This window comes from Jatrophihabitans sp. sgz311053, from assembly GCF_056135305.1.
This window is the reverse complement of record NZ_JBWAXP010000003.1, coordinates 1-56,995: the sequence shown is the minus strand read 5'-3', so window position 1 is coordinate 56,995 and position 56,995 is coordinate 1. Positions and strand designations below refer to the sequence as shown.

At 70.6% G+C, this 56,995-nt stretch carries 51 protein-coding genes and 1 tRNA gene (1 of these 52 cut by a window edge); 16 read left to right on the top strand and 36 right to left on the bottom strand.

What is annotated here, in order from left to right:
• The 6 genes from cydB to AC0NZQ_RS18190 form a co-directional block, all read left to right on the top strand.
• Window positions 1-473, top strand: the final stretch of a protein-coding gene (cydB, locus tag AC0NZQ_RS18215; RefSeq protein WP_474531497.1) for a cytochrome d ubiquinol oxidase subunit II. 550 nt of this gene lie to the left of the window's left edge; only the last 473 of its 1,023 coding nucleotides appear in the window; the start codon falls outside the window, past its left edge; it ends in the stop codon at window positions 471-473.
• A complete protein-coding gene (gene cydD, locus AC0NZQ_RS18210; RefSeq protein ID WP_474531496.1) occupies window positions 473-2,065 on the top strand; it encodes a thiol reductant ABC exporter subunit CydD in 1,593 nt (530 codons plus the stop codon). The genes cydB and cydD overlap by 1 nt, the downstream gene beginning before the upstream one ends.
• On the top strand, window positions 2,062-3,729 hold the full coding sequence (gene cydC, locus AC0NZQ_RS18205; RefSeq protein ID WP_474531495.1) for a thiol reductant ABC exporter subunit CydC: 1,668 nt from the start codon (window positions 2,062-2,064) through the stop codon (window positions 3,727-3,729). The genes cydD and cydC overlap by 4 nt, the downstream gene beginning before the upstream one ends.
• Window positions 3,708-4,193, top strand: coding sequence for a BlaI/MecI/CopY family transcriptional regulator (locus AC0NZQ_RS18200; protein WP_474531494.1), 486 nt, complete (start codon window positions 3,708-3,710; stop codon window positions 4,191-4,193). Before cydC ends, AC0NZQ_RS18200 begins: the two co-directional genes overlap by 22 nt.
• Before the next feature lie 68 nt (window positions 4,194-4,261).
• Window positions 4,262-5,044, top strand: a complete 783-nt coding sequence (locus AC0NZQ_RS18195; protein ID WP_474531493.1) for a M56 family metallopeptidase — start codon at window positions 4,262-4,264, stop codon at window positions 5,042-5,044.
• A 67-nt stretch (window positions 5,045-5,111) separates the two neighbouring features.
• Window positions 5,112-6,128 (top strand): hypothetical protein, encoded by a 1,017-nt coding sequence (locus tag AC0NZQ_RS18190; RefSeq protein WP_474531492.1) that lies wholly within the window; start codon window positions 5,112-5,114, stop codon window positions 6,126-6,128.
• Between the two features lie 7 nt (window positions 6,129-6,135).
• On the opposite strand, the gene AC0NZQ_RS18185 is transcribed toward AC0NZQ_RS18190, so the two are convergent.
• The 4 genes from AC0NZQ_RS18185 to AC0NZQ_RS18170 all read right to left on the bottom strand — a co-directional run bounded on the left by AC0NZQ_RS18185 (window position 6,136) and on the right by AC0NZQ_RS18170 (window position 10,406).
• A complete protein-coding gene (locus AC0NZQ_RS18185) occupies window positions 6,136-6,411 on the bottom strand; it encodes a hypothetical protein (protein ID WP_474531491.1) in 276 nt (91 codons plus the stop codon).
• A 65-nt stretch (window positions 6,412-6,476) separates the two neighbouring features.
• Window positions 6,477-8,258: a 3-hydroxyacyl-CoA dehydrogenase family protein gene (locus AC0NZQ_RS18180; protein ID WP_474531490.1), complete on the bottom strand. Its 1,782-nt coding sequence runs from the start codon at window positions 8,256-8,258 to the stop codon at window positions 6,477-6,479.
• Between the two features lie 134 nt (window positions 8,259-8,392).
• Complete coding sequence (locus tag AC0NZQ_RS18175; protein ID WP_474531489.1) at window positions 8,393-9,157, bottom strand: enoyl-CoA hydratase; 765 nt, start codon at window positions 9,155-9,157, stop codon at window positions 8,393-8,395.
• A 40-nt stretch (window positions 9,158-9,197) separates the two neighbouring features.
• Window positions 9,198-10,406 carry a transglycosylase SLT domain-containing protein gene (locus AC0NZQ_RS18170; protein ID WP_474531488.1) on the bottom strand — a complete coding sequence of 403 codons (1,209 nt, stop codon included), beginning with the start codon at window positions 10,404-10,406 and terminating at the stop codon, window positions 9,198-9,200.
• Window positions 10,407-10,534: 128 nt separating this feature from the next.
• Here AC0NZQ_RS18170 and AC0NZQ_RS18165 point away from each other — a divergent pair, with 128 nt between their 5' ends.
• Entirely contained in the window at window positions 10,535-10,981 is a 447-nt protein-coding gene (locus AC0NZQ_RS18165) for a VOC family protein (RefSeq protein ID WP_474531487.1), read from the top strand.
• A 6-nt stretch (window positions 10,982-10,987) separates the two neighbouring features.
• On the opposite strand, the gene AC0NZQ_RS18160 is transcribed toward AC0NZQ_RS18165, so the two are convergent.
• Together AC0NZQ_RS18160 and nucS are read right to left on the bottom strand one after the other, a co-directional pair.
• Entirely contained in the window at window positions 10,988-11,329 is a 342-nt protein-coding gene (locus AC0NZQ_RS18160) for a hypothetical protein (protein ID WP_474531486.1), read from the bottom strand.
• A gap of 75 nt (window positions 11,330-11,404) precedes the next feature.
• The gene (nucS, locus tag AC0NZQ_RS18155; RefSeq protein ID WP_474531485.1) at window positions 11,405-12,064 is read right to left on the bottom strand and encodes an endonuclease NucS; all 660 of its coding nucleotides are present in this window, start codon (window positions 12,062-12,064) and stop codon (window positions 11,405-11,407) included.
• A 149-nt stretch (window positions 12,065-12,213) separates the two neighbouring features.
• Between nucS and AC0NZQ_RS18150 the strand changes: the two genes are divergently transcribed.
• Complete coding sequence (locus AC0NZQ_RS18150; RefSeq protein ID WP_474531484.1) at window positions 12,214-13,491, top strand: alpha/beta hydrolase fold domain-containing protein; 1,278 nt, start codon at window positions 12,214-12,216, stop codon at window positions 13,489-13,491.
• Window positions 13,492-13,684: 193 nt separating this feature from the next.
• Here AC0NZQ_RS18150 and AC0NZQ_RS18145 read toward each other — a convergent pair whose 3' ends face one another.
• The gene (locus AC0NZQ_RS18145; protein ID WP_474531483.1) at window positions 13,685-15,670 is read right to left on the bottom strand and encodes a protein meaA; all 1,986 of its coding nucleotides are present in this window, start codon (window positions 15,668-15,670) and stop codon (window positions 13,685-13,687) included.
• A gap of 139 nt (window positions 15,671-15,809) precedes the next feature.
• Between AC0NZQ_RS18145 and AC0NZQ_RS18140 the strand changes: the two genes are divergently transcribed.
• On the top strand, window positions 15,810-16,121 hold the full coding sequence (locus AC0NZQ_RS18140; RefSeq protein WP_474531482.1) for a hypothetical protein: 312 nt from the start codon (window positions 15,810-15,812) through the stop codon (window positions 16,119-16,121).
• 39 nt (window positions 16,122-16,160) lie between these two features.
• Complete coding sequence (locus AC0NZQ_RS18135) at window positions 16,161-16,937, top strand: CDP-alcohol phosphatidyltransferase family protein (RefSeq protein WP_474531481.1); 777 nt, start codon at window positions 16,161-16,163, stop codon at window positions 16,935-16,937.
• Between the two features lie 4 nt (window positions 16,938-16,941).
• On the opposite strand, the gene murA is transcribed toward AC0NZQ_RS18135, so the two are convergent.
• Entirely contained in the window at window positions 16,942-18,249 is a 1,308-nt protein-coding gene (murA, locus tag AC0NZQ_RS18130; protein ID WP_474531480.1) for a UDP-N-acetylglucosamine 1-carboxyvinyltransferase, read from the bottom strand.
• A 35-nt stretch (window positions 18,250-18,284) separates the two neighbouring features.
• Between murA and AC0NZQ_RS18125 the strand changes: the two genes are divergently transcribed.
• Window positions 18,285-18,857, top strand: coding sequence for a cob(I)yrinic acid a,c-diamide adenosyltransferase (locus AC0NZQ_RS18125; protein WP_474531479.1), 573 nt, complete (start codon window positions 18,285-18,287; stop codon window positions 18,855-18,857).
• A 3-nt stretch (window positions 18,858-18,860) separates the two neighbouring features.
• On the opposite strand, the gene AC0NZQ_RS18120 is transcribed toward AC0NZQ_RS18125, so the two are convergent.
• The 15 genes from AC0NZQ_RS18120 to rpmE all read right to left on the bottom strand — a co-directional run bounded on the left by AC0NZQ_RS18120 (window position 18,861) and on the right by rpmE (window position 31,228).
• A complete protein-coding gene (locus AC0NZQ_RS18120; RefSeq protein ID WP_474531478.1) occupies window positions 18,861-19,265 on the bottom strand; it encodes a DUF2550 domain-containing protein in 405 nt (134 codons plus the stop codon).
• 22 nt (window positions 19,266-19,287) lie between these two features.
• Window positions 19,288-19,674 carry a F0F1 ATP synthase subunit epsilon gene (locus tag AC0NZQ_RS18115; RefSeq protein ID WP_474531477.1) on the bottom strand — a complete coding sequence of 129 codons (387 nt, stop codon included), beginning with the start codon at window positions 19,672-19,674 and terminating at the stop codon, window positions 19,288-19,290.
• A gap of 2 nt (window positions 19,675-19,676) precedes the next feature.
• Entirely contained in the window at window positions 19,677-21,128 is a 1,452-nt protein-coding gene (atpD, locus tag AC0NZQ_RS18110; RefSeq protein WP_474531476.1) for a F0F1 ATP synthase subunit beta, read from the bottom strand.
• Entirely contained in the window at window positions 21,129-22,118 is a 990-nt protein-coding gene (locus tag AC0NZQ_RS18105; protein ID WP_474531475.1) for a F0F1 ATP synthase subunit gamma, read from the bottom strand.
• Window positions 22,119-22,129: 11 nt separating this feature from the next.
• Window positions 22,130-23,698 (bottom strand): F0F1 ATP synthase subunit alpha, encoded by a 1,569-nt coding sequence (gene atpA, locus AC0NZQ_RS18100; RefSeq protein WP_474531474.1) that lies wholly within the window; start codon window positions 23,696-23,698, stop codon window positions 22,130-22,132.
• A gap of 56 nt (window positions 23,699-23,754) precedes the next feature.
• Window positions 23,755-24,579, bottom strand: a complete 825-nt coding sequence (locus AC0NZQ_RS18095; RefSeq protein ID WP_474531473.1) for a F0F1 ATP synthase subunit delta — start codon at window positions 24,577-24,579, stop codon at window positions 23,755-23,757.
• A complete protein-coding gene (locus AC0NZQ_RS18090) occupies window positions 24,576-25,127 on the bottom strand; it encodes a F0F1 ATP synthase subunit B (RefSeq protein WP_474531472.1) in 552 nt (183 codons plus the stop codon). The genes AC0NZQ_RS18095 and AC0NZQ_RS18090 overlap by 4 nt, the downstream gene beginning before the upstream one ends.
• Before the next feature lie 65 nt (window positions 25,128-25,192).
• Window positions 25,193-25,402, bottom strand: coding sequence for an ATP synthase F0 subunit C (gene atpE, locus AC0NZQ_RS18085; RefSeq protein ID WP_474531471.1), 210 nt, complete (start codon window positions 25,400-25,402; stop codon window positions 25,193-25,195).
• A gap of 70 nt (window positions 25,403-25,472) precedes the next feature.
• A complete protein-coding gene (gene atpB / locus AC0NZQ_RS18080; protein ID WP_474531470.1) occupies window positions 25,473-26,282 on the bottom strand; it encodes a F0F1 ATP synthase subunit A in 810 nt (269 codons plus the stop codon).
• A gap of 397 nt (window positions 26,283-26,679) precedes the next feature.
• Entirely contained in the window at window positions 26,680-27,099 is a 420-nt protein-coding gene (locus AC0NZQ_RS18075) for a hypothetical protein (RefSeq protein WP_474531469.1), read from the bottom strand.
• Window positions 27,096-28,274 carry an MraY family glycosyltransferase gene (locus tag AC0NZQ_RS18070; protein WP_474531468.1) on the bottom strand — a complete coding sequence of 393 codons (1,179 nt, stop codon included), beginning with the start codon at window positions 28,272-28,274 and terminating at the stop codon, window positions 27,096-27,098. Before AC0NZQ_RS18070 ends, AC0NZQ_RS18075 begins: the two co-directional genes overlap by 4 nt.
• Complete coding sequence (locus AC0NZQ_RS18065; RefSeq protein ID WP_474531467.1) at window positions 28,274-28,999, bottom strand: L-threonylcarbamoyladenylate synthase; 726 nt, start codon at window positions 28,997-28,999, stop codon at window positions 28,274-28,276. The genes AC0NZQ_RS18070 and AC0NZQ_RS18065 overlap by 1 nt, the downstream gene beginning before the upstream one ends.
• Window positions 29,000-29,004: 5 nt before the next feature.
• Complete coding sequence (gene prmC, locus AC0NZQ_RS18060; RefSeq protein WP_474532023.1) at window positions 29,005-29,844, bottom strand: peptide chain release factor N(5)-glutamine methyltransferase; 840 nt, start codon at window positions 29,842-29,844, stop codon at window positions 29,005-29,007.
• A gap of 11 nt (window positions 29,845-29,855) precedes the next feature.
• On the bottom strand, window positions 29,856-30,926 hold the full coding sequence (gene prfA, locus AC0NZQ_RS18055; RefSeq protein ID WP_474531466.1) for a peptide chain release factor 1: 1,071 nt from the start codon (window positions 30,924-30,926) through the stop codon (window positions 29,856-29,858).
• A gap of 80 nt (window positions 30,927-31,006) precedes the next feature.
• On the bottom strand, window positions 31,007-31,228 hold the full coding sequence (gene rpmE, locus AC0NZQ_RS18050) for a 50S ribosomal protein L31 (protein WP_474531465.1): 222 nt from the start codon (window positions 31,226-31,228) through the stop codon (window positions 31,007-31,009).
• A 165-nt stretch (window positions 31,229-31,393) separates the two neighbouring features.
• Here rpmE and AC0NZQ_RS18045 point away from each other — a divergent pair, with 165 nt between their 5' ends.
• Entirely contained in the window at window positions 31,394-33,304 is a 1,911-nt protein-coding gene (locus AC0NZQ_RS18045; protein ID WP_474531464.1) for an alpha-amylase family protein, read from the top strand.
• A 13-nt stretch (window positions 33,305-33,317) separates the two neighbouring features.
• On the opposite strand, the gene AC0NZQ_RS18040 is transcribed toward AC0NZQ_RS18045, so the two are convergent.
• The 12 genes from AC0NZQ_RS18040 to argS all read right to left on the bottom strand — a co-directional run bounded on the left by AC0NZQ_RS18040 (window position 33,318) and on the right by argS (window position 49,117).
• Entirely contained in the window at window positions 33,318-34,580 is a 1,263-nt protein-coding gene (locus AC0NZQ_RS18040) for an ABC transporter ATP-binding protein (RefSeq protein WP_474531463.1), read from the bottom strand.
• A gap of 8 nt (window positions 34,581-34,588) precedes the next feature.
• Window positions 34,589-35,455, bottom strand: a complete 867-nt coding sequence (locus AC0NZQ_RS18035) for a carbohydrate ABC transporter permease (protein WP_474531462.1) — start codon at window positions 35,453-35,455, stop codon at window positions 34,589-34,591.
• A 1-nt stretch (window position 35,456) separates the two neighbouring features.
• The gene (locus AC0NZQ_RS18030; protein WP_474531461.1) at window positions 35,457-36,419 is read right to left on the bottom strand and encodes a carbohydrate ABC transporter permease; all 963 of its coding nucleotides are present in this window, start codon (window positions 36,417-36,419) and stop codon (window positions 35,457-35,459) included.
• Window positions 36,416-37,669, bottom strand: coding sequence for an extracellular solute-binding protein (locus tag AC0NZQ_RS18025; protein ID WP_474531460.1), 1,254 nt, complete (start codon window positions 37,667-37,669; stop codon window positions 36,416-36,418). Before AC0NZQ_RS18025 ends, AC0NZQ_RS18030 begins: the two co-directional genes overlap by 4 nt.
• Before the next feature lie 196 nt (window positions 37,670-37,865).
• Window positions 37,866-38,963: a galactokinase gene (galK, locus tag AC0NZQ_RS18020; protein WP_474532022.1), complete on the bottom strand. Its 1,098-nt coding sequence runs from the start codon at window positions 38,961-38,963 to the stop codon at window positions 37,866-37,868.
• Complete coding sequence (locus AC0NZQ_RS18015) at window positions 38,960-40,090, bottom strand: ABC transporter ATP-binding protein (RefSeq protein WP_474531459.1); 1,131 nt, start codon at window positions 40,088-40,090, stop codon at window positions 38,960-38,962. Before AC0NZQ_RS18015 ends, galK begins: the two co-directional genes overlap by 4 nt.
• A 215-nt stretch (window positions 40,091-40,305) precedes the next feature.
• On the bottom strand, window positions 40,306-42,324 hold the full coding sequence (gene rho, locus AC0NZQ_RS18010; RefSeq protein ID WP_474532021.1) for a transcription termination factor Rho: 2,019 nt from the start codon (window positions 42,322-42,324) through the stop codon (window positions 40,306-40,308).
• 282 nt (window positions 42,325-42,606) lie between these two features.
• Window positions 42,607-43,620, bottom strand: a complete 1,014-nt coding sequence (gene thrB, locus AC0NZQ_RS18005) for a homoserine kinase (protein ID WP_474531458.1) — start codon at window positions 43,618-43,620, stop codon at window positions 42,607-42,609.
• Window positions 43,621-43,626: 6 nt separating this feature from the next.
• Window positions 43,627-44,700 carry a threonine synthase gene (thrC, locus tag AC0NZQ_RS18000; RefSeq protein WP_474531457.1) on the bottom strand — a complete coding sequence of 358 codons (1,074 nt, stop codon included), beginning with the start codon at window positions 44,698-44,700 and terminating at the stop codon, window positions 43,627-43,629.
• Between the two features lie 8 nt (window positions 44,701-44,708).
• On the bottom strand, window positions 44,709-46,025 hold the full coding sequence (locus tag AC0NZQ_RS17995) for a homoserine dehydrogenase (RefSeq protein ID WP_474531456.1): 1,317 nt from the start codon (window positions 46,023-46,025) through the stop codon (window positions 44,709-44,711).
• On the bottom strand, window positions 46,022-47,428 hold the full coding sequence (gene lysA / locus AC0NZQ_RS17990) for a diaminopimelate decarboxylase (RefSeq protein ID WP_474531455.1): 1,407 nt from the start codon (window positions 47,426-47,428) through the stop codon (window positions 46,022-46,024). The genes AC0NZQ_RS17995 and lysA overlap by 4 nt, the downstream gene beginning before the upstream one ends.
• 12 nt (window positions 47,429-47,440) lie before the next feature.
• Window positions 47,441-49,117 carry an arginine--tRNA ligase gene (argS, locus tag AC0NZQ_RS17985; protein ID WP_474531454.1) on the bottom strand — a complete coding sequence of 559 codons (1,677 nt, stop codon included), beginning with the start codon at window positions 49,115-49,117 and terminating at the stop codon, window positions 47,441-47,443.
• Between the two features lie 161 nt (window positions 49,118-49,278).
• Between argS and AC0NZQ_RS17980 the strand changes: the two genes are divergently transcribed.
• The 4 genes from AC0NZQ_RS17980 (at window position 49,279) to AC0NZQ_RS17965 (ending at window position 55,996) form a co-directional block, all read left to right on the top strand.
• Window positions 49,279-50,157 (top strand): DUF3105 domain-containing protein, encoded by an 879-nt coding sequence (locus AC0NZQ_RS17980; RefSeq protein WP_474531453.1) that lies wholly within the window; start codon window positions 49,279-49,281, stop codon window positions 50,155-50,157.
• The gene (locus AC0NZQ_RS17975) at window positions 50,154-50,819 is read left to right on the top strand and encodes a DUF305 domain-containing protein (RefSeq protein WP_474531452.1); all 666 of its coding nucleotides are present in this window, start codon (window positions 50,154-50,156) and stop codon (window positions 50,817-50,819) included. The genes AC0NZQ_RS17980 and AC0NZQ_RS17975 overlap by 4 nt, the downstream gene beginning before the upstream one ends.
• Before the next feature lie 64 nt (window positions 50,820-50,883).
• Window positions 50,884-50,955, top strand: a tRNA-Arg gene (locus tag AC0NZQ_RS17970).
• A 589-nt stretch (window positions 50,956-51,544) separates the two neighbouring features.
• Window positions 51,545-55,996: an NACHT domain-containing protein gene (locus tag AC0NZQ_RS17965; protein WP_474531451.1), complete on the top strand. Its 4,452-nt coding sequence runs from the start codon at window positions 51,545-51,547 to the stop codon at window positions 55,994-55,996.
• A 154-nt stretch (window positions 55,997-56,150) separates the two neighbouring features.
• On the opposite strand, the gene AC0NZQ_RS17960 is transcribed toward AC0NZQ_RS17965, so the two are convergent.
• Window positions 56,151-56,747: a hypothetical protein gene (locus AC0NZQ_RS17960; RefSeq protein ID WP_474531450.1), complete on the bottom strand. Its 597-nt coding sequence runs from the start codon at window positions 56,745-56,747 to the stop codon at window positions 56,151-56,153.
• Window positions 56,748-56,995 lie beyond the last annotated feature (248 nt).

Here is a 56,995-nt window from a genome sequence, read left to right as displayed (position 1 = left end):
TCTTCACCGCCCTGAAGACGGTGGGCGCCATCCGTCTCGAGGCGCGCCGGCTGGCCCTGCGCACCGGCACCGTGACGGCGCTGCTCGCCGTGGCGCTGCTCGGCATCCTCGGAGCCGAGCGCGGGGACGCCTGGTCCTGGACGACCTCGGCCCTCGCCGCGGTGGCCCTGCTCGGTGGGCTGGCCGCAGCCGCCCGCGGCCGGGAGGGGTGGGCCTTCGCCGGCACCTTCGTGGCCATCGCCCTCACCGTCGCCACGTACTTCCTGCTGCTCTTTCCCGATGTCGTCCCCAGCACGCTGAACCCGGACTGGTCGCTGACGGTCGACGCCGCGGCCAGCACCGGGTACACGCTGCGGATCATGACGTGGGTGGCGCTGGCCTTCACGCCCATCGTGCTGATCTACCAGGGCTGGACCTACTGGATCTTCCGCCGCCGCATCGGCACCCGTCACCTGCCGCCGGTCGGTGCCTGATGCCGCCACCGCTCGACCCTGCCGCGCTGCGGCTGCTGCCCGAGCTGCGACGCACGGTCGTGGTCCTCGGTGTCGTCGGCAGCCTGCGGGGCGCCGCCACGGTGGCCGGCGTCTTCGCGCTCGCCGCTCTGGTCACCGGTGTCGCGGCCGGGCACGTCAGCGCCGGTCCCGCCGTCTGCCTGCTCGTCCTGGTCGGGCTCCGCGGCCTGCTCGGCGTCGCCGGTGAGGAGGTCGGCGCCGCCTCGGCCGCCCGTGTCAGTGCCGCCCTCCGGCGCCGGTTGCTGGCCGACCGGCTGTCGGGACCGGCGAGCGGGACCGACGATCCGGAGGTGGTCCGCACCCTCGCGGTCCAGGGCGCGGCGAGCATCGAGCCCTACGTCGTGCGCTTCCTGCCCGCGCTGGTGACGGCTGCGGTCGTCCCGGTGCTGACGCTGGGCGCGCTCGTCGTGGTCGACCCCCTGAGCGCCGTCGTGGTGGCGTGCACGCTGCCGCTGCTGCCGCTCTTCGCCGCCCTCGTCGGCGCGGGGACCAGGGACGCCACGGAGCGGCGCTGGCGCGCGCTCACCGACCTGGCCGGTCACTTCCGCGAGGCCGTCCTGGGCCTGCCCACGCTGACCGGTTATGGCCGTGCCCGCCGGCAGGCCGAGGTCGTGGACAGCGTCGGTCAGCGGCACCGCGCGGCGACGATGCGCACCCTGCGCCTGGCCTTCCTGAGCGCGGTGGCGCTGGAGCTGCTGGCCACGATCTGCGTGGCCATCGTGGCGGTCTTCGTCGGCATCCGGCTCGCCGCCGGCGGGCTGGACCTGCGCACCGGCCTGACGGCGATCCTGCTCGCTCCCGAGGCCTACTGGCCGATCCGGCGGGTGGGCGCCGAGTTCCACAACGCCGCCGACGGCGCGGCGGCACTGCGGGCCGCCGCCGGGCTCCTCTCCGCGCGCCCGGCCGCCGCGACACCGCCCGCATCGGAGCTGACCGAGGTCCGTGCCCGCGGCCTGAGCTACTGCTACCCGGGTCGGGAGCGCGACACCCTCACCGGCCTCGATCTCACCGCCGACATCGGCCTCACGGTCGTCACCGGGCCCTCCGGGGCGGGGAAGACGACGCTGCTGGAGCTGCTGGCCGGGCTGCGGAGCCCCGCGGCGGGCACGGTCCGCGCCGGCCGGGCGCACCTGGTGGCCCAGCGCCCGCTGCTCACCGCGGGCAGCGTCCGGGAGAACCTCACGCTGTCACGGTCGGCTCCGGACGACGAGCTGTGGGCGGCGCTGCGAGCCGTGGCGCTCGCCGACGTCGTGACCGCCCTGCCGGCCGGGTTGGCCACGCTGCTCGGTGAGGACGGCGGGACCCTCTCCGCCGGGCAGCGCAGCCGGCTGGCGATCGCCCGCGCGCTCGTCGACGACGCCCCGGTGGTCCTGCTCGACGAGCCGACCGCCCACCTCGACGCGGTGAGCGCCGAGGCCGTCCATGGGGCGCTGGTGCAGCTCGCTCGTAGCCGGTGCGTCGTGGTCGTGACCCATCGCGACGAGCTCACCGCGCTCGCGGACCATCGCCTCCTGATCGCGGACCCGAGGGTGGCGGAGGTGATGCCGGTATGACGACGGCACTCCCCCTCGTCCGCGGCCACACCCTCCGCGCCGGAGTGGTCGGCGGGCTCGCCCTCGGCGCCGGTGTCGCCCTCACCGCCACCTCGGCGTGGCTGGTGGTCCGGGCCGCCGAGCGACCGATCATCCTCACGCTGCTCACCGCGGTGGTCGCCGTCCGTGCCTTCGGCATGGCGCGCCCGCTGCTGCGCTACGTCGAACGGCTGCGGGCTCACGACGCCGTCCTCGACGAGCTGGCCGCGACGCGCACCCGGGTGTACCGCGAGCTGGTCGACATCGGCCAGGTCGCCTCGTCCGGCCGCAGCCAGGCCGCGACGCTGGCCGGCGTCGTCGACGACGTCACCGATCTCGTCGAGTCCGGGGTGCGGGTCACCGTGCCGCTCGTCGCCGCAACCGTCGCCGCGACCGGGGGGATCGTCGTCAGCGGGCTCGTCACGCCGTGGGCCGGACTGGTGGTCGCGGCCTACGCACTGCTCGTGGCGGCGGTCATGCTGCTCGGCACGCGTCGCGAGTCGCGGACCCTCGCCCGGCTGGTGACCCTGCGGGCTGAGGTGGCTCGGCTGGCCGACCTCGGGACGCACCGCGCGGCCGAGGTGCGGGCCGTCGGCGGTGCCGAGCGCCTGCTCGCGCTGCTGGACGAGGCCCATCGGCGGGTCGGCCGGGGCCTGCGCTCGCAGACCCGCACGGTGGCGCTGGTGGAGGCGACGGCCACCGTCGGTGCTTGGGTCGCCGCCGTCCTCTGCGCCGTCGCCGCCACCGCGTCGGGACGCAGTCCCGCCGTGGCCGCCCTCGCCGTGCTGATCCCGCTGGCCCTGGCCGAGGCTTGGGCCGGCCTGCCCGATGTGGTCCGGGCCCTCGCCGCGGGCCGCGCCGCGTCGTCCCGGCTGTCCCATGTCCTCGGCCTCCCCGCGGCGGTACGCGACACCGGGACGACGGCGCGACCGGTCACGGCGACCGTCCCGGAGCTGCTGCTCCGTGACGTCACCGCGTGCTGGCCGGGTCGCACGGACCCGGCCCTGGCCCCGGTGTCGGCCCGCGTCCCGGCCGGGAGCGTGATCGCGCTCGGCGGCCCCAGCGGCGCCGGGAAGTCGACCCTGATCGCCGTCCTGGCCCGCCGCCTCGATCCTGCCGGCGGCAGCCTCAGCGTCGACGGCGTCGATGTCCGCCGGCTCGACCCGGAGGCCGTCCGCGAGCTGATCGCGGTCGTCGACGACGACCCCCACCTCTTCGCGGCGAGCGTTCGGGACAACCTGCGCCTGGCGCGTCCCGACGCGACGGACACCGACATCGACGCCGCGCTGGTCGCGGCCGGTCTGGGGGTCTGGCGCGCTGCGCTCCCCGCCGGGCTGGCGACCCGCCTCGGCACCGGGGGCCAGGGCGTGAGCGGCGGCGAACGGGCTCGCCTGGGCTTGGCCCGGGCGCTGCTCTCCGGACGTCCGGTGCTGCTACTGGATGAGCCCACCGCGCATCTGGACCACGAGACCGCAGCCGCCGTGCTGGGCGACCTGTGGCGGGGACGGGCCAGACGCACGGTGATCGTCGCGGGCCACCACGAGCGGGCGTACCTCCCGGCGGACGGCATGATGGAGCTCGTTCCGCCGGACCGCCAGGCCGCGCCCGACCGCGAGGAAGTCCCGTGCCCTACCGCAAGGCTCTGAACAAGCTCGGAGATCTCGAACAGGCCGTCATGCAGCAGGTCTGGCAGCAGGCCGGGCCGGTGAGCGTCCGCGAGGTGCACGAGCGCCTCGCGCCCAGCCGGGACCTCGCCTACACGACGGTCATGACGGTGATGACGCGGTTGGCCGACAACGGCGTGCTGGAGCGTCACCGGCAGGGCCGCGCGTATCTCTACAGCGCCGCGGACAGCCGCGAGCAGCTGACAGCACAGACCATGCACGAGCAGCTCGAGCCACTGGGCTCGGATGACCGGCGGGCCGCGCTGCTGCATTTCGTCGACGCCGCGAGCCCCGACGACCTCGCCGACCTGCGCGCCGCCCTGGCCGAGGTGGAGCGACGCGCAGCCGACGCGGCCGACGTCACTGCTGACGGCGCGGCCGACGTCACTGCGGACGGCGCAGCGGGCGCCACGAAGGGTGCGGGCCGGCGCGGACGGCCCCGCTGATCGGCGTCACCGCGGCGCTGGGGCTCCTCGCGCTGGCCCTGCTGCTGGCCGGTCCGGGGCCTCGGCTGATGGCGCGGTTCACGGGGTTCCGGCGGGCGCCGCTGGAGGCCCTGCTGGTGTGGCAGGCGGTCTCGTTGGCCGCGGTCGTGGCCGCCCTCGTCGCCGCCCCCGCCGCCGCGGCGGCGTCACACCTGCCCGCGGCCTGGCTCGTCGTCTCGCTGCTGGTCGGGGCAGGCATGCTGACCCGGCTGCTGTGGTCCGGGCACCGGGTCGGCACGACGCTGCGCGCCGAACGTCGCCGCCACCGGCAGCTGGTGGATCTGCTCGGCACCCGCGACGCCGGCCCGGACAGCGGGGTCCGGGTGCTGGACCACCCCACCCCCACGGCGTACTGCCTGCCGGGCCTGCGACGCCGGGTGGTGCTCTCCGCCGGTGCCCTCGCGGCCCTGGAGCCGGCCGAGCTCGGCGCCGTGCTGGCTCACGAGCGCGCACACCTGCGGGCCCGCCACGATCTCATCCTGGAGTTCTTCACCGTCGTCCATTGCAGCGTGCCGGCGCCGCTGCGCTGCGCGGCCGCGCTCCGCGAGGTCGCGCTGCTGGCCGAGGTCCTCGCCGACCGGGCCGCGCGCCGCGCCGCGGGGCCGACCGCCCTGGCCCGGGCACTGGTGCGGCTGGCCCGCGGCGCGCACCCGGTGACGGGGCTCGAGGAGGGCGGCAGCACCGCGACCGAGGCCAGGATGCTGCTGCTCGTCGAGCCGCCTGCCCCGGCGGCCATGCGGGCCACGATGCTCGTCTTCGCGCTCGCGCTGCTGATCGCGCCCTGGGCTCTGCTCACCCTCGCCGTCGCCTGAGTGCCGAGGCGGTTGCGGTTGCGTGACCCGGTGTGGACCTCACAGTCGACGGTGGGAAACTGGGGCGATGGTGGAGCACAACTCTGACCTGCTGCCGCTCTACGACTCGAGCCGCGGCTTCGACACGGCGATGCGCGGTTACGACCGCGCCCAGGTCGACCGCGAAGTCAGCCGGCTGGACGACGACCTTCGGGCCACGGCCGCCGAGCGCGATGCCGCCGCGGCGCGCAGCGCGGACCTCGCCGCCCAGCTGGCGAGCGCGCAGGCCCAGATTGAGTCGCTGCGGCGGCAGGTCCGGGCAGCGTCGGAGACCATCACCTCGGCCAACGTCGACGAGAAGGTCACCCAGATCCTGCAGAGCGCCGCAGCCGACGGCGCCAAGGTGCGCGCCGACGCCCAGGCCCGTGCCGAGCAGGTCACCAACGGTGCCGCCGACGCGGCTGCTCGCACCCGCGCCGCCGCTCAGGCCGAGGCCGAGCGCATCGTCGGCGAGGCAGCTGAGCGGATGACGGAGGCGGAGGAGACCTTCCGCCGCCGCATCGCCGAGGCCGAGGCGCACAAGGCCGAGGTCGAGGCGGCACTGGCCGAGAGCGAGGCCCGGACCCGCACCGCCGAGGACCAGCTCTCCGCCGCCGCGCAGGCCGAGCGGGAACGCCTGGACGCCGAGCACGCCGCCGAACGGGAGCGCCTCGACACCGAGCACGCCGCCGAACGGGAGCGCCTCGACGCCGCCGCGGCGGCGGAACGCGCCCGCGCCGATGAGGACTTCGACATCACGCTCGGCGTCCGGCGCCGGCAGGCACACGAGCAGCAGACCGCCCAGCAGGCTCGCGCCGACGCCGAGGCCGAACGGACGGTCACCGAGGCCCGGCAGACGGCCGCGCAACTCATCGCCGACGCGACCCACGAGGTGCGACGGTTGCACGGCGTCCGGGATCAGACCCACGCGCAGCTGGAGACGCTGCAGGCCCAGCTGCGGGCCTCGCTGGACGAGTCACGCGCCGCCACGCCCGACGAGCCCTCCCTGCCGCGCTCGACTCCCCCTCCGGTCGAGACCCCGGCCCCGGACGCCGGGCCGAGCTGACCCGCCCTCAGCGGGGGCCGCGACGCTCGCGCGCGCTCCAGCAGGGTGTGTGCCAGTGCCGCCGGTCGGTGGCGTCCATGTCCTCGTAGGGCCACACCACGACGTGGGGCGTGCCCGGCACGACCAGCTGATCGCAGCCCGGACAGCGGTAGGGCTTCGCGGCGGCCTGACCGCTGACGGTCCGGACCGTGTAGTCGACGCCACGGAAGGTCGCCGTCGTCTGATGCGACGAGGAGCGCAACACCGGGGCAGGGGACGACGCCCGCCGATTACGCCGCGCCATCGCACCTCCTCTGCCGATTGTGGACCGACACGCCGAACATGTCGGCGTGTCGGTCCACGATCGGGTCAGCGGGACGCGTAGTCCCGGAAGCCCTTGCCGGTCTTGCGACCGAGCCGGCCCGCCGTGACGATCTGCTCCAGCAGCGGCGCCGGCGCGAAGCCGGGGTCGCGGAACTCGCGGAAGAGCTCCTTCTGGATGGCGAGCGAGACGTCGTTGCCCACGACGTCGAGCAGCTCGAACGGCCCCATCGGGTAACCGCAGCCGACCTTCATGGCGGCGTCGATGTCGTCGGCCGTCGCGTAGTGGCCCTCGAGCATCTTGACCGCATCGTTGAGGTACGGGAAGAGCAGCGTGTTGACGATGAAGCCGGCGCGGTCCCCACAGCGGACCGGGTGCTTCTTGATGTTGGTGGTGACGGCCAGGACCGTCGCCTCCACGTCGGGCGCGGTCGAGACGGTGGTGACGACCTCGACCAGCTTCATGATCGCGGCGGGGTTGAAGAAGTGCATCCCGATGACGTCCTGCGGCCGGGAGGTGGCGGCGGCGATGGCGATGACCGGCAGCGAGGAGGTCGTGGTCGCCAGGATCGCGCCCGGCTTGCAGATCTCGTCCAGGGCGCCGAAAGTCGCCTCCTTGACGGCGAGGTCCTCGGCGATGGCCTCGACCACGAGGTCGACATCGCCCAGCGCGTCCAGCGAACCCGCCCCGGTGATCTTGCCGAGGATGGCGTCGCGCTTGCCCTCGTCCATCTTGCCGCGGGCGATCTGCTTGTCCAGGCCCTTGGTAATGCCGGCGATGACGCCGTCGATCTTGGCCTGGCTGCGGGCGACGAAGGTGACGTCGTACCCGGCCTGGGCGAAGACCTGGATGATGCCGCTGGCCATGGTGCCCGAGCCCACCACGCCGACCTTCTCGACGGTCCGGACGTCGCTGGTGTCCAGGGTCGCCGACGGCGTCAGCGCATCGTCGACGACGACGGGCGAGCCGGGCTTCTCGTAGGTGTAGAAACCCTTGCCGGACTTCCGGCCCAGTAGCCCCGCGGTGATCATCTGCTTGAAGATCGGGCGCGGCGCGTGCAGCCGGTCGCGCGACTGCGCGTACATGGTGTCGAGGATCTCGTAGGCGGTGTCCAGGCCGATGAGATCAAGCAGCGCCAGCGGGCCCATCGGCAGGCCGCAGCCCAGCTTCATGGCGGCGTCGACGTCCTCGCGGCTGGCGTAGTTCGTCTCGTAGAGCGACACGGCGTGGTTCAGGTAGCCGAAGAGCAGCGCGTTGGCGATGAAGCCGGCGCGGTCGCCGACGGTGACGTCGACCTTCGCCAGCCGCTGCACCAGCGCCTCCACGTCGTCGATGACCTCCTGCTCGGTGACGACCGAGCGGATGACCTCCACGAGCTTCATGACCGGCGCCGGGTTGAAGAAGTGCATGCCGACGACCTTGCCGGGGCGGCCCGTGGCGACCGCGATCTCGGTGATGGACAGCGACGAGGTGTTGCTGGCGAGGATGGTCTCGGGCTTGCAGATGCCGTCCAGGGCGCTGAAGATCTGCCGCTTGAGCTCGAGCTGCTCCGGCACCGCCTCGACGACGAGGTCGGCCTCGGCCAGGGCGGCGAGGTCGGTGGTGAACTCGACCTGGCCGAGAAGCGTCTGCTGGTCGGCCTCGCTCAGCTTGCCGCGGGCGACGGCGCGGCCGGTGGAGCCCTCCAGATGACCGCGGCCGCGCTCGAGCGCGGCGTCGTCCTTCTCGACCGCGACGACGGCGAGCCCGTTGCGGGCGAAGACCTCCACGATGCCGGCACCCATCGTGCCGAGCCCGACCACACCGACCTGCTGGAACTCACGTGCCATGTAGAAATCAAGCCTCCTGCTGACGGGAGCGCGCGCACTGGCCACGCCGAACCGGAGCACCGTAACGCGCGTGGGCCCCTCGCGGCGCGGCAGGACGCGTCGTCGGGACCGATCTCACGCCGCCGCTCTCCGGCTCAGCTGAAGCGGGCGATGGCCTCGGCCAGCTGCGGGCTGTCGGTGGAGGCCGCCTGCGCCCACGCCTCGAAGTCCAGCGATGCCTCGAAGTCGCCGCGCTCGGCGATCCCGACGGCGCGCTTGATGTCGCGGGCCAGACCGGGGGCGACGGCCGCCCACGTCGCCGCCCGGTCGAGCGCGGCGGCCAGCGGATCGTCGGCCACCTCCAGGACCAGGCCGAGCTCACGGGCCTCGTCCGCGCCGAGCATCTCGGCGCCCATGACGATGGCCATGGCGCGCTGGCGGCCGAGGGTCTGCGTCAGGAACCAGGTGCAGCCGCCACCGGGGTGCAGGCCGAGCTTGGTGAAGGTGATGCCGAAGCGGGCCCGCGGACCGGCGACGCGCACGTCGCAGCACATCGCGAGATTCACGCCGGCGCCGACGGCGGCGCCGTTGACGGCGGCGATGGTCGGGATCTCCAGGCGCCGCACGCGCAGGAAGCTGTCGTAGATCGCGCGCAGCCGTTCCCGGATGGCAGCCACCGGCAGCTCGTCGGCTCCGCCGAAGACAGCGGGCAGGTCGGCCCCGGCGCTGAAGGCCGGGCCGGCGCCGGTGACGACGAGCACGCGGGCCTGCTCGTCCGCAGCGACCTGTGCGACGGCAGCGCTCAACGCCACCTGCAGCTCGGGCGACATCGCGTTGCGACGGTCCGGGTCGTTGAGGGTGAGCAGACGGATCCCGGCGGCGCCGGCGTGGTCGACGGTGTCGACGGTGACCAGGGGCATGGCGGCGATCCTCTCAGACCGCCGGTGAGCACGGCCGGGCTCAGCCGAGGATCGGCAGCTTGGTGGGCAGCAGCGTGGGCAGCTTCGTCGGCAGGAGCGTCGGCAGCTTGGTCGGCAGCTTCGTGGGGAGCTTCGTCGGCAGCAGCGTCGGCAGCTTGGTGGGCAGCGTGGTGGGCAGCAGCGTCGGCAGCCGGGTGGGGAGCTGCGTCGGCCGGCTGGTCGGCGCGGTCGTGCCGCTCGGGGACGAGCCGGACGACGGCGCGCCGGGGGCACGGCTGCCGCCGGAGGACGGGCGCGACGGCCGGCCGCCGGCCGGGGCCGCCGACCGTGAGCTGCCGCGTCCCGGCGCCGCACTCGTCCCGCCAGTGCCCACGGCACCGCTCGTCCCGCCGTCTGCTGCTCCGTTGGCGCCGCCACCGGCGGGGACCGGAGCGTCAGGATCCGGGGCAGCGACTGGCGGCAGGGCACCGTCATGACTGCGGCGGTACCGCTCGACGTAGGCGACGGCCTGCCGGGCCACCTCCAGGAAGGCGCGGTACGTGCCCCGGGTGTAGGTCGTCCAGGGCTGCCAGTCGGCGCAGCCGCTGGAGATGGCGAACATTGCGGCCGCGTTGCTGGCCGGGTTGTGGTTGGCGACCGAGTCCCGCAGCTGCCCGGTGCCCCGCTGCGACTTCAGGCCCCGGATCTGCCAGAGACCCGCCGACCAGTCCCACGTGGCGTCCATCAGCGTGGTGTCGCCCTGCGCGGCCGGGCTCCCCCCGGACTCGGCGATGGCCACGGCGGTCGCGATGACAGCCGAGGAGGCCGAACACCCCGCCTTGATCGCCAGGGTGGCGATGCCGGCCGGCGTCAGGGTCCCGGCGGCGCCACTGTAGGTCGCGATCTGGCCGGCCGTGCCCGGCGTGCTGACCGGGGTCGTGGGCCGCGGCGCGGTGCCGGCCGGGACACCCTTGTCGCTCTGGTCGCCCTGCAGCGCCGGTCGGGGCAGCGAACCGTTCTCCAGGAGCTCCCCGACCGGGATCCGATAACTGTTGTCCTGGGCGACCGACCTGGCGCTCGCCTCCGCCGGCTTATCTCCGCCCGACGCGGCCAACGCCACCGCCGCGGTGACCATGACGACGGCGACAGCCCCCGCACCGGCCACGGTCAGCGTGCGGGAACTCAAACCGAAGCGACCTACACCGGCAGGCAGCTTGATCTTGATGGGGGCATGCGCGGGCGCGCTGGGGTCACCGTCGTGGTGGGACATGACAATCACCGGCCGTTCTCGTCAGCTCTGCTGATGCCCGCGAGACGTGGGTCACTAAACCGGTGTCCGCAGAGTCGCGAAGGGCCGTTTCACCGGGCTTGTCAGCCTCCGCGCCTATCGTGACGGGAATGGAGCAGCGTCTCAGCCTCGTCACCCTCGGCGTCTCCGACCTCGCCCGCGCTGTCGCCTTTTACCGAGCCCTCGGGTGGCGCGGCCAGGAGGTCCAGGAGACGGTCTTCTTCCAGACCGGCGGTCTGGTGGTGACGCTCTGGTCGCGCGAGAAGCTCGCCGCCGATCTGGGTCTCGGCGCCGACGACGTCGCCGATGACAGGGCCGACGGGTTCGGTGGCATCTCGCTCGCCCACAACGTCCGCAGCCGGGCGGAGGTCGACGAGATCGTGGCCACCGCCCGGGACGCAGGCGCCACCGTCACGCGCTCGCCGGCTGACACCTTCTACGGCGGGTACGCCGGAGCCTTCCTGGACTCGGACGGACACCCGTGGGAGATCGCCTGGAACCCCGGCTTCGAGATCACGCCCGAGGGCAGCATCCTGCTCCCCGACTTCAGCTCGTGAGCAACGTCAGGAAGGCTCGGGCAGTCGCCGCAGCACCTCGGTGAGGGTCGTCTCCACCGCGTCGAAGCGACTGTCCATCGCGTCGAAGCGACTGTCCATCGCGTCGAAGCGACTGTCCATGGAGTCCAGACGACCGCCCATGGAATCCAGACGACCATCCATGGAATCCAGACGACCATCCATGGAATCCAGACGACCATCCATGGAATCGAGGCGACGGTCCACCGCATCGAACCGGCGGGAGTGCTCGAGCTGCGTTGCGCGGAACTCGGTGAGCATCTCGTAGATGGCGTCGACGTCGTTCTCGAGCCGGGACACCCGGAGATCGAGGTGGCGGTCGCTGGTCACGGGCCCACACTAGGTGGGCGCGGGACGACCCGCCAGCGCCTCGCCCGGGCCTGTGGACAACCGCGCCGGCGTGCCTCAGAAGAGCCTGTCCTCGCGATTGTCGATCCCTCGCAGCTCGTCGTAGTCGAGCACGAGGCACCGGATTCCCCGGTCCTCGGCGAGCGTCCGGGCCTGCGGCTTGATCTCCTGGGCAGCGAAGACGCCCTGGACCGGCGCGAGCAGCGGATCGCGGTTGAGCAGATCGAGGTAGCGCGTCAGCTGTTCCACGCCGTCGATCTCGCCGCGACGCTTGATCTCGACGGCGACCGCGACACCGGCCTCGTCGCGGGCCAGCAGGTCGACCGGACCGATCGGCGTCGGGAACTCGCGACGCACCAGCCGGTACCCCTCGCCGAGGGTGTGGATGTGTTCGGCCAGCAGCTTCTGCAGATGCGCCTCGACGCCGTCCTTCACCAGGCCGGGGTCCACGCCGAGCTCGTGGGACGAGTCGTGGAGCACCTCGGCGAGCGTGACGATCAGCTTCTCCCCCGCCTTGTTGGTCACCGTCCACGTGTCGTCGGCGACCACGAGCGAGCAGGGCGGGCTCATCCAGTTCAGCGGCTTGTAGGAGCCACCGTCGGAGTGCACCAGCACCGAACCGTCGGCCTTCACGACCAGCAGGCGGGTGGCGAGCGGGAGATGGGCGGTCAGCCGGCCGACATAGTCGACGCTGCAGCGGGCAATGACGAGACGCACGGTTGGCGAGGTTACCGCTGCGACCGTGACCGACCCGCCGAGACCGGACTGAGAAGTCCTCCCCCACCTGCCAGGTCGCGGGGCTTATCTTCTGCTCGCCGACGCCGATGTTCCGGAGCGGAGAGCGCGTCAGGACGATGGGGGGAACCGTGCCACGTCACCGCCGGCTGCTGCAGGCCGTCGTCGGTCTCGCCGCCATCGCTGCGCTGCTCCTCACCGACCAGATCGTCGTGGACCGCGGCGGACGCCCCACCGGCGCAGCCAGGGCGGCGGATGCCCCCACCGTGACAGCCACCCCGTCCGCCTCGGCGACCGCGGTGACGACGATCCCGGCGGGTGACCGGGTGGCGAGCTACGGCTACGCCGGGACCGGAGACGCCCACCAGCGGCTGATCGCGACCTGGCGGCCGGGGCCGACCGGTCGCCCCTGGATCGCCATGATCCACGGCGGGTCCTGGTACAAGGGGAGCCCGGCCGAGCTGGAGCCCGCGGTCGGGATCTTCAGCTCGCACGGCTATCCGGTCTTCAACCTCGAGTACCGGCTGGTGAGCGCGACCGCCGACAGCCGGAGCGTCACCTGGCTCGACCAGCGACACGACATCCTCACTGCCCTGCGCTGGATCCGCGCGCATGCGGCGGCCTTCGGCATCGATCCCGACCGGGGCGCCCTCCTCGGCAACAGTGCCGGGGGCAACCTGGCCCTGGCCGCCGGCTTGGCCGGCGACGGCGGCAACGGCATCCGGGCGATCGTGTCGGTCTCGGGGGTCGTGCAGCCCTCGGCCCTCTGGGACACCGCCGCGCTCCGGCTCGACCGCGCGCTGCCACTCTCGGCCCGGCGGCTCGCCGGCCACGCCCGAAACGCCGCCGGCTGCCCGTTCGGCTCCCGCTCCCTGCCCGCCTGCCGGGCGATCTGGCGGAACATGGACGTCATCAACGCCGTCTCGCCACACGACCCGGCCGTGATGATGTTCCAGGGACTGGCCGACCGCACCGTGCTGCCGCAGATGGCGCGAGCGTTCCGCAGCCAGCTCGACCGCCGGAACATCGGCGGGTCACTGACCCTCGTCCCCGGTCTCGGTCATGATCAGCGGGTCGCGCTCGACGGCGGCGCCCGGCAGGCGGCGATGCTCGCCTTCGTCCGGCAGCGGACGTCGGTGGCCAGCGCACCGGCGCTCGCCCGGCTGCGCATCACCCAGCAGGTCCGCGGCGCACGCCGGGTGACGGTGCGGGCACAGGTCCGCCCCACCGATCCGACCCGGGTCACCGGACGGGTCACCGTCGCGGTGGGCGGCCGGATCCTGCGTCGCACGCTGTCACGCGGTGTCGTCACCGTGACGGTGCCGCGCGGCTCCGGACGGCTCACCGTCCGCTACGGCGGCTCGGCCACCATCCAGCCGCGCACGGCGGTCGTCACCGTCCGCGGCTGACCAGCCCACATGCCGGAGGGGCCGTGGGCCCACGCGTCTCCGGAGATCGCGGAGGCGCCGGGGCGCTCGGCGTTGCTCGTCGCGGCATCGGGCTGGCGCAGCTGGTCGGCGTGGTCCCGGGCCAACCGGGAGCTGGTCAGACAGACGAGGGCCGCCCGCCGCGTCAGCGCCGGCTCCTGACGGCGAGCGCCGATCAGCCCCGCGCCTCCTCGATGGCGTCGACGATCTGGCCGAGCATCTGGGTGATCTCGAAGTCCTTGGGCGTGAAGACCCGCGCCACCCCCTGATCGCGCAGCTCGACCGCGTCGACCTCCGGGATGATGCCGCCGGCGATGACCGGGACGTCGTCGAGCCCGGCTTCCCTGAGCCCGGCCAGGACGTCGGGCACCGCGGACAAGTGCGACCCGGAGAGGATCGACAGGCCGACCACGTCGACGTCCTCCTCCACCGCGGCCGAGACGATCTGCTTGGGCGTCAACCGGATGCCGGAGTAGACGACCTCGAAACCGGCGTCGCGGGCGCGGACCGCGATCTGCTCGGCGCCGTTGGAGTGGCCGTCCAGGCCGGGCTTGCCGACCAGGAACTTCAGCGGCCGGCCCAGCTGCTCACCGAGCGCCTTGACGCGTCCCTGCACCTCGGCCAGCGACCCCTCGTGGCCGCCACCGCTGGCCGCGGCGACACCCGTCGGCGGGCGGTACTCGCCGAAGACCTCGCGCAGCACGCCGGCCCACTCGCCGACGGTGACGCCGACCTTCGCGCAGGTCAGCGAGGCGGTCATGAGGTTCTCGTCGGTCTTGGCCGCGTCGCGCAGCAACCGCAGCGCGTCGTCCACGGCGGCGGCGTCCCGGCCGGACTTCCACTGCGCCAGCGCGTCCTTGGCCGACTGCTCGACGGCCTTGTCGACGGTGAGGATGCCGCCGTCCTCCGAGCCCTGCAGCGGGTTCGGCTCGGTCTCGGTGTACTTGTTGACGCCGACCACGACGTCCTCGCCCGCCTCGATGCGACGCCGCCGGCGGGCGAGCGAGGAGACCAGCTCGGACTTCAGGTACCCCGACTCGACGGCCTCCACGGCGCCGCCCATCTCCAGGATCTTGTCGATCTCGGCGCGGGCGCCGTCCTTGATCTCGCCGACCTTGGCCTCGACCACGTGCGAGCCGGCGAAGAGGTCGTCGTACTCGAGCAGGTCGGACTCGAAGGCGAGCACCTGCTGCATGCGCAGCGACCATTGCTGGTCCCAGGCACGCGGCAGGCCGAGGGCCTCGTTCCAGGCCGGCAGCTGGACGGCGCGGGCGCGGGCGTCCTTGCTCATAGTGACCGCGAGCATCTCGAGCAGGATGCGGTAGACGTTGTTCTCCGGCTGCGCCTCGGTGAGGCCGAGCGAGTTGACCTGCACGCCGTAACGGAAGCGACGGTGCTTGGGATTCTCGACGCCGTAGCGCTCGCGGGTGATCTCGTCCCAGAGCTGGCCGAAGGCCCGCAGCTTGCACATCTCCTCGACGAAGCGCACGCCGGCGTTGACGAAGAAGCTGATCCGGGCGACGACGTCGCCGAACTTCTCCTCGGGCACCTGGCCGGACGCCTTCACCGAGTCCAGCACGGCGATGGCGGTACAGAGGGCGAAGGCGACCTCCTGCACCGGCGTCGCCCCGGCCTCCTGCAGGTGGTAGCTGCAGACGTTGATGGGGTTCCACTTCGGCACGTTCGCCACCGTGTAGGCGATCATGTCGGTGATCAGCCGCAGCGAGGGCGCCGGCGGGAAGACGTAGGTCCCCCGCGACAGGTACTCCTTGATGATGTCGTTCTGGGTGGTGCCCGACAGCTTGGCGAAGTCGGCGCCGTGCTCCTCGGCGACGGTGAGGTAGAGCGCCAGCATGTACATCGCCGGCGCATTGATCGTCATGGAGGTGTTCATCTGCTCCATGGGGATCTCGTCGAAGAGGATCCGCACGTCACCGATGTGCGACACCGGGACGCCGACCTTGCCCACCTCGCCGCGGGCCAGCTCCGCGTCGGGGTCGTAGCCGGTCTGCGTCGGCAGGTCGAAGGCGACGGAGAGGCCCGTCTGACCCTTGGACAGGTTGCGCCGGTAGAGGGCGTTCGACTCCTTCGCCGACGAGTGGCCGGCGTAGGTGCGCATCAGCCAGGGGCGGTCGCGCTCGTCGTCCGAGGGGAAGGGCATGGCAGAAGCACCTCGCTGTCGTACCGACGGGTAACTGTCGGAGCCTACTGTCGCCGGGCCGCCACGCGCGCCATGACGTGGTGGAGTTCGCATGTCCGGGCTTGGCGGCGGCGACCCAAGCCGAGGCACTATGGAGGTCATGGGCAACGATCCGTCGGCGATGTTCCTCGCCGTGGCCGTGATTCTGGTGCTCGCCCTGATCCTGCGCTGGGTCTTCAAGCCCTCGCGCAAGGGTCCGATCGTCCGCCCGGTGGATGCCGCCGAGTCACCGAACCTGGGTCTGCTCTCGGTCGTCGAGACGGCGCTGCCCCGGCAGCAGGCCCTGGAGCGGCGCGCCCGGCTGCAGGAGGCCGGGATCCGCTCGTCGATGTCCAAACGGCGCGACGGCCTGCTGGACGTGCTCGTCTTCCACGCCGACGTGGACGCCGCCCGGCTGCTCCTGGGCAGCTGACCGGCGAGGCTCCGGGGTCGTGCCCGTACCCTCCAAGGCGTGAACTCGACACATCCGCCGTTGTCCTGCACCCGCGCCGAGCGCGGGCAGGCCTGGGCCGTCCACCTGTTCACGACGGTCGGCATCATCTTCGGCTGCCTGGCCCTGCAAGCCGTCCTGGACGGCCGTGCCGACCTGGCGATCATCTACCTGATGGTCACGATCGTCATCGACGGCGTCGACGGCCCGATCGCGCGTGCGCTCGGGGTCAAGGAGCGGGTGCCGCGGATCAACGGCTACGTGCTCGATCTCATCATCGACTTCGTCACGAACGCCATCGTCCCGGCGGCCTTCATCTACCAGTTCGATCTGGTGCCATCGAACGCCTTCGGCCTCGCCGTCATCGGCCTGCTGGCGCTCACCTCGGCCATCTGGTTCTCGCGCAACGACATGATGACCGACGACAACTTCTTCCGTGGCTTCCCGGCGGCCTGGAACATGGTGGCCCCGCTGCTGCTCCTGCTGAACGCCAGCGCCGCGGTGGGCGCCACCGTCATCATCGCGCTGTCGATCGCGCAGCTGACCAACATGCCCTATCCGCACATCATGCGGGCGGTCTTCTTGCGCCCCGTCACCTTCGTCGCCGCCATCCTGTGGCTCGGCGGGCTCATCGTCGGCGCGGTGCTCTACCCCGAGACGCCGGGCTGGCTGCAGGCCGTGCTGCTCGTCAGCAGCGTGTGGTTCCTGCTGCTCGCGGCGATCAAGACCGTCAAGGACTTCCGTGGTCGGCGCCACGTCGCCGAGCCGAAGGACGAGGCACTCGCCACCCAGCCGTAGCCGGTCAGCTGCCGAAGGCCCCGGATTCGACCCGCTGGACGTCCGCGCCCAGGCTGCGCAGCTGCTCCTCGAAGCGGACGTAACCCCGGTCGATGTGGTGGATCTCGGCCACCTCGGTGACGCCCTCGGCCACCAGACCGGCGATGACGAGCCCGACGCCGGCGCGGATGTCGGTGGCGCGGACCGGCGCACCGGAGAGCCGCTCCTGCCCCCGGACCACGGCGTGGTGCCCGTCGGTACGGACGTCGGCGCCCATGCGCGCGATCTCGTCGCAGAACATGAAGCGCGCCTCGAAGAGGTTCTCGGTGATCATCGACGTGCCGTCGGCCACCGATAGCGCCGCGATGGCCTGCGGCTGCAAGTCCGTGGCGAGCCCCGGGTAGGGCAGCGTCACCACGTCGAAGCTCTTGGGACGCTCGGCTTGGACGACCCGGAAGCCGGCGGCGTCACCGGGGAGCACCTCGACCTCGCCGCCGGCGCGGTCGACCTTGTCCAGCAGGATGCGCAGGTGGTCGGCGACCGCCCCGCGGACGGTGACGTCGCCGCGGGTGGCCACGGCGGCCATCGCCCAGGTGCCGGCGACGATGCGGTCGGGGACGGCGTCGTGGACGGTGCCATGCAGGCTGTCGACGCCGGTGATCTCCAGCGTGGAGGTGCCGATACCACCGATCTGGGCGCCCATCCCCACCAGCATCTGGCAGAGGTCCACGATCTCGGGCTCGCGGGCGGCGTTGTCGATGACGGTCGTGCCCTTGGCCAGGACGGCCGCGGTCATGATGTTCTCGGTGGCGCCGACACTCGGGAAGTCCAGCCAGATCGACGCACCGCGCAGGCTGGGCGCCTCGGCGACCACGTAGCCGTGCTGAATGCTGATCTCGGCGCCCATCCGCTCCAGGCCGCTGAAATGCATGTCCAGCGGCCGCGTGCCGATGGCGTCACCGCCGGGGAGCGCCACCTTGGCCCGGCCGGTGCGGCCGATCAGCGGTCCCAGCACGCAGATGGAGCCGCGGATCTTGCGCACCAGCTCGTACGGCGCCTCGTGGTGCAGCACGTCGGGGGTGGTGATGGTGATGCGGTCGGTGGCCGCTTCGCCACCCTGCGGCACCGTGATGGCCTCGCTGACCGTGCACCCCATGCCCTCGAGCAGCTGGCGCATGATGGTGACGTCCGAGATCGCGGGCAGGTTGCCCAGCGTCGTGTCCCCCGGCGCCAGCAGCGCCGCCGCCATCAGTTTGAGCACGCTGTTCTTGGCGCCGACGACCTCGACATCGCCGTCGAGCCGGGCACCACCGGTCACTCGCAGAACCTGCACCCTGACACAGTAATCAGCGCCCGTAGGCTCGCCGCATGGCCGTTCACCTGACGCGCATCTACACCCGCACCGGGGACGACGGGACGACGGCGCTCGGCGACATGTCGCGCGTGCGCAAGACCGATCCCCGCGTCGAGGCCTACGCCGCCTGCGACGAGACGAACTCCGCGATCGGCGTGGCCCTGGCCCTCGGCGGCCTGCCGCAGGAGGTCGTCGAGGTGCTCGGAACGATCCAGAACGACCTCTTCGACGTCGGCGCCGATCTCTGCACCCCGGTCGTCGCCGAGCCGCAGTACCCGCCGCTGCGGGTGGAGCCGTCCTACACCGCCCGGCTCGAGGGCTGGTGCGACCGCTTCAACGCCGACCTGCCCAAGCTCAACAGCTTCATCCTCCCCGGCGGCACGCCGGGCGCGGCTCTGCTGAACCAGGCCCGGACCCTCGCCCGGCGCGCCGAGCGCTGCGCCTGGGCGCTGTGGGAGGCCGATGCGGAGCACACCAACCGCGAGGCGATGCTCTACCTCAACCGGCTCTCGGACCTGCTCTTCATCCTCGGACGCGTCGCCAATCCCGACGGCGACGTCCTCTGGAAGCCGGGCGGCGAGCGGTAACGCTCAGGTGCGCGGCGCGGAGCTCTCCAGCCACGAGACGAAACCCGTGTAGGCACCCTCGCCGAGTGCGAGCACAACAGTCTCACCCTCAGCTCGACACTCGACCACGACGGCGGTGGGCGGGAGCGACTTCACCTCCGACGGCAGCCGCTCACGACGTCCGATCACCTCGACCCTGCCCTGTCGCAGGACACGGGAGGGGTTGGTGCCGATGCCGAGCGCGCGATACCAGCGCAGCTCACCGCCGCGATAGCGGCCGATGCCGTAGAGCCAGCGGTTGCCCCGCAGGACGGCGAGCGGGACGGCCCCTGCCAGTCGGAGCATGTAGCGCTGCCTGGCCAGGACGGCCACGAACAGCACCACGACGAGAACAGCCGTGCACACCGCGATGATGTCGACGGTGTGCACGGCTGTCTTCGGTCTTTCGTGCCTAGACCTGCTCGCCGGCGGCGCGTAACCGCGACAGCGCGCGATCGCGGGCCGCGGCCTCGTCCGGGCCCTTGTCCGGGTCCGCCGAGTCGAGCGCCTTGCGGGCCCTCGCGACGTCGATGTCGTTGCTCATCTCGGCCTGCTCGGCGAGGACGGAGACCCCGTCCTGCCGCACCGAGAGGAAACCTCCGTGCACCGCGACGCTGAGCGTGTCGCCGTCCTCGGCCTCGATGCGTACCGGGAAGCCGGGCACGAGCGCGCCCAGCAGCGGCTGGTGGCCCGGCAGGATGCCGATCTCGCCCTCGGGGGTGCGACCGTAGACGGCCGTCGCCTCTCCGGACCAGATCGGCTGCTCGATCGAGACGAGCTCGACGTGCATCGTCGCCATGGTTAGGCCTTCTTCAGCTCGGCGGCGTTGCGCTCGAGGTCCTCGAGACCGCCGCACATGAAGAACGCCTGCTCCGGGTAGCTGTCGAATTCACCGTCGGCGAGACGCTTGAACGCGTCCACCGTCTCCTCGACGGGGACGAACGACCCGTCGACACCGGTGAACTGCTTGGCGACGAAGGTGTTCTGCGACAGGAAGCGCTCGATGCGGCGGGCCCGGTTGACCGTGACCTTGTCCTCCTCGGAGAGCTCGTCGATACCGAGGATGGCGATGATGTCCTGGAGCTCCTTGTAGCGCTGCAGGATCTGCTTGGTGCGCTGGGCGACGTCGTAGTGCTCCTGGCCGATGTACTGGGCGTCCAGGATGCGCGAGGTCGAGTCGAGCGGGTCCACGGCCGGGTAGATGCCCTTCTCCGACACCGGACGCGACAGCGTAGTGGTGGCGTCGAGGTGGGCGAAGGTGGTGTGCGGCGCCGGGTCGGTGATGTCGTCGGCGGGCACGTAGATCGCCTGCATGGAGGTGATCGAGTGACCGCGGGTGGAGGTGATGCGCTCCTGCAGCTGACCCATCTCGTCGGCCAGCGTGGGCTGGTAACCCACGGCCGAGGGCATGCGGCCGAGCAGCGTCGACACCTCGGAGCCGGCCTGGGTGAACCGGAAGATGTTGTCGATGAACAGCAGCACGTCCTGCTTCTGCACGTCGCGGAAGTACTCGGCCATGGTCAGGGCCGAGAGCGCGACACGCAGGCGCGTGCCCGGCGGCTCGTCCATCTGGCCGAAGACGAGTGCGGTCTTCTCCAGCACGCCGGACTCGGTCATCTCCACGATGAGGTCGTTGCCCTCGCGGGTGCGCTCGCCGACACCGGCGAAGACCGAGACACCACCGAAGTTCTCGGCGACGCGGTAGATCATCTCCTGGATGAGCACCGTCTTGCCGACGCCGGCACCGCCGAAGAGGCCGATCTTGCCGCCGACCACGTAGGGCGTGAGCAGGTCGATGACCTTGATGCCGGTCCAGAACGGCTCGGTCTTGCTCTCGAGCTGGTCGAACGGCGGCGGGTCACGGTGGATGGGCCACCGCTCCTTGATGTCCAGCTCGGACTCGGTGACGTCGAGCGGCTGGCCGAGGGCGTTGAAGACGTGGCCCTTGGTGACGTCGCCGACGGGCACCGAGATCGGCGAGCCGGTGTCGGTGACCTGCGCGCCACGGGTCAGGCCGTCGGTCGGCTGCAGTGCGATGGTGCGCACCATGTCGTCGCCGATGTGCTGCGCGACCTCGAGGGTCAGCGTCTTGGAGAGCTCACCGAGCTCGATCTCGGTGGTGAGCGCCTGGTTGAGCTCGGGGATGTTGTCCCGGCCGAACTCGACGTCCACCACGGGGCCGATGACGCGGACGACGCGCCCGCCCGCAGCCGAGGTGCCCGAGGTCGCGGTCTCTTCTGAAACGGCGGTCATTTATTCGCTCCCTGCTGATGCGAGGGCATCGGCGCCGCCGACGATCTCGCTGATTTCCTGGGTGATCTCGGCCTGGCGTGCCTCGTTGGCCAGCCGGGTGAAGGTCTTGATCAGCTCTGTTGCATTGTCGCTCGCGGACTTCATCGCGCGCCGCCGGGCGGCCGATTCCGACGCGGCCGATTCCAGCAGGGCCGAGAAGATGCGCGAGCTGATGTAGCGCGGCAGCAGCGAGTCGAGCAGCTTCTCCGGCTCGGGCTCGAACTCCCACAGCGGGGCCGGGCCGTCGTTGTCCGAGGCGTCCTTGCCGTCGCGAGACGAGTCGGACTCGCCGTCGTCGAGCGCCTCGTCCTCGTCGGCGTTCTGCACCGGTGCGACCTGGACCGCGACCGGCGACTGCGTGACCGAGTTGACGAAGCGGGTGAAGACGACCCACAGCTCGTCGATACCGGGGCGCTCGTCCCTGCCCTCGTCCGCGTCACCGGGGACGGTGCCCTCGCTGGTCGCGGTCAGCGCGTGGACGACAGCCTCGGTGGCGCCACGGGCGTCGACGAAGTTGGGCTGCTCGGAGAAGCCACTCCACTGCCCGGCCAGGTCGATCTGCCGGAAGTTGAAGTAGGCGGCACCCTTGCGGCCGATGACGTAACGCTCGACCTCCTTGCCGTCGCTCTCGAGCTGAGCAGCCAGCTCGTTGGCGCGGCGGATGGCGTTGGCGTTGTAACCACCGGCCAGACCCCGGTCGCTGGTGACGAGCAGGATGCCGGCCCGACGCGGGTTCTCGACGCCGGTGAGCATCGGGTGCTTGACCGACGACTCCCCGGTGATCGCCGAGAGCGCGCGCTGCAGCTCACGGGCATACGGCTTGGCGCTGCGCATCCGCGCCTGCGCCTTGACGATGCGCGACGCGGCGATGAGCTCCATCGCCTTGGTGATCTTCTTCGTCGAGTTGACCGAGCGGATACGCCGCCGGTAGACGCGAAGCTGGGCTCCCATAGGTCAGTCCCTTAGTTCCCGGACTTCTCGGAGCTGTCCCCGGCCTGGAACTCCTTCTTGAAGTCCGTGATCAGCTTCTCCAGCCGCGACGCGTGGTCGTCGTCGAAGCCCTTGGCCGTGGCCAGGGCGTCGTAGACATCGCCGTCGGTGCGCTGCACGTAGTCCAGGAACTCGCTCTCGAAGCGGCGGATGTCGCTGACCTCGATCTCGTCGAGCTGGCCGGAGGTACCCGCCCAGATCGAGACGATCTCGCGGCCGATGCCGAACGGGGAGGCGGCGGGCTGCTTGAGCAGCTCGACCAGCCGGGCGCCACGGGCGAGCTGGCGCTGCGAGGCCTTGTCCAGGTCGGAACCGAAGGCGGCGAACGACTCCAGCTCGCGGTACTGGGCGAGGTCCACGCGCAGGCGTCCGGAGACGGCGCGCATGGCCTTCGGCTGGGCCGAGCCACCGACGCGCGACACCGAGATACCGACGTTCACAGCCGGGCGGACGCCGGCGTTGAAGAGGTCGGTCTCGAGGAAGCACTGGCCGTCGGTGATCGAGATGACGTTGGTCGGGATGTAGGCCGAGACGTCGTTGCCCTTGGTCTCGATGATCGGCAGACCGGTCATCGAGCCGCCACCGAGGTCGTCGGAGAGCTTCGCGCAGCGCTCGAGGAGCCGGCTGTGCAAGTAGAAGACGTCGCCGGGGTAGGCCTCGCGGCCCGGCGGGCGCCGCAGCAGCAGCGACACCGTGCGGTACGCCTCGGCCTGCTTGGTGAGGTCGTCGAAGACGATGAGGACGTGCTTGCCCTGGTACATCCAGTGCTGGCCGATGGCCGAACCGGTGTAGGGCGCGAGGTACTTGAAGCCGGCCGAGGCCGACGCCGGGGCGGCGACGATGGTGGTGTACTCCAGGGCGCCTGCCTCCTCGAGCGTGTCGCGAGCCGAGGCGATGGTCGAACCCTTCTGACCGATCGCGACGTAGATGCAGCGCACCTGCTTCTGCGGGTCGCCGGTCTTCCAGTTGTCGCGCTGGTTGATGATCGCGTCCAGGCAGACCGTGGTCTTACCGGTCTGGCGGTCACCGATGATCAGCTGCCGCTGGCCACGGCCGATCGCGGTCATCGAGTCGATGGCCTTGATGCCGGTCAGCAGCGGCTCCTTGACCTCCTTGCGCTGCACCACGGTGGGCGCCTGGAGCTCCAGGGCGCGACGCTCGTCGGTCTCGATGTCGCCCTGGCCGTCGATCGGCTGGCCGAGCGCGTCGACCACGCGCCCGAGGTAGGCGTCGCCGACCGGGACCGAGAGGATCTCGCCGGTGCGCTTGACCGGCTGACCCTCCTCGATGCCGCTGGCGTCACCGAGCACCACGGCGCCGATGTCGCGGACGTCGAGGTTGAGGGCGATGCCCAGCGTGCCGCCCTCGAACTCGAGCAGCTCGTTGGCCATCGCGCTCGGCAGACCCTCGACGCGCGCGATGCCGTCACCGGTCTCGGCGACGGTCCCGACCTCCTCACGGGAAGCCTCCGGCTTGTAGGACGAAACGTAGCTCTCGATCGCGCTACGGATCTCGTCGGCGGAGATCGTCAGCTCAGCCATGTTCTTTCCTGTTCCTTCGGCTCTTCGTTCTCGGAAATCTCGGGTGTTCGGATCTGTCAGCCGGCCAGCGAGGCGCGGGCGGCCTCGAGGCGGGCGGTGACGCTGCCGTCGATGACCTCGTCACCGACGCGGACGACGAGCCCGCCGCGCACGGCGGGGTCGACGGCCAGGCGGACCGTGATGGAGCGGCCGTAGAGCTGCGACAGCGCCGCGGTCAGGCGTTCCTGCTGCTGCGGGCTCAGCTCGGTAGCCGAGACCACGCGCGCGACCGAACGCTCCTGCCACCGGGCGGCATCCTCGAGCAGGTCGTCGATCGCGAGCAGCACGCTGCGCTTGCGGGTGCTGGCCACGGCGTTGTGCAGCAGGGTCAGCGTGAGCGGCTGAACCTTCTGCGCCACCAGGGAGTCGAGCAGTTCGATGCGCCGCGACGCCGGGACGGCCTGCTCGTCGAGCAGGGCGACGACGTCGCCGCGGGTGTTCAGGATCCGCTCGAGCCGGAAGAGCTCGTCCTCGACGGTGTCGAGGCTGCCCTCCTTCTCCGCGGCCCGGAAGACCGCGTCGCCGGCCGCGCTCTCCAGCGCGTCGACGAAGTCCCACGGTGAGGACCACCGCAGCTCGATGGCCACGGTGAGCAGTCCCAGCGTGTCGGGGCGGACCTGCGATCCCAGGACCCGCTCGGCCAGGCCGGTGCGGCTCTCGGTCGACGACGTCGGGTCGGCGAGCAGCCGCCGCAGCCGGGGCTGGGCGACGAGCACCTGCGCGACGGCGTACAGCTCGTCGGCGAGGGTGCTGAGCGAGTCCGCCGAGATGCGGCCCTCGAACACCTCGTGCTCGCGGCGCCGCAGATCCTCGAGCGCGCGTCGGCTGGCCGAATGGATCACGAGGACTCCGTCCGCGCCTTCGCCGACTCGTCGGCCTCGATGCCGGCCAGGAAGGCGTCGACGGTGGCCGAGACGGCCGCGTCGTCCGACAGTCGCTGGTCGACGATCTTCTCGGCCAGCTCGACGGCCAGGGTGCCGACCTCGGCACGCAGCTCGCGCACGATTGCCGCACGCTGACCGGCCAGCTGCTCCTCGCCGCGGGCGACGATGCGGGCCGACTCCTCCTGCGCCTGCGCGCGGAGCTCCTCGAGGGTGCGCTGCGCCTCGGCGCGGGCGTTCTCGCGGATCTGGGCCGCCTCGACGCGGGCCTCGTTCAGCTGCTCCTTGTACTGCTCGAGCATCCGCTGCGCCTGGTTCTGCGCTTCCTCGGCCCGCTCGATCCCGCCCTCGATGGCCTCACGCCGGTCGGCGAAGGTCTTCTCGAAGTTCGGGACCACGTACTTGCGGACGAGGAAGAACAGCAGCGCGAAGATGATGAGCACGAGCACGAACTCGGCCCAGACGAAGCCGAGCGGGTTCGGCTCCTCGGCTGCGAGTAGATGCGTCATCGTGGGTTCCTTCGCCTTGCGATGGGATCAGAGGTGTACCGAGGCATGCTCGGCGCGTCGAGTGACTAGGCCTTGAGCACGAACGCGAGCGCGATGCCGATGATGGCGAGCGCCTCGGAGAGCGCGAAGCCGAGGAAGGCGATGGTCTGCAGCCGGCTCTGCATCTCCGGCTGGCGGGCCGTGCCGCTGATGTACGCGGCGAAGACGATGCCCACGCCGATACCGGGGCCGATAGCCGAGAGGCCGTAGCCGACCATGTTGAGCGTGCCGCCCATTGTTCTTTCCTTTCGTCGCGGTCAGGTGACCGTGTGCGTGGTGGTGCGGAGTGAAGTGATGCGGGTCAGATCAGTGGTCGTGCGCCTTGGCGCCGGCGATGTAGCTCGCCGTCAGTAGGACGAAGACGTAAGCCTGCAATGACGCGACGACGACCTCGAGGAAACCGATGCCGATGCCCATCACGTAGGCGAGCACGCCGGCCGGCTTGACGATCGGTCCGGTCGCGTCCAACAGCAGGTAGGCGCCACCGGTGGAGAACAGGATGATCAGCAGGTGGCCAGCAAACATGTTGGCGAAGAGTCGCAGCGAGAGCGTGACCGGCCGCACGATGATGTTGGAGAGGAACTCCAGCGGGATGATCAGTGGCAGCAGCCACTTCGGCACGCCGGACGGCGTCGTGACGAACTTCAGGTAGCCGAAGAAGCCCTTGTCCATAATCCCGACGACGTTGTAGATGATCCACACCATGGCGGCCAGGCCGAAGGCGTAGTTCACCCGAGAGAACGTCGGGAACATCAGGAACGGCGTGATGCCGAAGAGGTTGTTGATGAGGATGAAGAAGAAGAGCGAGACCAGCAGCGGCACCCAGCGCATGAAGTCGCCGCCGATGACGTCGCGGCCGATGCTGTCGCGGACCAGGCCATAGGCCTGCTCGCCCAGGTACTGGAACTTGCTGGGAACGACCTGCCGACGGCGGATGGAACCCTGCAGGAAGGCGAAGGTGATGACCGCGGACAGCAGCAGCAGCACGGCCGGCTTGGTCAGCAGGACGATGTAACCCTCGTCGTGCCAGTTGGTGTTGGTGAAGTCGGGGAGGAAGAACTCCGCGGGCCCCGGAGCGGTGAAGCCTTCACCAGCGGCGAGAGGCTGGGCCGTCATGACGAATCTCCTCGGTCATCGCGACCTCGCGGCGGATCGGCGCGCGGAGCGCCCGTCTCGTCCGTCCGGTCGTGGTCGATCGGGGTGGAAGCTGGGATGGATCGTGTCGCGGCCGGACCGGCGGGGGCGGTTCCGGTCTCTCCACGGTAACGAAACCGGGCAAAGACCATGTAGACCCCGAAGGCTGCTCCCACCACGATCCCGATCGGGACCAGGTAGGGAGCGTCCAACCAAACGCTGAGCCCCAATCCGATCCCGCCGTAGAAGACGACACCAGCGACCAGGTATCCGAAGACTGCCCAAGGATCCCCACCGGGTTCTTCACCTGGTGGAGTCTCGTGCGACTTCTCCGTGCCCATCGTGTGCCGCGAGCGTAACAGTCACTGAGAGCGTGCCTTCACCGCACCCAGGCTGCGCGCGCGACCCCGGTGACCCACACCAGGACGGACACGGTGGCGCCGGCGAAGACGGCACCACCGACGACCACCCGCGGCGAGGAGAGCAGCCAGGCGAAGGAGAGCACGGCGACGGTGAAGCCGTAGCTGAAGATCGCGGCCAGGAACATCGTTCCCGGCGAGATTCGACCCGCCATCCGCAGGTTGACGGTGGAGATGGCGAAGCACCCGACGACCAGGAGCATCGCACCGGCGTAGCTGCCCGCGGCGGCCCACGGTCGCGGGGCCAGGAGCATGAGCCCCGAACCGACGACGAGCGCGACCGCCAGCACGGGCCAGACCCAGTTCTCGGGGCGGCCGAGGGGCATCCGCCGCCGCGGCTGCGGGAAGCGATCCGGGACGGGCGCGTCGGTGGCTCTCATCGCGGCTCCACCCGTCGGCCGGCCGAGGACGCGAGCGGAGCGGCGGGGCGACGGCGGGCCCGGAAGCGCAACCCCGGCACGAACGAGATCAGCAGCCCCACGACCAGGGCGGCCGCGAGGACGGTCAGCACCAGCCAGCGACCCTCGGCGTAGGAGAGGCCGACACCGGCGAAGGAGAGCAGGGCCGACCAGAAGTAGAGCAGCAGCACGGCCCGGCGGTGGCTGTGCCCCATCTCGAGTAGCCGATGGTGCAGGTGCTGCTTGTCGGGGGCGAACGGCGAGCGCCCCCGGCTCACCCGCCGGACGACCGCGAGCAGCAGGTCGATGAAGGGAAGCGCCAGCACCGCGAGCGGGATGATGAGCGGCAGGAAGAGCGCGAGCGAGCCGAAGGCGTTGACGGTGAAGGCCTGCGGGTCGGCGGTGTTGGTGGCGGTGACGGCCGAGGCGGAGAGGATGAGCCCCACCAGCATCGATCCCGAGTCGCCCATGAAGACCCGCGCGGGCCAGAAGTTGTGGGGCAGAAATCCCACGCAGGTGCCGCAGAGCGCCGCCGCGAGCAGGGTCGGGGCGGCGCCGGCGACCTGGAAATTCTGCTGCGTCAGGTGGAACGAGTAGAGGAAGAACCCGCCCGCGGCGATGGCGGTGACGCCCGCAGCCAGGCCGTCCAGGCCGTCGATGAAGTTGACCGCGTTGATCGTGATGACGGTGAGCAGGATCGTCACCGGCACGCCGAGCGAGCCGAGCAGCAGCGTGCTGTTGCTCCCCGGCAGCGGGACGGCGATGAGCTGGACGCCACCCCAGATCACCATGATCCCGGTGGCGAGCACCTGCCCAGCGAGCTTGGTCAGCGAGTCGAGCTCCCAGCGGTCGTCCACGACGCCGAGCAGGCAGATCAGGGCCGCGGCCCCCACCACGAAGGCCATGTCCGGCCCGACGACGAAGGCCTGGGTCAGGGTGGGCAGCCGGTGCGCGACGAAGATGGCCAGCGCGAACCCGACGAAGAGCGCGACGCCACCCATGCGCGGGATGGCCACCGCGTGTACGTCCCGGTCTCGCGGCGCCGCTATCGCTCCCCAGCGGATCGCCGCGCGCCTGGCCAGCGGCGTCAGCACGAAGGTGACGACCGCCGCGATGCAGCCGACGAGCAGGTACTCCAGACTCGGATAGGTGGGCATCAACCACCGCTGCCCGGTTGCGGCCGCGGTCGGGGCCGGGGCGTCGCCGCCGGCGGCTCGTCCGCCCCGGCACCGGGGCCGGCCATGCCGACCAGATCCGGGACGATCTCGCGCAGCTGCGCCTCGCTGACGCTGCCGACGCGCAGCACGCGTGGCGTCCCCTCCGAGACGTCGATGATGGTGCTGGCCTCGCCGCGTGGGGCCGGGCCGTCCTCGAGGTACACCGCGACGTCCTCGCCGAGCTGAGCGCGCGCCTCGGCTGCCGTCTGCGCGGGCGGCTGCCCCGAACGGTTGGCGCTCGACACCGCCATCGGACCGGTCCTCTCCAGCAGCTCAATCGCCACCGGGTGCAGCGGCATCCGCAGCGCGACCGTCCCGCGCGCGTCGCCGAGGTCCCAGGTGAGCGACGGCGCGTGGCGGACCACGATGGTCAGCGCGCCGGGCCAGAACGCCTCGACCAGCTCCCGGGTCCGGGAGTCGACGTGGGCCACCAGGCCGTCGATCGTCGACCAGGCGCCGACCAGCACCGGGACGGGCATGTCGCGACCGCGACCCTTGGTCCGGAGCAGGTCCGCCACGGCCACCGCGTCGAAGGCGTCGGCGCCGATGCCGTAGACGGTGTCTGTGGGCAGGACCACGAGCTCACCGGACTGCACGCTGTGCGCCGCGGTCGCGATCGCGTCGTCACGGACGTCGGGGTCGCCGCAGTGGAAGAACAGAGCCACGGCAGTCAGTTTGCCTCACGAAGCCGGGCACGGCGGGAGGCCGTCGCGTAGCGGGGTCGACCGGCGAGGTCGCGGTGCGCCACGATGTCGTCCCACCGACCGTCGCTCCGCAGCAGTGCGGGCACCGCCTCGCCGTGGCTGTCGTCGTGCTCGACGGCGAGCACCCCGCCGCCGCGCAGCAGCTCCGCCGCGGCGGCCAGGACGTCGGTCATGAGCCCCAGCCCGTCGTCGCCGGCGAAGACGGCGAGCTCCGGATCGGCCCGGACCTCCGCGGCCACCGGTGTCGTCAGGGGGACGTAAGGCGGGTTGCAGACGACCGCGCCGGCCCGGCCGCGCCAGGCGGCCAGGGCGTCGCGGTCGCGGATGTCCGCAGCCACGACACGGACACCCCGCTCGATCGCGTTGCGCTCGAGCCAGGGCAGGGCGTCCGGTGACATCTCCACCGCGACCACCTCGGCCGCGGGGAGCTCGTCGGCCAGCGCGACCGCCAGCGCCCCGGAACCCGAGCAGAGGTCCACCACGACCGGAGTGGCCGCCGCCCGCAGCGCGGGCAGCACGGCGTCCACCAGCAGCTCGGTCTCCGGACGGGGGACGAAGACCCCCGGTCCGACCGCGAGCTCGACGTAGCGGAACGGCGCGTGGCCGGTGATGTGCTGCAGCGGCTCGCGCGCGACCCGGCGCTCCAGCGCCTGCTCCAGCGCCCCGGACTGGTCAGCGGTCAGCTCGTCACGGGTCAGCAAGGCCGAGCGCGGCAATCCGAGCACATGGGCGGCCAGCAGTTCGGCGTCCGTGCGGGGAGTGTCGACGCCGGCGGCGGCGAGCCGCTCGGTCGCCGTCGCGAGCAGCCGGCGCAGGCTCAGGAGCCCTCCCCCGCCAGCAACGCCTCGGTGTCGGCGGCCTGCAGCGCGGCGATGACGTCGTCCAGCGCGCCGTCGATGACCTGGTCGAGGTTGTAGGCCTTGAAGCCGACCCGGTGGTCGCTGATGCGGTTCTCCGGGAAGTTGTAGGTGCGCACCCGCTCGGAGCGGTCGACGGTGCGGACCTGCGAGCGGCGGGCGTCCGACGCGGCGGCCTCGGCCTCGTCCTGCGCCGCGGCGAGCAGCCGGGCGCGCAGCACCCGGAGCGCGGCCTCACGGTTCTGCAGCTGGCTCTTCTCGTTCTGCATCGCCACCACGGTGCCGGTGGGGACGTGGGTGATGCGGACGGCCGAGTCGGTCGTGTTGACGCTCTGGCCACCCGGCCCGGAGGAGCGGTAGACGTCGATGCGCAGGTCGCCCGGGTCGATCTCGACGTCGACCTCCTCGGCCTCGGGCAGCACCAGCACGCCGGCGGCCGAGGTGTGGATGCGCCCCTGCGACTCGGTCGCCGGCACCCGCTGCACCCGATGCACACCGCCCTCGTACTTCAGCTGCGCCCAGACCTGGTGCTCGGGCTTACGGGCGCGGACGGCGACCGTGGCCGACTTGACGCCGCCGAGATCGGTGGACTCGTTGTCCAGCACTTCGAGCTGCCACCCCTGCCGCTCGGCGTAGCGGCTGTACATCCGCAGCAGGTCACCGGCGAAGAGGGCCGATTCGTCGCCGCCCTCGCCGGCCTTCACCTCGAGGATGACGTCCTTGCCGTCGTTCGGGTCGCGCGGCAGCAACAGGTGCCGCAGCCGCTCCTCCAGCTCGGCGATCCGGGTCTCCAGGGCGACTGCCTCGGCGGCGAAGGAGGCATCCTCGGCGGCCAGCTCGCGGGCGGTCGCGAGGTCGTCGCGGCTGCTGCTCAACTCGTCGGCCGCCGCCCGGATCGGCGCCAGCTCGGCGAAGCGGCGTCCCAGCGTGCGGGCCCGGCCGGCGTCGGCGTGCACCGACGGGTCAGCCAGCTGCTGCTCGACCTCGCCGTATTCGGCGAGCAGCTCGGAGAGCTTGCCGGGCTCGGACATGGGGACTCCTGCGATCGGACCGTCTGGAAACGCGACAACGGCGCCCATCCCCGGATCGGGGATGGGCGCCGTCGGAGAAGCTAGGCCTTCGAGCGCTCGCGCTTGCCGTAACGGCGCTCGAACTTGTCGACGCGGCCACCGACGTCCATGATCTTCTGCTTGCCCGTGTAGAACGGGTGGCAGGCCGAGCAGACATCGGCGTTCATGACGCCGTTCTTGGCGGTACTGCGGGTGGTGAACGTGTTGCCGCACGAGCAGGTCACCTGGGTGACCTTGTACTCGGGGTGGATGCCTTCGCGCATGCTGCCGGTTCCCTTCGTGTGGCGCCGGGTCGCAGGTGAACACGCTGCGTGAACCGGAGCCGGGTGGTGTCGACGCGGATGCGCGCCGACCGTGCAGTGTAACCGGTCCCCGGCGCCGGGCATTCCCTCACCCCGGACCCCGACCTCGGGTGGAAGGATCGCCCCGTGCCCAGCCACGACGCCGTGACCGCCGAACTCGCCGGGCTCGCCGCCGGACGTCGCGAGACCTTCGAGCTGCGCGTGGAGCGCTGGCTGCCGGACCTGCGGGCCGCACTGGCCGAGCTCTACCCGGCCCACGCCGCGCTGGAGACCCGGCTGCTGACCGCTGCGGCCCGCGCCTACGCCGAGCGCGACGCCGACCTGCATCGGCTGGACGAGCGGCGCACGCTGCGGCCCGACTGGTTCCAGTCGCCGGCCATGCTGGGCTACGCCGCCTACGCCGACCGGCTCGCCGCCCCCACCGGCGGCACCCTCGCCGGGGTGGTCGAGCAGGTGCCCTACCTGGCCGAGCTGGGCGTCACCTACCTCCACCTCATGCCGCTGCTGCAGTCGCCGCCCGGCGACAACGACGGCGGCTACGCGGTGTCGGACTACCGCACCGTCCGCCCGGAGCTCGGCACGGTCGAGGACCTCCGCAGGCTCGCCGCCACGCTGCGCTCACGGGGCATCAGCCTCGTGCTCGACCTGGTGCTCAACCACGTGGCCGACGACCACGAGTGGGCCCGGCGCGCCCGCGCCGGCGAGCAGCGCTACCGCGACTACTTCCACGTCTTCGCCGACCGCGACCTGCCGGACGCCTACGAACGGACCCTGCCCGAGGTCTTCCCGGACTTCGCGCCGGGCAACTTCACCTTCGACGACGAGCTCGACGGCTGGGTCTGGACGACCTTCAACTCCTTCCAGTGGGACGTCAACTGGGCCAACCCCGACGTGCTCGCCGAGTACGTGGAGATCGTGCTCTTCCTGGCCAACCTCGGCGTGGAGGTGCTGCGGCTGGACGCCATCGCCTTCCTCTGGAAGCGGTTGGGGACGAACTGCCAGAACCAGCCGGAGGTCCACGCGGTGGCGCAGGCGCTGCGCGCCGTCATCCGCATCGCCTGCCCGGCGGTGCTGCTCAAGGCCGAGGCGATCGTCGCGCCGGACGACCTGGTGCAGTACCTCGGGCAGGGTCCGCGGCACGGCAAGGTCAGCGATCTGGCCTACCACAACAGCCTGATGGTGCAGATCTGGTCGATGCTGGCGACCCGGGATGTCCGCCTCGCCGTCCACGCGCTGCGCGAACTGCCGCCGATCCCCACCACCACCGCCTGGATCTGCTACCTGCGCTGCCATGACGACATCGGCTGGGCCATCGACGACGGCGATGCCGCCGCCGTGGGTCTCGACGGATTCGCCCACCGGGCCTTCCTCTCGGACTTCTACACCGGTAGGTATCAGCCCTCCTTCGCTCGCGGGCTGGTCTTCCAGGCCAATCCCGCCACCGGGGACCGGCGTGTCAGCGGCATGACCGCCGACCTGACCGGTCTGAGCGCTGCCGACTCCCCCGAGGCCACCGACCTCGCCGTCACCCGCATCCTGCTCGCCCACGCCGTCGTGCTCGGCTGGGGCGGCATCCCCGTGCTCTGGATGGGCGACGAGCTCGGGCTGGCCGGCGACGAGCGCTGGAGCGACGACCCTGCCCATGCCGGCGACAACCGCTGGGCCCACCGGCCGCCGCTGCCGGCGGCGGTCCAGGACCAGCGGCACGACGCCACGACGCCGGCGGCGCGGTTGTTCGCCGGGATACGGCGGCTGAGTCGGGTGCGGGCCGGACTGCCGGCGCTGCACGCGGCGACGGCGTCGCGTGTCCTCGAGGCGAGCGACCCCGGTGTCTTCGCCGTCCACCGGTCGCACCCCGAGGGCGATCTGCTCGAACTGGCCAATGTCACCGAGAGCTGGCGGCCGTTCCCGGCGCACCGCATCGCCGAGCTGGGTCTGGATGGCGCCCCGGATGCGTTAGGGGGCGAGCCGCTGTCCCCGGACGATCGCGGTGACGTGTGGCTCGCCCCCTATCGGGCGGTGTGGCTGGCGGGGTGAGCCCCGCCGGCGATCAGGCCTGCTGCAGCTGGCCGTGCTGCTGCTGCGCCCGCTCCAGCTCGCGCTTGCGGTCGGCCTCGGACTCCTGCGCGATCTGCGCGGCCTTCTCCTCGTCGCGGGTGAGGTTCGCCTCGGTCTGCGGGTCGAAGACGTGCACCGACGCCGGGTCGAACCACAGCTCGGCCTGATCGCCCTGCTTGACCTTGCTGGCGCCGTCGAGGCTGACGACGAGCTGGGTGCGCATCGCCTCGCCGTCGAGCTCGCGGTCCAGGTCGTTCAGCGCGGCCTGGACGTCGGAGTTGGGCTCGAAGGGCAGGTAGGCGTACTTCTCGTTGCCGAGCCACTCGGTGACGTCCACGCCGGCGGTGAAGGTGACGCCGTGGGCGCGGTGCGCGTCCTCGACCAGTGCGGCGTCCTCGAATGCCTCCGGACGGATGCCGACGACGACGAAGTCGCCCTTCTTCTTGGTCGCCGAGACGGCGGCCGGGATCGGGATGTTGGTGAAGGGCATCTCCAGCACGCCGTCGCCGACCGTGGCGGGGAGGAAGTTCATCGGCGGGGAGCCGATGAAGCCCGCGACGAAGAGGTTGACCGGCTGCTCGTAGAGCTCGCGCGGGCTGGCCACCTGCTGCAGCACCCCGCGACGCAGCAGCGCGACCCGGTCACCGAGGGTCATGGCCTCGGTCTGGTCGTGCGTGACGTAGACCGTCGTCACGCCGAGACGACGCTGCAACCGCGCGATCTCGGTACGCATCTGGCCGCGGAGCTTGGCGTCGAGGTTCGACAGCGGCTCGTCGAAGAGGAACGCGTCGGCCTGCCGGATGATGGCGCGACCCATGGCGACCCGCTGCCGCTGACCGCCGGAGAGGTTGGCCGGCTTGCGCTCCAGGTGTTCGCGGAGCTCCAGGACGTCGGCGATGTCGTCGACCATCTTCTTGATCTTGCCCTCGTCGACCTTGTTCTTGCCGAGGCGGAGCGGGAAGGCGATGTTCTCGAAGACGGTCAGGTGCGGGTAGAGCGCGTAGTTCTGGAAGACCATCGAGAGGTTCCGGTCGCGCGGCGCCTTGTCGTTGACGCGCTTGCCGTCGATGAGCAGGTCGCCGCCGGAGATGTCCTCGAGGCCGACGATCATGCGCAGCAGCGTCGACTTTCCCGACCCCGACGGCCCGACGAGGATGAGGAACTCGCCGTCGGCGACGTCGATGTTGACGTCCGTGACCGCCTTGAAGCCGTCGCCGTAAACCTTGGTGATGTGCTGCATCTGGATGGTGGACATGTCCTGACCTAACCCTTCACGGCACCGGCGGTGAGGCCGGCGACGATGCGCTTCTGGAACAACAGAACGAGGATGACGACGGGGATCGTGACCACCATGGAGGCGGCGGCGACATAGCCCGTCGGCGGGATGAACTGCGACGGTCCCTGGAACTGACTCAGCGCGGCGGGGACCGTCTGCGCACCGTCGAACTTGAAGGCCTCACCCGGCTTGGACGTCAGCGACTGCGAGTAGACGAAGTCGTTCCAGGCCGTGAAGAAGGCGATGATCGCGGTGGTGAAGACACCCGGTGCCGCCAGCGGCAGCACCACCTTGCGGAAGGCCTGCCAGCTGGTCGCTCCGTCGACCTGCGCCGCCTGCTCCATCTCCCACGGGATCTGCCGGAAGAACGCGGTCAACGTCCAGATCGACAGCGGCAGCGTCAGCGACAGGTACGGGATGATGAGGCCGGGCCAGGTGTCGTAGAGCCCGATCGAGCGCCACAGGTTGAACAACGGCGTCACCACGCTGATCACCGGGAAGAACGCGGTGAGCAGCGCGACGTTGAGCACCAGTTTCTTGCCGGGGAAGTCCAGCCGGGCGATGCCGTAGGCGCAGAAGGCCGAGAGGATCACCGCGACCAGGGTGGCGATGAGGCAAATGCCGATCGAGTTCACCAGCGCCGGGATGAAGATGTCGCTGCCGCCGCCGGTGAAGATGTACTTGTAGCTGTCCCAGCTGAAGCTGTGCGGGATGTAACTGCGGTCGGTGATCTCGGCGCTGGGCTTGAACGACAGCGAGACGAGCCAGCCGATCGGCACGAGCGTGTAGGCCATGATCGGGATCGAGGCGATCGCCAGGCCCCACTTGGCCTTCTTGGAGATGTCGGCGGCCATGTCAGTTGCCCCCCATCCGCGACAGGTCGGTCTTGAAGCCCTTGATGAAGACCGCGCTGATCAGGATGACCAGCACGAAGAGCAGCACCGAGATGGCGGAGCCGAGACCGATCTGGCTTCGGGTGATGGTCTGGTTGTAAGCCAGCACGCCGACCGACGAGGTGTCCTGCGAGCCGCCGGTCATGATGAAGATGTTGTCGAAGATCCGGAACGCGTCGAGCGCGCGGAAGAGCAGCGCCACCATGATCGCCGCCTTCATCGACGGCAGCGTGACGCGGACGAGCCGCTCCCAGAACGTGGCGCCATCGACCTCGGCGGCCTCCTGCAGCTCCCCCGGTACCTGCGCCAGGCCGGCCAGCAGCAGCAGCGACATGAACGGCGTGGTCTTCCAGATCTCCGACACCATGATCGCGATCAGCGACGACCAGTGGCCGCCGTACCAGTCGTAGTTCGGGTCGAAGGCGCCGAAGGTGATGTCACTGAGCCAGTTGCTGATGTAGCCGGTGTTGGGGGCGAAGGCGTAGAGGAAGCCGTAGGCCGAGACCACCGTGATGATCGAGTACGGGATGAGCACGATCGTGCGCAGCGTCCGTCGCGGCAGCACGATCTTGTTCATCACCATGGCCAGGGCCATGCCGAGCACGAACTCCACTGCGACGGTGATGACCATGATGAGCGTGCTGACCCAGACCGCCTCCCACCACTTGCCGTCGGTGAGGATGACGCCGTAGTTCTTCAGGAAGATGAAGGCCCGACCGTTGGGGTCGGTGAGCCGGTAGTTGAAGAACGACAGGTAGATGGCGTTGAGGATCGGATAGCCGACCACCGCCAGCATGGCGACGAACGCTGGTGCGGCGAGCTTCCAGCCGAGGTTGCGCTCCTGCCGGGCCCGATCGGAGAGCCGCGGCTTGCCGGGCTTGTCGGGCTGCGGCGCGGTCGGGGCCTTGTCAAGAGTGGCGGTCACAGCAGCTTCTCCCCCTTGAGCACCTGCAGGATGAAGGTCTGCGCCTTCTTCGGCGTGGAGCTGTTGACCGACTGCGGCGGACTGAACGACTGCTGCAGCGCCGAGGAGAGGTCACCGTAGTACTGCGTCTGCGGCCGGGGCGCGGCCCGCTGCAGCGAGTTCTTGATGAGCTCGGCCATCGGGTAGGCCTTCTTGACGTCGGCGTTGTCGAAGGCCGTGGTGTTGGCCGGCGGGTTGCTCGACCCCAGGAAGTACTGGGCCTGGTGGTCGGCGGTGCGGATGCAGTTGATGGCGTCCCAGATCAGCGGCTGGTGGTCGGCGAACTTGGAGACGCCGAGCTCGATGCCGCCGAAGGGCGGCCGCGACTGCTTGCCGGCCACCGTCTCGGGGTAGTACGTCCAGCCGACGTCGCCGCTGGTGCCCGCGTCGTTGCCGCGGAAGGGGACCTTGTCCGCCTTCATGGCACCCCAGACGTAGGGCCAGATCGCCATGAACATGCTGGTCTTGGGGTTCTCGAACAGGCCCAGCGCGGCGGCCTCGTCGGTGGACGACAGCGCCGGTCCGCCTACCTTGTCACGCGCCAGCCGCTGGATGACGGCGGCGGCCTCGCGACCGGCGGTGGTGTCCAGCCCCAGCTTGAGGTTCTTGGCCACGGTGCCGTTCGGCGACTGGATGATCTTCCCGCCCGCGCCCTCGATGAGCGCGTTGATCCAGACGGTGTAACCCTCGTAGAGCTTGGCCTGCACCCCGACGCTGCGGTTCTCCTTCTTGGCGGCGTCGATGATCTGGTCCCAGGTGACGGGCTTGCTCATGTCCAGACCGGCCTTCTTGGCCAGCGACTTGCGGTACCAGAGCAGCTGCGTGTTGGCCCAGAACGGGGCGGCGACCAGCTTGCCCTTCCAGGTCGAGGCGTCGACCGCGGGCTTGACGATGTTCCGGGTGAAGTCGTCCTGGTACTGCGCGGGGACGTCGGCCAGGAAACCGGCCTCGGCGAACTCGCTGACGAAGACCGGGTCCAGGCTCATGAGCGAGATGGACGAGTCCTTGGCCGCGAGGCGGGTCACCAGCTGCTGTCGCTGGGCGCTGGCGTCGTTGGGCAGGGTCTGGATCTGGATGTCGTAGCGGCCCTTCGCCGCGGTGACGCATTCCTTGGCGAGCTGGGCCTGACCACCGCTGTCGGGGTTGATGAACCACGTCAGGACGGGTTTGCCGTCGGAGCCACCGCAGGCGGAGAGAACCGTGGCGGCCATGATCGCAGTCACCCCCGCCCTCAAGGTCCTGCGGGTTTTGCGCGTCATGTTGCCTATTCCCTTCGACCGAGGCCGGCTCGGGTCACGGACTGTCACGGAGCAGCAGCCCGTCGTTGTGAGCCACGCCATTCGTAACGTAACCGCTACGGAAGGGACGAACAACGGTCACACGCGCCTGCCGGGCAATCGTGATGAGTCAGCGACGATGCGCACCTGACGCGGGCGTAACACCGAAGCAGTTCGGGGGCTGGTAGCCGGCCTGCGCGAAGCTCTGCTCGACAGCGGAGACGACCGCGTCGACCTCACCGGCGGCCACCAGCGCGATGGCCGATCCGCCGAAGCCACCACCGGTCATGCGGGCACCGAGGGCTCCGGCGGCCAGGGCCGACTCGACGGCGAGGTCGAGCTCGGGACTGGAGACCTCGTAGTCGTCGCGCAGCGAGACGTGCGAGGCGGTGAGCAGGGGCCCGATCCGGGACGGCTCCCCGGCGTCGAGGATCCCGACGACCCCACCCACCCGCTCGTTCTCGGTGACGACGTGCCGGACCCGGCGCCGCAGCCGGGCGTCGTCCAGCCCGGCCAAGGCGGCGGCGAGGTCCGTGACATCGCGCAGCGCCGCGACGCCTAAGTGCGCAGCCGCCGCTTCGCAATCTGCGCGACGCTGCGCATATTCGCCGTCGACGAGCCGGTGCGGCGCCCGGGTGTCCACGACCAGCAGCGCCAGCCCAGCGGCGGCGAGATCGAAGGGCACCTGCCGCCGCTCGCCGCTGCGGGTGTCCAGGAGCAGCGCGTGACCGCTCCGGCAGAGCAGCGACGCGCTCTGGTCCAACGAGCCGCTGGGGACACCGACGAAGTCGTTCTCGGCCGCCCGGGCCACGAGCACCAGCTCGTCACGGCTCAGCCCGGCACCGAGCTCGTCGTTCAGCGCCGCGGCCACGGCGCACTCCAGTGCGGCCGAGGAGGAGAGCCCGGCCCCCGGCGGGACATCGCCGTCGACCGCGATGCGCACCGGCGGGACCTGCACCCCCCGCTGCCGCAGCGCCCAGACGACGCCGAAGACGTAGGCCGACCATCCCGTCACCGCGCCGGGGACGGCCTCGCCGGGGGCGAGCCGGACAGGCCCGTCCCCGGCGGTGCTCGACACCTCGATCAGATCGCCGTCCCCGCGTGACACCGTGGCGTCGACGCCGAGGGGCAGTGCGATCGGCAGCACGAAGCCGTCGTTGTAGTCGGTGTGCTCGCCGATAACGTTGACACGCCCCGGCGCCCGCCAGGTGCAGTCGCCGGTGCTCAGCCGAGACGCTCCCCGGAGGTCGGGTGGAAGGCGTGCTCCTCGGCGGTGCGCAGGTCCACCGAGACGACCTCGCCGATGCGCGGCGGGACCCGGCCGTCGAAGCGGACGCAGAACGGCTTGACGCCGCCGACGATGTCCGAGCCGTCGCCCTCGATGGCGCCGTAGACGTAGGCGTCGGCGCCCAGCTCCTCGACGAGCTTCACCTCGACCTTGAGCCCGGCCGCGGTGTCCTTGGCGAGCCCACCGCCGTCGCCGCCGAAGCGGAACGACTCGGGACGGACGCCCAGCGTGACCTCGGAGAGCCCCGCGGCTCGGGCGGCGGCGGCCGCGGCGGGCTGCAGCGGCAGCGTGATGTTGCCGAGCTTGGCGCCGCCGTCGACCAGCGGGACCGTCCGCAGGTTCATCGCCGGCGAGCCGATGAAGCCGGCGACGAAGGCGTTGGCGGGGCGCTCGTAGAGGTTGCGGGGGGTGTCGACCTGCTGCAGGAAGCCGCCCTCCTTGAGGATCGCGACCCGGTGGCCCATCGTCATCGCCTCCACCTGGTCGTGGGTGACGTAGAGCGTGGTGGTGCCGAGTCGGGCCTGCAGCGTGGCGATGTTGGAGCGGGTCTCGACCCGCAGCTTGGCGTCGAGGTTGGACAGCGGCTCGTCCATGAGGAAGACGGCGGGTTCGCGGACGATCGCACGTCCCATCGCGACCCGCTGCCGCTGCCCGCCGGAGAGCGCCTTGGGCTTGCGCTGCAGATAGTCCTCGAGGTTGAGCAGCTTGGCGGCGTCGCGCACCTTCTGCTCCCGCTCGGCCTTGGAGACCCCGGCGAGCTTCAGGGCGAAGCCCATGTTCTCGGCGACGCTCATGTGCGGGTACAGCGCGTAGGACTGGAACACCATCGCGATGTCGCGGTCCTTCGGCGGCTTCTGCGAGACGTCGGTGCCGTCGATGAGGATGCTGCCGGAGGAGACGTCCTCCAGGCCGGCGAGCATGCGCAACGCGGTGGACTTGCCGGAACCCGACGGTCCCACCAGGACCATGAACTCGCCGTCGGCGATGTCGAGATCGAGCTCGACGACGGACGGTTCGGGATTGCCGGGGTACTGACAGCTCGCCTTGTCGTAGCGGACTGTGGCCATGGGCAGTTCACGCCCTCTCGTACCGGAGTGTTCCCGCGCCGGGTACGGGCGCCGCGCACCCCGGGCAGGCAGACCCGACGTGTCGACGCCTCACGGCATTCACGACGACGGCGTGGGTCCGTCCCCCGGTTGTCGGGACGGCGTCGACGGCGCGCATTGCGGACGGACGTGAGCTATGCAACACGTCCGCCCGCCGCGCGTCAACGGTTCGGCGACTACTCCTGGCCCGGAGTCGTCTTGGCGATGTTCATCAGGAACTCGACATTCGTGCGCGTCTTGCGCAGCCGGTCCAGCAGCAGCTCGATGGCCTGCTGCGGCTCGAGGGCATGCAGCACCCGGCGCAACTTGATGGTGACGGCGAGCTCGTCGGGCGAGAGCAGCAGCTCTTCCTTGCGCGTCGAGGACTGGTCGACGTCGACCGCCGGGAAGGTGCGCTTGTCGGCGATCTTGCGGTCGAGCTTGAGCTCGGCGTTGCCGGTGCCCTTGTACTCCTCGAAGAAGACGGTGTCGCCGGCCGAACCCGTCTCGACCAGCGCACTGGCGATGATGGTCAGCGAACCGCCGTTCTCGATGTTCCGGGCGGCACCGAGGAATCGCTTCGGCTGGTACAGCGCCGTCGAGTCGACGCCGCCGGAGAGGATTCGTCCGCTGGCCGGCGCGGCCAGGTTGTAGGCGCGGCCCAGCCGGGTGATCGAGTCCAGCAGGACGACGACGTCGTGCCCCATCTCGACCAGGCGCTTGGCCCGCTCGATGGAGAGCTCGGCGACCATGGTGTGGTCCTGCGGGCGCCGGTCGAAGGTGGAGGCGATGACCTCACCCTTGACCGAGCGCTGCATGTCGGTGACCTCTTCGGGCCGCTCGTCGACGAGGACGACCATGAGGTGGCACTCGGGGTTGTTCGTGGTGATCGCGTTCGCGATCGCCTGCATGATCATCGTCTTGCCCGCCTTCGGCGGCGAGACGATCAGCGCGCGCTGACCCTTGCCGATCGGCATGACGAGGTCGATGACCCGCGTGGTGAGCAGGTGCGGCTCGGTCTCGAGGCGCAGCCGTTCCTGCGGGTACAGCGGCGTGAGCTTCGTGAACTCGGGACGGTGCCGCAGCTTGTCGGGCTGCTCGCCGTTGACGGTGTCGACCCGCACCAGCGGGTTGTACTTCTCCTTGCGCTCCCCTTCGCGGGGCTGGCGGACCGCACCGGTGACGGCGTCACCGCGGCGCAGGCCGTACTTGCGCACCAGCGAGGTCGAGAGGAAGACGTCATCGGGCGTGGCGAAGTAGCCGCCCACCCGGACGAACCAGGTGTTCTTCTCCTCGATCGCGTCCACGATGCCGGCCACGGGCACGAGGACGTCGTCCTCGGCGAGGCTCGGCTCCGGCTCGCCGCCGCCACCGGCCGGGGCGCCCTGCCGGTCGCGGTTGCGTCCCCGGCGGTCGCGGTACCGGCGGCCCCGGCGACGGCCGGTGCCGTCCTCGTCGTCCTCGTCGTGCTGGCCCTGCTGGCCGTTGTTCTGGTTGCCCTGCTGGTTGTTGTTCTGGTTGCCGTCACCCTGCTGGCCGCCCTGGGGCTGACCGTTCGGGTTCTTGCCCTGTGAGCCGTTCTGGTTCCGGGCCTGCTGGCCGCCGTGGGACTGCTGGTCGCCCTGACTTCTGCCGGGCTGGTCCTGGCGGTCGGTCCGGTCGTTCTGCTGGGCCTTCGGCCGATCCCCGCGGACGTCGCGAACGTCGCGGTTGTCGGAACCCTGCCGACGCTCCCGCTGTGCACCATCTGCGCGGCTGGCCTCGCCCCCCGCCTCCGCCGCCGCGGAGTCGCCGCGGGCGGAATCGGTACGGGCGGAATTTGTACGGGAGTCGGTACGGCCGGAATCTGTGCGGGACTCCGTGCGGGCGGAGTCGGGACGCGCATCGGTCGGGGAGGTCGCCGGCGGCGCCGAAGCGGGAGCGGTGTCGACCGACGCGGCGGGTGTCGCGGCGGCGCTGTCCGCCGGGACGGACGGACCGTCAGCCGCAGCCGGCGTCTGAACCGGTGCGGTCGCGCGACGGCGGGTGCGGGTGGAGACCGGCGCCTCGGCCGGGCTCTGGGTGAGGGTCTCGGCAGGCGCGGCCGAGGGGGAAGCCGGAGCGGCTGTAGCGGCGGCGCGGGCAGCCTGGATCTCGGCGATCAGGTCGGCCTTCTTCTTCTTGGCCGTGCTGATGCCCAGACCTCCGGCGACCTGCTGCAGCTCGGGCAACAGCATCGAGGACAGACCGCGCTTGCCGGCGCGCTGCTGGGTTTCGGTCACGTGGTGAGGAACCTTTCACGGTTGGTCGGCGCGGAGAATCGCTGCTCGACCGATACGACGGACCCCGGCTGAAGCCACAGGGCCCGGGTGCTCGCACGACCTGGGGCCGCGCGAGACGGGCGTTGCGAGGGGGAGGTACGTCAGGATCACCTGGCCTGCGCGACGACGAGGGCCGGTGGTGCAGCGGATTCGGCGCGAAACGGAGCGCGCCGGTTCGCCAACCTGACAGTGGGGAGCCTAGACGCTCGCCCCGGCGCCAGCAACACCGGGCGCATCCGGCATGTTCCCCAGCGCGCCGCGGCTGTCCACGCCGGGCACGAGAGCGGTCCATCCTGCCGGTGCCAGCTGCGGAACGCTCTCGGCCTCGACCTCACCTCGAGCCAACACGAGGACGGTGGGTCCGGCGCCGGAGACGACGGCCGGCAGGCCGGCGGCCCGCAGCGTCCCCACCAGGGTGAGGGTCTCCGGCATGGCCGGCTCCCGGTAGCGCTGGTGCAGCCGGTCCTCGGTGGCGTCGAAGAGCGCCTGCGGCGTCCCGGTCAGCGCAGCCACCAGCAGTGCCGCCCGGCCCGCAGCGAAGGCGGCGTCACCGTGCGGGACGCTCGCGGGCAGCAGCCCCCGCGCCCGCTCGGTGGAGGCCTCGAACGGCGGGACGAGCACGACCGGGACCACCGCCGGATCCGGGTCGCGCCGCACCGCGCGCGCCGTCACCCCGGAGTCGCCCGGACCGGAGTCGCTCGGACCGGAGTCGCTCGGACCGGAGTCCCGGGCGCCGGGGACCGTCCAGGCCACCGTGAGCCCGCCGAGCAGGCAGGGGGCGACGTTGTCGGGGTGCCCCTCGATCGCGTTCGCCAGCCGCAGCACGTCGGCGTCGTCGAGCCTTGCGCGGCCGTCGACGACCAGGCCGCGGGCCAGCAGCAGCCCGGCCACGATCGCCGCGGCGGACGACCCCAGCCCCCGGCCGTGCGGGATGCGGTTGTGGGCGCGCAAGACCAGGCCGGGCGGGGTCTGGCCCAGCTCGGCGAAGGCCGCGCGCATGGCGCGGACGACCAGGTGCGTCTCGTCGCGGGCGACGGCTGCGGCACTCTCGCCCTCGACCTCGATCACCAGCCCGGTGGCACCGACCTCGGCCTCGAGATCGTCGTACAGCCCGAGAGCGAGGCCGAGCGCGTCGAAGCCCGGACCCAGATTGGCACTGGTGGCCGGCACCCGGACGGTGACCGGACCCTCGACGAACCCGTTGCGGCTCACCCGCCGTCAGTCCAGGCCGAGTGCCACGGCGGCCGCATGCCCGTCCACCGGCACCGTGATCGGCTTCGGCGCGCCCGAGATGGCCCAGTCGGGGTCCTTCAGGCCGTTGCCGGTCACCGTGCAGACGACCCGCGAGCCCCGCGGCAGCCGGCCGTCGGCGGCGGTCATGAGCAGGCCGGCGACGCTGGCAGCCGACGCGGGCTCGACGAAGACCGCCTCGCTGCGGGCGATCAGCTTGTACGCCTCGAGGATCTGCTTGTCGGTGACGGCGTCGATGAGGCCGCCGGACTCATCGCGCGCCTGCTCGGCCAGCTTCCAGGAAGCCGGGTTTCCGATCCGGATCGCGGTGGCGATGGTCGTCGGCCGCAGCACCGGGGCACCCTTGACGATGGGGGCAGCCCCCGCCGCCTGGAAGCCGAACATCTTCGGAGTCTCGGTGGTGACGCCGTCGGCGGCGTACTCCTTGTAGCCCATCCAGTACGCCGTGATGTTGCCGGCGTTGCCGACCGGGATGCAGTGGACGTCCGGCGCGCCGCCGAGGACGTCGCAGATCTCGAAGGCGGCGGTCTTCTGCCCCTGCAGCCGGAACGGGTTCACCGAGTTCACCAGCGACACGGGGTAGTCGATCGCGAGCTTCTGCGCGAGCTCGAGGCAGTCGTCGAAATTGCCGTCGACCTGGAGCAGCTTCGCCCCGTGGACGAGGGCCTGCGCCAGCTTGCCGAGCGCGATCTTGCCCTGTGGCACCAGGACGGCACAGGTCATCCCCGCGCGGACGGCGTAGGCGGCCGCGCTGGCCGAGGTGTTGCCGGTGGAGGCGCAGATGACGGCCTGCGCACCGTCCTCGGCCGCCTTGGAGATCGCCATCGTCATGCCGCGGTCCTTGAAGGACCCGGTGGGGTTGGCGCCCTCGACCTTGAGATAGACCTCGCAGCCGGTCCGCTCGGAGAGCACCCGCGCCGGGACCAGCGGCGTGTTGCCCTCGAAGAGCGTCACGACCGGCGTCGCGTCGGTGACCGGCAGCCGGTCGCGGTAGCCCTCGATCAGGCCGGGCCAGTGGGTGGCGCCCTGTGTCTTGCCCATTGCCGTGGTCACTCCCCCGACATCCCTTCGACGCGCATCACGCTGGCGGCACGGCCGACCAGCGACATTCCGGCGAGCTTCTCCACGGTCCGCGACAGTGCGGCATCGGTGGCTGCGTGCGTGACGAGCACGAGTGTCGCGGCGTCGCCGCGGCCCTCCTGCCGGACGGTCTGGATGCTCACGCCCTCCTCGGCGAAGGCGTTGGCGACACCGGCGAGCACACCGGGCTGGTCGGCGACGTCGAGTGCGACGTGATAGCGGGTCGTCACCTCACCCATGGGGCGCACCGGGAGGTCGGCGTAGGCGCTCTGTCCGGCCCCGTGACTGTCGATGAGGCGGTTGCGGGCCACCGCGACGATGTCGCCGAGCACGGCGCTGGCGGTGGGGGCGCCGCCGGCGCCGCGACCGTAGAACATCAGCGAGCCGGCGGCCTCGGCCTCGACGAAGACGGCGTTGAAGGCGTCGCCGACGCCGGCCAGCGGGTGGCTGCGCGGGATCATCACCGGGTGCGCACGCACCGACACCGACTCGGTGCCGTCGTCGGCCGTGGTCCGCTCGCAGATGGCCAGCAGCTTGACGGTGCAGTCCATGGCCTTCGCGCTGGCGATGTCGGCGGCGGTGACGTCACCGATGCCCTCGCGGTGCACGTCGGACATCGTGACGCGGGTGTGGAAGGCGAGCCCGGCGAGGATGGCCGCCTTGGCGGCGGCGTCGTAGCCGTCGACGTCGGCGGTGGGGTCGGCCTCGGCGTAGCCCAGCGCGGTCGCCTCGGCCAGCGCCTCGTCGAAGCCGGCACCGGTGGCGTCCATGCGGGACAGGATGAAGTTGGTCGTGCCGTTGACGATGCCCATCACCCGGGTGATGCGGTCACCGGCCAGCGATTCGCGCAGCGGGCGCAGCAGCGGGATGGCACCGGCCACCGCGGCCTCATAGTAGAGGTCCACGCCGCTGGCGGTGGCGGCGTCGTGCAGCGTCGCCCCGTCGTCGGCGAGCAGTGCCTTATTGGCGCTCACCACGCTCTTGCCCGAGTGCAGGGCGTCCAGCAACAGCCCGCGGACCGGATCGATGCCGCCGATGACCTCCACGACGATGTCGACGTCGTCGCGGTCGACCAACGCCTGCGCGTCGGTGGTGAGCAGGTCGGCCGGGACATCGGTGTGCCGCGCCGGACGACGGACGGCGATGCCCGCCAGCTCGAGACGCGCACCCACGCGCTGCGCCAGGTCGTCGGCCTGCTCGGAGAGCAGCCGCACGACCTCGCTGCCGACGACGCCGCAGCCCAGGAGCGCGATCCTGAGCGACGCCGGGCTGGTGGTCTCGGTCATGACGCGACTCCGGTGTCCAGGCGCAGCAGGTCGTCCTCGGTCTCGCGCCGCACGATAACCTGCGAGCGCCCCTGCGAGACGGCGACGACGGGCGGGCGCGGCACGTGGTTGTAGTTGCTGGCCATGCTGTGGCAGTAGGCCCCGGTGGCGGCGACGGCGAGCAGGTCACCCGGGCGGATGTCGCCGGGCAGCCAGGCATCCCGGACCACGACGTCTCCGCTCTCGCAGTGCTTGCCGACGACCCGCGTGAGGGCCGGCGGCGCGGCGGAGGTGCGGTTGGCCAGGACGCAGGTGTAACCGGCGTCGTAGAGCGCGGTGCGGATGTTGTCGCTCATGCCGCCGTCGACCGAGACGTAGCGCCGTCGCTGGCCACCGTCGAGGGTGACGTCCTTGACGGTGCCGACCTCGTAGACCGTCACCCCGCTCGGTCCGGCGATGGCGCGACCGGGCTCGACGGCCAGTCGCGGCGGCCGCAGCCCGACCGACGCGCACTCGATCTCGACGATGCCGGCAAGCCGCTCCAGCGTCTGCTTGGGCGTCTCCGGGTCGTCGCCGCTGACGTAGGCGATGCCCAGGCCACCGCCGAGGTTGATCTCCTCGAGCTGGACGCCGTGGACGTCCCGGACGGTGGCGGCGAGGCTCACGATCCGGTGCGCCGCAACCTCGAAGCCCGCCGTCTCGAAGATCTGGGATCCGATGTGCGAGTGCAGCCCGACCAGCTGCAGGGCGTCCGAGGCGAGCACGGCGGCAACGGCCCGGGCGGCCGAGCCGTCCCGCAGCGAGAAGCCGAACTTCTGGTCCTCGTGGGCGGTGGCGATGAACTCGTGGGTGTGCGCCTCGACGCCGACGGTCACCCGGATGAGGACGCGCTGCCTCACGCCCGCGGTCGCCGCGACGGCATTCAGGCGGTGGATCTCGTCGAAGGAGTCGACGATGACGTGCCCGACGCCCGCGGCGACGGCCCGGCTCAGCTCGGAGGCGGACTTGTTGTTGCCGTGCATGCCGATGCGCTCGACCGGGAAGTCGGCGGCCAGTGCCACGGCGAGCTCGCCACCGGTGCAGACGTCGAGGCCGAGCCCCTCGTCGGCGACCCAGCGGGCGACCGCGGTACAGAGGAACGCCTTGCCGGCGTAGTAGACGTCGATGCCGGGGAAGGCCTGCGTGAAGGCGCGGGCCCGGCCGCGCAGGTCGTCCTCGTCGAGGAAGAGCGACGGCGTGCCGTGCTCGGCGACCAGCGCGGTGACCGGACTGCCGCCGAGGTGCAGCTCGCCGTCGACGCGGTGCGCCGACTCCGGCCAGATGGCGGCGTCGAGGGCGTTGACGTCGTCCGGCACGTCGTTCTGGCGGACGCCGGGCAGCACGTCGCCGTGCCGCGGGCCCGCCGGGTGGGCGTTCCTGCTCATCGAGCCGCTCCCCTACATCCGCTCCGGCGCGCCGACGCCGAGCAGCGCCAGGCCGTTGGCCAGGACGACACTGGTCGCCTCGTTCAGCCAGGCACGGGTCCGGTTGCCGTCGGTGACGGGCTCGTCGCCCTTCGGCATCACGCGGCACGCATCGGTGTCGTACCAGCGGTGATAGATGGCCGCGAGGCTCTCCAGGTAGTGCGCCACCCGGTGGGGAGCGCGCAGCTCCGCGGCGGTGGCGACGATGCGCGGGAACTCACCCAGCGCCGTCAGCAGCGCGGCGTCCGCGGCGTTGTCCAGCGCCTCGGGCACGAAGGCGGAGTGCTCGCCCTCGACGCCGATCCCGATGCTCGCCGCGTTACGGGCCACGTTCCGGGTCCGCGCGTGGGCGTACTGGACGTAGTAGACCGGGTTGTCGTTGGTGCGCTTGGACCAGGCGTCGAGGTCCAGGTCGATGGTCTGGTCGACGGAGTAGCGCACCAGCGCGTACCGGGCGGCGTCGGCACCGACGGTGTCCACGAGGTCGGCGAGGACGATCGTGGTGCCGGCCCGCTTGCTCATCTTCAGCGGCCGGCCGTCCTTGACCAGGTTCACGAGCTGACCGATCAGGATCTCGAGGGTGACATCCGGATCGTCGCCGAAGCAGGTCGCCATCGCCCGGAGCCGGCCGATGTAGCCGTGATGGTCGGCCCCGAGCATGATGACGACCTTGTCGAAGCCGCGACGCCGCTTGTCCAGGTAGTAGGCGACATCGCCGGCGAAGTACGTCCACTCGCCGTTGCTCCGGATGAGGACGCGGTCCTTGTCGTCACCGAACTCGGTGGTCCGCAGCCAGGTGGCGCCGTCGTCTTCGTAGATGTGCCCCTGCTCGCGCAGGGCGTCGACGGCCTCCTGCAGGCCGCCGCGGGCGTGCAGGTCCCGCTCGTTGAAGTAGACGTCGAAGTGGACGTCGAACTCCTCCAGCGAGCCCTTGATCTCGGCGAACATCAGCTCGACGCCGTCGCGGCGGAAGACCTCGGTCTGCTCGGCGTCGGGCAGGTCCCGCAGGCCGGGGTTGGCGGCGACGACCTTGCCGGCGATCTCGTCGATGTAGGCCCCGGCGTAACCGTCCTCGGGAACGGGACGACCCGAGGCCACCTCGCGCAGTGTGCGGGCGAACCGCTCGATCTGGCTGCCGGCGTCGTTGAAGTAGTACTCGCGCACCACCTCGGCCCCGGCGGCCTGCAGCACCCGGGCCAGCGCGTCGCCCACAGCGGCCCAGCGCACCGCGCCGATGTGGATGGGACCGGTCGGGTTCGCCGAGACGAACTCGAGGTTGAGCCGCTGGCCCTGCAGCGCGGTGCCGGGGCCGTAAGCGGCGCCGGCGCGGACGATGCTGCGGGCCAGCTCGCCGAGCGCGTCGGCGGCGAGGGTGATGTTGAGGAAGCCCGGTCCGGCGACGTCGACCTTGGCGATCACGTCGGCGGCGCGCAGCTGCTCGGCGATCAGCTCTGCCACGTCGCGGGGCGGCTTGCCCACGCTCTTGGCGAGCTTGAGCGCGACGTTGGTCGCGTAGTCACCGTGATCGGCCTTCTTCGGGCGCTCGACGGTGATCTCGATCGGCAGCGGCACCCCGGTGAGGCTGCCGTCGGCGACGCACGCGAGCACCGAGTCCCTGATGAGAACCTGGAGTTCGGCCGGTGACGTCACCGCTCAATCGTAGGGCCCGCGGGCACGGCGATTGGCACGGCGTCCGTTCGGCGTCAGAGCGGGATACCCGCCGGGCAGACCTCTCTCACAGACGCCCGACCTACACTCGAACGCCGTACTGCCCTATTCCGGGCAGACGAGGCGATCTTCGAAGGCAGGCCATGGCCCAGCGCAAGTCCTCCCCCACGGGCAAGACCTCCCGTCCCGGCAGCCGTCCCGGCTCCGCCAAGGCGAGCACCACGGCATCGGGCCGGGGCACCGGTGGCGGGCAGACCACGAACGCGGCCAAGGGCGCCGCCTCGAACCCGGCCAAGGGCTCCGGCCGGGGCACCGCGGGCCGGCCGCCGTCGCGCAAGAAGCCGAAGTCGATCGTCAACCAGAAGCAGACGCCCTGGGGCATGATCGCCACGACCACGGCGATCGTCCTCTTCGCCGTCGCCATCGTCGTCGTGGTCATCGCGACGAGGCCGTCGGACGACGCCGGGGCGCAGGCCTCCAAGGGCGGCCAGACGGTGAAGTCCAGCGACCCGTACCGGCAGCCCGAGCTCGCCGCGGCCGCCGCCATCAAGGGCGTCACCTACCGCGTGCAGGCGAACCACACGCATGTCGACGGCAAGGTGAAGTACGACGCGACGCCTCCGATCGGAGGTCTGCACAGCGCCTACTGGGCCGACTGCAGCGGCACGATCTACGACAAGGCCATCGCCAACGAGAACGCCGTCCACATGCTCGAGCACGGCGCCGTGTGGATCACCTACAACGTCGACAAGGTGAAGGGCGCGCAGCTGGCCAAGCTGAAGTCCTACGTCACCGGCGACCACCTCGCGATGTCGCCGTACCCGAACCTCTCCACGCCGATCTCGCTGCAGGCGTGGGGCTACCAGCTCAAGGTCAGCAACGCCAACGACCCGCGGATCGCCGAGTTCATCAAGGCGCTCCGCTACAACCAGAAGACCACCCCCGAGCCGAACGCGACCTGCTCGCAGCCCACCTTCAAGGCCTCGCCGAGCACCTTCGGAAACCCGAAGCAGGGGCCGTGACCGAGCTCGAAGAGCTCCCGGCGCCGGACAACCGGCGCTTCCGCGCCGCGCTCGTCGCCGTCATGGCGACGGCGCTGGCGGTGATCCTGGTCTGCGCCGGATGGCTGATCCGCGGCACGGACGACCCCGCCGCGACGGGTGGCCCCAACGCCGTGGACATCGGTTTCGCCCGCGACATGGCCACCCACCACACCCAGGCCGTCACCATGGCCGGGGTGGAGCGCGACGGCACGAGTGACCCGAAGATGCGCGTCTTCGCCTTCGACATCGAGACCGGTCAGCAGTTCCAGGTCGGGCAGATGCAGGGCTGGCTCGACGCCTGGGGCACGTCGCGCACCAGCGAGGACCCGATGGCGTGGATGGGACACGATCACATGGCCATGGGCTCGGACGGGCTCATGCCGGGCATGGCCTCGCAGGCGGAGATGACGCGGCTGGTCAAAGCCAAGGGCAAGGCCCTGGACATCCTGTTCCTGCAGCTCATGATCCGGCACCACCAGGGCGGCATCCCGATGGCGCGCTACGCGCTGGAACACGCCGACACCGATTACGTCCGGACGATGGCCAAGGGCATCGTGGCCACCCAGGGCGTCGAGATCATCGAGATGGAGCGCATGCTGCGCGCCCTCGGCGGGACACCGCTGCCGCCACCGGCCCAGTAGCCCGACCGGCCGGTCAGACCCCGCGCACCGCGCTGCTAGGCTCGACCAGGTTCCGGCCAGTCCGGCCCCCGTAGCTCAGGGGATAGAGCACCGCCCTCCGGAGGCGGGAGCGCAGGTTCGAATCCTGCCGGGGGCACCCTTATAGATCGACAGCCCGGTGGTCGGGCGCGTAAGCGCCGACCACCGGGCTGTCGATGTCTAGGATTCGGACCTGCGTGGACGCCGCAGGCGGGCGGCCCGAGTGAGGCGAGCGCACGGCGAGCTTGCTCGACGGTGCCGAGCCGATCGAGTGGCCACGGGCGCGGAGCGCCCGTCGCGCAGGTTCGAATCCTGCCGGGGGCACCACGCTGCAGAACCCGTATTTCGGGGCCTGTAGCAGTTTCTGGACTCAGTCCATGATCACAAGATTGGCCGCGGGTACACATCGGGTACACATCAGGATCAAGCTTGCGCGCTTGTTTCGGCATTCGCGGGCACAACGGGGTCATCGTTCGATTTGCCGACCCGATGCCCTTCGGACGCGACGACATCCGTTCGAATCCTCCAGCGGCGTTCACCCACGGCACTCATCCACGGAGGAACGCCGATTCCTGCGCTTCGAAGTCAACCGGGCGACGGCTGCAACAGAATGAGTTATGCGCTTGAACTGATTGCAACGTCGCTACGTCGTCTGAGCGCGCGTCGGACCGCGTGGAAACATCGCTGCACGATGGCAGGCTTGCATCATGGACGAAGTGGACCGGCTGTGCCGGGTACGGGTGGGTACGGACCTCGACCAAGTCCCGTTCCAACTCGACTCGGACGGTTACCTCGGCACGCCCAACTGGTTCTCCCCTCGCCGCAACGCCGGTAGCCCCCTCGTCGCTCCTGTGACGTTGAGCCAGACGCAGTCGTTCGCCCTTTTGGGCGAGCCCGGGTCAGGCAAGTCGTTCGCCCTCGACAAGATCCAGGCGCACTGGGTCGAGCAGTTGGGCCAGGACCGGGTCTTCCGCGTCGACGCGATGACCCTGACGGAGAGCTCGTACCCGGAGATGCTCGGGTCTCTGCTGGAGGACCTGCCACAACGCGACGCCCCACCCGCAACCGATAGATCAATCTCAGTTGAGCGGGTCGTGATCGTCGACCAGCTCGACGAGAGCCCCATGCGGCAGCTCTTGGCTGGGCGGTTGGAACGAAGCTTGAGTGGCCGGCGCGCCGCGGGGCTTCGTCTTGTTCTCGCATGCCGACAGATGAACTACCCCCCTGCTCTCGACGCGCAGTTGAGGCGGCTGTTGACGTTCGGGGCAGCTGATCTTGCGCCGCTGACGCGTGCGCAGGCGGTCGCGCTCGCCGACTCGAAGGGTGTCTCGGGGGAAGCGTTGACCATGGTCGCGAGTGAGCGTGGTGTCTCTTCCCTGGCGAGCATTCCGCTCACGCTGGTGATGCTGTGCGAGATGTTCGAGGCCGACGGCGACCTCGTCGGCACGGCCGTCGACATCTTCCGTGAGGCGATCGCCCGGTCAGCTGACAAGTTCTCGAACCCCATCGCCGCAGCCGCGTCCATACCAGCGCTGGGTCGCAACCAGCGTTTGGCGATCGGCCGGCGGCTGGCCGCGCAGCTGCTGCTGACCGGGGGACGCAATATCTGGACCGGCGACGGGCCGCCGCCCCGCGACACCGACCTGGACCTCGGCAGCGCCGCGACCGGGATGGAGGGCCCGTCTGAGGCACGGTTCGAGGTGACGCAGGAACTTGTGCTGCAGACCCTCAGCTGCGCGATCTTCACCGCGACAGGTGATGCGCGGACAGCGTTCCGGCACAGCTCGATCTCCGCGTTCCTCGCAGCCGACTACCTGCTCGAACGCCACGTTCCGGAGGGGCAGCTTCGGCAGCTGCTGCTGGTCGAGCAGATGTTCGGGGACACGTGGCTGACCATCCCGACACCGCTTCGGGAAACCGCGGCGTGGCTGATCGCGTTGGCGCCGCAGAAGATGGGATGGCTGCTCGCAACCGACCCATTGAGTCTCACCGCGTACAGCTCGCTGGTCGATTCCGACGAGGCGCGGGCGTTGCTGGTCACGAAGCTGATCGAGTCGGCGGACGACGCGTACCTGTCCGACTCGTGGTGGCGGCGTCGCGGGTCCTTCAAACTGACGCATCCAGGGTTGGCCGCCCAGGTGCTGGCCGCGTTGAACGAGCCAGAAGGTGACGGCTGGCGATCCCGTGCCCGTCTGGAGTTGCTGCTGGAACTTGCCGAGAACTCCGGGGATCCGCTTCTCGGGGACAAGTTGCGGGAGATCGCGTACACCGACGGTGTGGACGCACGCCCGCGGCGGTTGGCTGTCGATGCGTTCGCTGCCTGCTGCCCCGACCGGGTCACTGAGCTTCGTGAGCTTCTCGACGGTTTGCGTGACGCGGAGCGCGCCGGGCAGGTCGACCCTGACGACGAGTTGCGGTCAGCGTTGCTGCGGGTGCTGTGGCCCGCACACCTCTCGGCGGCCGAGTTGATCGCGTGCCTCACGCCCCGCCGGAACGAGTCTCTGTTCGGCGGTTACGCGGCTTTCTTGTGGTCCGGTGCGGCTCAGGACGCGTCCGACGAGAAAGTCATCGACGTTCTCGACAGCCTGGCCGCGAAGGCATCGAACGGGGCCGCGTCCGGTGAGGACCGCGAACTGCCAGGTCGCCCTGGCGGGCCGGAGCTTGCGCGGGACTTCGTGCTCGCGTTCGTCGACCGTGCGCTCACAGGCCCGTTCGCGGACGATGTGATACCGACCGTGGCGCGGGTGCTCACGCCGTTCACGGCTCGGTCGATGTCGCTCACGATTCCCGCTGCGTTGGACGAATCGCAGACTCCGCTGGAGCCTGACGAGGCGACGCGGCTCCGAAGGCTGCTCGCAGTCGCACTCGCCGAGCTGACCAGCGACGACGATCCGCTGTTCGCTGCCCGAGACGTCCTGCATGGCTGGCAGGGGAAGACCGACTTGCTGCTCGACGCGGCCGACCGACCGTGGCGTCGCAGCCTTCTTCTCGACCAGAACGACTTCCGTTGGCTCGCGGAACAAGCCGAAGCACGCCTCGAACACGACCGGCGAACAGCGCTCGTCATCGCGGACATGGCCGGGCTGGTGCTCGACACGAACAACGCCGACGACTACGCGCTCGCCTTCGACCTGCACGAGCGGATCGGACCGGACGCGCAGGCAATCGCGGCGTTGTTCACCGCCGTCCGCACCGACTCGTGGGCCGCGAAAGCGTGGCGTCGGAACCACGAACTCGAACAGGAAGCGCCATGGGACGGAGCCGAAAGCTTCGCGAACGAAGCCCAGGAGCTGCTGTCACGCATCGAAGCAGGCGAACCTGACCTGTTCGCCCAACTCGCCTACACGCTGCAGTTCGACCCCCGAACAGGCAAAGGACACAACCCGACCTGGGACGACGACCTGCTGTTCTATCCGGGCGTCCCCGTACTCGGTTCGGACGGGCCGGAACGTCTCCGCGCGGCAGCCCATGCATACCTCACCCACGCCGACGACGAAAGACACAGATGGCTCGGCTCCAACCCGTGGGATCGCGTCCCTTGGGCCGGATACCTCGCCCTGTGCATCCTCGACCGACACCCCACGAACGAAAATCCGATTTCGTGGGACCAATGGGTCGCAGCGGTGATCTCCCACCTCGCCACATCCGGGTCCGACGCCCAGGACCGGCACATCCGGCTCCTCAACACGGCCGCGGCAGCCGCACCCGAAGCGTTCGCCGACGCGTTCGACATCTTCGTCCGAGGGACCCTCGAACACGGAGGCATCCCACACGGCATCCACGCCCTGGACACGACCATCGATCCGACCATCGGCGCCCGGCTGCTCACCACCATCCGATCGATCCGTGCCGCAGTCGAACGTCGAACCGACGCCGACCTGACGCTTCCCGACGGCGACGAACCCGAAACCCGCGCCGTGCAGGTATGGCGCGAACTTGCATCGCTTCTGATCCGCGCGCGAATCGACGGTGCGGAGGACGAAGCGCAGAGCACGCTCGTGTTCACCAAAGGCACCGCACCAGCGCCGTTGACGCTGGCCGCCGTGTCAGTGCTGATGAGCACTGCTGCATCCACCGCATGGCCTGTCATCCGCGACCACGCGGGCACCGACATCACCACCGCCGAGCCTGTCGTGTACGCAATGGCGCGCGACAGCTACCCCGGCATCGACCTGACGACACTGTCCGACGACGACCTTGTCGCCTACTACCTGTGGCTTCGCGAACTCCTGCCCCAGTCCGAGGACGTCAACCCGCCAGGCGCCCACTTCGTCGGACCTCGTGAAGAAGCGCAACAGCTACGTGGACGAACCCTCGAAAAGCTCAGCCAACGAGCCACCCCACGCATCCTCGAACTGCTCCGGGAAGTAATTGCCACCGACGACGCCATCGAACTCGTCGCCGCAGCACACCGAATCCGCAACCAACTTGCAGAAATCAGCTGGTCCGCACCCAAAGTCGAAGACCTCATTACCATGATCGAGGACCCGGTGCGGCGTCTGGTCCGCAACGACGCCGAACTGGCACGCCTCATCACCGAAACGCTCACCGACGTCGCCGCGAACATCGCCACCCACGGCGACCTGCTCTGGGACCGGGTCCCCACCACCGTCGCCACAGCAGCCAAGAAGCAGGGCCTCGACCTGCGGCATCCAGACGCCGGCGAGGCCAAAGAACTATGGTCGCCGAAGCTGGAAAGTTCCCTGTCCGAGTACCTCGCGAACCAACTGGAACTGCGACTCGCCCGCCGACGCATCGTCGTTAACCGCGAAGTCGTCGTCAGGCCGACCGACGCGAGAGGCGCAGGCGAACGCGTCGACATCCTGGTCCAGCACGGCAGCTCGATCGACGCCACCGTGCCAGTCGAAGTCAAAGGCCACTGGAACGAGGATGTCGAAACATCCCTGACAAGCCAGCTCGCAGATCGCTACCTCCCCGATACCAGCGCGAAGGCAGGCGTATACGTCGTCGGCTGGTGGCCCATCGCGCAATGGAGCGTGAAAGAAGACCGCCGCAGGGCCGCGGCAGCCCGCACCGAGACGCAGCTTCGGTCGACCCTGATTGACATAGCGGCTAGCTTGTCACGAGCCCGCGCGGTGTCACTGATTCCTTTCGTCCTGCGAATCCCGCGCCCGGCACGTGCAACTCCAACCGACTGAGACCAGAACATCCGGCGACGGCGGCGAAATTGCGCCGCACAGGGGATCCGATAGCGGACTAGATCTGGCCGTCATGAAGAGGGGCCGCCGGACAGGACGAAAATGTGATGCACGCGCGGGTCTAGTTCTACGGGTGCGTTTGGCATAGACCGCTCTAAGTGAAAGGTCCATCGCTTCCGGGGTCGCCCTCGGCACGCCGGAGCCAATCAAGCAATGCTTCCCCAGTCGTCGTGAGCCCGGGCACGTGCGTAGAACCGTCCCACATGGCCGATCCGCTCAGCAGCCCCGCGCGGATCAGATCGGTAATTACTACCGAGGGATAACGACGAACCTCATCATCGACGCTTGCGACGAGGGGCTTCTCGGCGCCACGAGCGGTGAATGGTTGTTCTCCGTTTTCCTGCGCTTGCTTCTCGACTCTGTGAATGGACTCAAGACAACGAATGTGAGGTGCTTCCACGGTGTCGAGGATCCGCTCGATAAGTAACCCCTCGTCGATCCTTGCATCATCGAGGACGGCATCACGGACGATGACGCCCAGGAGGCGCCTCTTGCCAGCATGGGCTGTCGTGGCAGCAGCCTGACACGCGCGAGCCGCGAGAACATTCAGTGCTTCGGATGCAGCGAGCCGATCAGACAGAGCGCGCTCATCGCCCTCCATTGCCGCAAGACTAGGTTCGATCGCCTGCATCTGTCGTTGCGTCCACGAGCGCGAAAGGGTGCCCGACACGATCCCGAGTGAAGCGGTCACGGTCGCCGTAGTGGTTCGCTCGGCCCACGCCCGCGAGCGACCCGCACAACGTCCTCGCGGAACTCCTTCGGGAACGGCTTGCCCATAGCCACATCCTTCCAACCCGACCCATCGTCGAGCCTCCTCAGATGACCTGGCCCACCAGAAACGTTCCAGTTGGACTGGCTAAGTGGCTGCCTCATCGAGAGGCTGAACACCGTGCCCCGTGCCTATCCCGCCGAGTTCCGCGCTAGGGCTGTCGCCCTCGT

What these genes read in the sequence shown, in the direction of transcription:
- atpE (WP_474531471.1), bottom strand. Translation starts at nt 25,402, where the DNA reads ATGGGCGGCACGCTCAACATGGTCGGCTACGGCCTCTCGGCTATCGGC.
- thrC (WP_474531457.1), bottom strand. Translation starts at nt 44,700, where the DNA reads ATGGGCAAGACACAGGGCGCCACCCACTGGCCCGGCCTGATCGAGGGC.
- AC0NZQ_RS18090 (WP_474531472.1), bottom strand. Translation starts at nt 25,127, where the DNA reads ATGACGCATCTACTCGCAGCCGAGGAGCCGAACCCGCTCGGCTTCGTC.
- AC0NZQ_RS18145 (WP_474531483.1), bottom strand. Translation starts at nt 15,670, where the DNA reads ATGCCCTTCCCCTCGGACGACGAGCGCGACCGCCCCTGGCTGATGCGC.
- cydD (WP_474531496.1), top strand. Translation starts at nt 473, where the DNA reads ATGCCGCCACCGCTCGACCCTGCCGCGCTGCGGCTGCTGCCCGAGCTG.
- lysA (WP_474531455.1), bottom strand. Translation starts at nt 47,428, where the DNA reads ATGAGCAGGAACGCCCACCCGGCGGGCCCGCGGCACGGCGACGTGCTG.
- cydC (WP_474531495.1), top strand. Translation starts at nt 2,062, where the DNA reads ATGACGACGGCACTCCCCCTCGTCCGCGGCCACACCCTCCGCGCCGGA.
- AC0NZQ_RS18140 (WP_474531482.1), top strand. Translation starts at nt 15,810, where the DNA reads ATGGGCAACGATCCGTCGGCGATGTTCCTCGCCGTGGCCGTGATTCTG.
- atpD (WP_474531476.1), bottom strand. Translation starts at nt 21,128, where the DNA reads ATGACCGCCGTTTCAGAAGAGACCGCGACCTCGGGCACCTCGGCTGCG.
- AC0NZQ_RS18075 (WP_474531469.1), bottom strand. Translation starts at nt 27,099, where the DNA reads ATGAGAGCCACCGACGCGCCCGTCCCGGATCGCTTCCCGCAGCCGCGG.
- AC0NZQ_RS18025 (WP_474531460.1), bottom strand. Translation starts at nt 37,669, where the DNA reads ATGGCCGCCACGGTTCTCTCCGCCTGCGGTGGCTCCGACGGCAAACCC.
- AC0NZQ_RS18015 (WP_474531459.1), bottom strand. Translation starts at nt 40,090, where the DNA reads ATGGCCACAGTCCGCTACGACAAGGCGAGCTGTCAGTACCCCGGCAAT.
- AC0NZQ_RS18175 (WP_474531489.1), bottom strand. Translation starts at nt 9,157, where the DNA reads ATGCCCCTGGTCACCGTCGACACCGTCGACCACGCCGGCGCCGCCGGG.
- AC0NZQ_RS17995 (WP_474531456.1), bottom strand. Translation starts at nt 46,025, where the DNA reads ATGACCGAGACCACCAGCCCGGCGTCGCTCAGGATCGCGCTCCTGGGC.
- AC0NZQ_RS18180 (WP_474531490.1), bottom strand. Translation starts at nt 8,258, where the DNA reads ATGGCACGTGAGTTCCAGCAGGTCGGTGTGGTCGGGCTCGGCACGATG.
- rpmE (WP_474531465.1), bottom strand. Translation starts at nt 31,228, where the DNA reads ATGCGCGAAGGCATCCACCCCGAGTACAAGGTCACCCAGGTGACCTGC.
- AC0NZQ_RS18035 (WP_474531462.1), bottom strand. Translation starts at nt 35,455, where the DNA reads ATGGCCGCCGACATCTCCAAGAAGGCCAAGTGGGGCCTGGCGATCGCC.
- atpA (WP_474531474.1), bottom strand. Translation starts at nt 23,698, where the DNA reads ATGGCTGAGCTGACGATCTCCGCCGACGAGATCCGTAGCGCGATCGAG.
- rho (WP_474532021.1), bottom strand. Translation starts at nt 42,324, where the DNA reads ATGCTGTTGCCCGAGCTGCAGCAGGTCGCCGGAGGTCTGGGCATCAGC.
- AC0NZQ_RS18105 (WP_474531475.1), bottom strand. Translation starts at nt 22,118, where the DNA reads ATGGGAGCCCAGCTTCGCGTCTACCGGCGGCGTATCCGCTCGGTCAAC.
- AC0NZQ_RS18195 (WP_474531493.1), top strand. Translation starts at nt 4,262, where the DNA reads ATGGCGCGGTTCACGGGGTTCCGGCGGGCGCCGCTGGAGGCCCTGCTG.
- AC0NZQ_RS18170 (WP_474531488.1), bottom strand. Translation starts at nt 10,406, where the DNA reads ATGTCCCACCACGACGGTGACCCCAGCGCGCCCGCGCATGCCCCCATC.
- AC0NZQ_RS17980 (WP_474531453.1), top strand. Translation starts at nt 49,279, where the DNA reads ATGGCCCAGCGCAAGTCCTCCCCCACGGGCAAGACCTCCCGTCCCGGC.
- AC0NZQ_RS18190 (WP_474531492.1), top strand. Translation starts at nt 5,112, where the DNA reads ATGGTGGAGCACAACTCTGACCTGCTGCCGCTCTACGACTCGAGCCGC.
- AC0NZQ_RS18115 (WP_474531477.1), bottom strand. Translation starts at nt 19,674, where the DNA reads ATGGCGACGATGCACGTCGAGCTCGTCTCGATCGAGCAGCCGATCTGG.
- AC0NZQ_RS18185 (WP_474531491.1), bottom strand. Translation starts at nt 6,411, where the DNA reads ATGGCGCGGCGTAATCGGCGGGCGTCGTCCCCTGCCCCGGTGTTGCGC.
- AC0NZQ_RS17965 (WP_474531451.1), top strand. Translation starts at nt 51,545, where the DNA reads ATGGACGAAGTGGACCGGCTGTGCCGGGTACGGGTGGGTACGGACCTC.
- AC0NZQ_RS18125 (WP_474531479.1), top strand. Translation starts at nt 18,285, where the DNA reads ATGGCCGTTCACCTGACGCGCATCTACACCCGCACCGGGGACGACGGG.
- prfA (WP_474531466.1), bottom strand. Translation starts at nt 30,926, where the DNA reads ATGTCCGAGCCCGGCAAGCTCTCCGAGCTGCTCGCCGAATACGGCGAG.
- AC0NZQ_RS18165 (WP_474531487.1), top strand. Translation starts at nt 10,535, where the DNA reads ATGGAGCAGCGTCTCAGCCTCGTCACCCTCGGCGTCTCCGACCTCGCC.
- AC0NZQ_RS18040 (WP_474531463.1), bottom strand. Translation starts at nt 34,580, where the DNA reads ATGTCCACCATCCAGATGCAGCACATCACCAAGGTTTACGGCGACGGC.
- AC0NZQ_RS18070 (WP_474531468.1), bottom strand. Translation starts at nt 28,274, where the DNA reads ATGCCCACCTATCCGAGTCTGGAGTACCTGCTCGTCGGCTGCATCGCG.
- atpB (WP_474531470.1), bottom strand. Translation starts at nt 26,282, where the DNA reads ATGACGGCCCAGCCTCTCGCCGCTGGTGAAGGCTTCACCGCTCCGGGG.